This window comes from Thiohalomonas denitrificans, from assembly GCF_016841685.1.
Lineage (GTDB): Bacteria > Pseudomonadota > Gammaproteobacteria > Thiohalomonadales > Thiohalomonadaceae > Thiohalomonas > Thiohalomonas denitrificans_A.
The window spans coordinates 1-56,163 of sequence record NZ_JAENYR010000018.1 but is presented as its reverse complement, the minus strand read 5'-3'; the positions used below and the strand labels follow the sequence as shown (position 1 = coordinate 56,163).

54 protein-coding genes are annotated in these 56,163 nt (G+C 60.4%); 33 read left to right on the top strand and 21 right to left on the bottom strand.

The features are described 5' to 3' along the window. Together Q7L05_RS05970 and Q7L05_RS05965 are read left to right on the top strand one after the other, a co-directional pair. On the top strand, window positions 1-796 hold a 796-nt coding region (locus Q7L05_RS05970; protein WP_303903402.1), incomplete at its 5' end, for an ABC transporter permease. After that, window positions 796-1,905, top strand: a complete 1,110-nt coding sequence (locus Q7L05_RS05965; RefSeq protein WP_303903399.1) for an ABC transporter permease — start codon at window positions 796-798, stop codon at window positions 1,903-1,905. The genes Q7L05_RS05970 and Q7L05_RS05965, both read left to right, overlap by 1 nt. Window positions 1,906-1,911: 6 nt before the next feature. Here Q7L05_RS05965 and Q7L05_RS05960 read toward each other — a convergent pair whose 3' ends face one another. Beyond that, window positions 1,912-2,220, bottom strand: coding sequence for a diguanylate cyclase domain-containing protein (locus Q7L05_RS05960; protein ID WP_303903397.1), 309 nt, complete (start codon window positions 2,218-2,220; stop codon window positions 1,912-1,914). Between the two features lie 246 nt (window positions 2,221-2,466). Further along, the gene (locus Q7L05_RS05955; protein WP_303903394.1) at window positions 2,467-3,870 is read right to left on the bottom strand and encodes a hypothetical protein; all 1,404 of its coding nucleotides are present in this window, start codon (window positions 3,868-3,870) and stop codon (window positions 2,467-2,469) included. Window positions 3,871-4,367: 497 nt separating this feature from the next. On the opposite strand from Q7L05_RS05955, the gene ftsH reads away from it, so the two are divergent. Continuing rightward, on the top strand, window positions 4,368-6,224 hold the full coding sequence (ftsH, locus tag Q7L05_RS05950) for an ATP-dependent zinc metalloprotease FtsH (RefSeq protein WP_303903391.1): 1,857 nt from the start codon (window positions 4,368-4,370) through the stop codon (window positions 6,222-6,224). A 439-nt stretch (window positions 6,225-6,663) separates the two neighbouring features. Here ftsH and Q7L05_RS05945 read toward each other — a convergent pair whose 3' ends face one another. Both Q7L05_RS05945 and Q7L05_RS05940 read right to left on the bottom strand, forming a co-directional pair. Beyond that, window positions 6,664-7,416 carry a slipin family protein gene (locus tag Q7L05_RS05945; RefSeq protein WP_303903388.1) on the bottom strand — a complete coding sequence of 251 codons (753 nt, stop codon included), beginning with the start codon at window positions 7,414-7,416 and terminating at the stop codon, window positions 6,664-6,666. A 3-nt stretch (window positions 7,417-7,419) separates the two neighbouring features. Continuing rightward, window positions 7,420-8,832: an NfeD family protein gene (locus Q7L05_RS05940; protein WP_303903385.1), complete on the bottom strand. Its 1,413-nt coding sequence runs from the start codon at window positions 8,830-8,832 to the stop codon at window positions 7,420-7,422. A gap of 433 nt (window positions 8,833-9,265) precedes the next feature. Here Q7L05_RS05940 and Q7L05_RS05935 point away from each other — a divergent pair, with 433 nt between their 5' ends. Then, the gene (locus Q7L05_RS05935; protein ID WP_303903382.1) at window positions 9,266-10,216 is read left to right on the top strand and encodes an MBL fold metallo-hydrolase; all 951 of its coding nucleotides are present in this window, start codon (window positions 9,266-9,268) and stop codon (window positions 10,214-10,216) included. A gap of 32 nt (window positions 10,217-10,248) precedes the next feature. Here Q7L05_RS05935 and Q7L05_RS05930 read toward each other — a convergent pair whose 3' ends face one another. Continuing rightward, complete coding sequence (locus Q7L05_RS05930) at window positions 10,249-10,884, bottom strand: HEAT repeat domain-containing protein (RefSeq protein ID WP_303903379.1); 636 nt, start codon at window positions 10,882-10,884, stop codon at window positions 10,249-10,251. Window positions 10,885-11,034: 150 nt separating this feature from the next. Here Q7L05_RS05930 and Q7L05_RS05925 point away from each other — a divergent pair, with 150 nt between their 5' ends. Then, window positions 11,035-11,316: a segregation and condensation protein A gene (locus Q7L05_RS05925; protein ID WP_303903376.1), complete on the top strand. Its 282-nt coding sequence runs from the start codon at window positions 11,035-11,037 to the stop codon at window positions 11,314-11,316. 153 nt (window positions 11,317-11,469) lie between these two features. On the opposite strand, the gene rssA is transcribed toward Q7L05_RS05925, so the two are convergent. After that, window positions 11,470-12,384, bottom strand: coding sequence for a patatin-like phospholipase RssA (gene rssA / locus Q7L05_RS05920; protein ID WP_303903373.1), 915 nt, complete (start codon window positions 12,382-12,384; stop codon window positions 11,470-11,472). 61 nt (window positions 12,385-12,445) lie between these two features. Between rssA and Q7L05_RS05915 the strand changes: the two genes are divergently transcribed. The 3 genes from Q7L05_RS05915 to Q7L05_RS05905 all read left to right on the top strand — a co-directional run bounded on the left by Q7L05_RS05915 (window position 12,446) and on the right by Q7L05_RS05905 (window position 15,047). Then, complete coding sequence (locus tag Q7L05_RS05915) at window positions 12,446-13,525, top strand: thioredoxin family protein (protein WP_303903370.1); 1,080 nt, start codon at window positions 12,446-12,448, stop codon at window positions 13,523-13,525. Window positions 13,526-13,543: 18 nt separating this feature from the next. Further along, window positions 13,544-14,356 (top strand): nucleoside triphosphate pyrophosphohydrolase, encoded by an 813-nt coding sequence (mazG, locus tag Q7L05_RS05910; protein WP_303903367.1) that lies wholly within the window; start codon window positions 13,544-13,546, stop codon window positions 14,354-14,356. A 160-nt stretch (window positions 14,357-14,516) separates the two neighbouring features. Further along, window positions 14,517-15,047: a zinc ribbon-containing protein gene (locus Q7L05_RS05905; protein WP_303903364.1), complete on the top strand. Its 531-nt coding sequence runs from the start codon at window positions 14,517-14,519 to the stop codon at window positions 15,045-15,047. Window positions 15,048-15,110: 63 nt separating this feature from the next. On the opposite strand, the gene lnt is transcribed toward Q7L05_RS05905, so the two are convergent. The 6 genes from lnt to Q7L05_RS05875 all read right to left on the bottom strand — a co-directional run bounded on the left by lnt (window position 15,111) and on the right by Q7L05_RS05875 (window position 21,948). Then, the gene (gene lnt, locus Q7L05_RS05900) at window positions 15,111-16,649 is read right to left on the bottom strand and encodes an apolipoprotein N-acyltransferase (RefSeq protein ID WP_303903361.1); all 1,539 of its coding nucleotides are present in this window, start codon (window positions 16,647-16,649) and stop codon (window positions 15,111-15,113) included. Continuing rightward, on the bottom strand, window positions 16,627-17,532 hold the full coding sequence (locus Q7L05_RS05895) for an HlyC/CorC family transporter (RefSeq protein ID WP_303903358.1): 906 nt from the start codon (window positions 17,530-17,532) through the stop codon (window positions 16,627-16,629). The genes lnt and Q7L05_RS05895 overlap by 23 nt, the downstream gene beginning before the upstream one ends. Window positions 17,533-17,662: 130 nt before the next feature. Then, on the bottom strand, window positions 17,663-18,142 hold the full coding sequence (gene ybeY, locus Q7L05_RS05890; protein ID WP_303903355.1) for an rRNA maturation RNase YbeY: 480 nt from the start codon (window positions 18,140-18,142) through the stop codon (window positions 17,663-17,665). Continuing rightward, on the bottom strand, window positions 18,114-19,097 hold the full coding sequence (locus Q7L05_RS05885) for a PhoH family protein (protein WP_303903352.1): 984 nt from the start codon (window positions 19,095-19,097) through the stop codon (window positions 18,114-18,116). The genes ybeY and Q7L05_RS05885 overlap by 29 nt, the downstream gene beginning before the upstream one ends. A 70-nt stretch (window positions 19,098-19,167) precedes the next feature. Then, entirely contained in the window at window positions 19,168-20,514 is a 1,347-nt protein-coding gene (gene miaB / locus Q7L05_RS05880; protein ID WP_303903350.1) for a tRNA (N6-isopentenyl adenosine(37)-C2)-methylthiotransferase MiaB, read from the bottom strand. Between the two features lie 240 nt (window positions 20,515-20,754). Continuing rightward, window positions 20,755-21,948: an ammonium transporter gene (locus tag Q7L05_RS05875; protein WP_303903347.1), complete on the bottom strand. Its 1,194-nt coding sequence runs from the start codon at window positions 21,946-21,948 to the stop codon at window positions 20,755-20,757. 297 nt (window positions 21,949-22,245) lie between these two features. Between Q7L05_RS05875 and Q7L05_RS05870 the strand changes: the two genes are divergently transcribed. The 3 genes from Q7L05_RS05870 to Q7L05_RS05860 all read left to right on the top strand — a co-directional run bounded on the left by Q7L05_RS05870 (window position 22,246) and on the right by Q7L05_RS05860 (window position 26,400). Continuing rightward, entirely contained in the window at window positions 22,246-24,963 is a 2,718-nt protein-coding gene (locus Q7L05_RS05870) for a signal peptidase II (RefSeq protein ID WP_303903345.1), read from the top strand. Window positions 24,964-25,330: 367 nt separating this feature from the next. Next, window positions 25,331-25,960 (top strand): tetratricopeptide repeat protein, encoded by a 630-nt coding sequence (locus Q7L05_RS05865; protein WP_303903342.1) that lies wholly within the window; start codon window positions 25,331-25,333, stop codon window positions 25,958-25,960. Further along, window positions 25,960-26,400: a hypothetical protein gene (locus tag Q7L05_RS05860; protein ID WP_303903339.1), complete on the top strand. Its 441-nt coding sequence runs from the start codon at window positions 25,960-25,962 to the stop codon at window positions 26,398-26,400. The genes Q7L05_RS05865 and Q7L05_RS05860 overlap by 1 nt, the downstream gene beginning before the upstream one ends. Before the next feature lie 36 nt (window positions 26,401-26,436). On the opposite strand, the gene Q7L05_RS05855 is transcribed toward Q7L05_RS05860, so the two are convergent. Continuing rightward, entirely contained in the window at window positions 26,437-27,780 is a 1,344-nt protein-coding gene (locus tag Q7L05_RS05855) for an alpha/beta fold hydrolase (RefSeq protein ID WP_303903337.1), read from the bottom strand. 411 nt (window positions 27,781-28,191) lie between these two features. Here Q7L05_RS05855 and Q7L05_RS05850 point away from each other — a divergent pair, with 411 nt between their 5' ends. Further along, window positions 28,192-29,268: a class I SAM-dependent methyltransferase gene (locus tag Q7L05_RS05850; RefSeq protein WP_303903334.1), complete on the top strand. Its 1,077-nt coding sequence runs from the start codon at window positions 28,192-28,194 to the stop codon at window positions 29,266-29,268. Window positions 29,269-29,467: 199 nt separating this feature from the next. Here Q7L05_RS05850 and Q7L05_RS05845 read toward each other — a convergent pair whose 3' ends face one another. Further along, window positions 29,468-30,028 (bottom strand): hypothetical protein, encoded by a 561-nt coding sequence (locus tag Q7L05_RS05845; protein ID WP_303903331.1) that lies wholly within the window; start codon window positions 30,026-30,028, stop codon window positions 29,468-29,470. A 157-nt stretch (window positions 30,029-30,185) separates the two neighbouring features. On the opposite strand from Q7L05_RS05845, the gene Q7L05_RS05840 reads away from it, so the two are divergent. The 6 genes from Q7L05_RS05840 (at window position 30,186) to Q7L05_RS05815 (ending at window position 35,633) form a co-directional block, all read left to right on the top strand. Beyond that, window positions 30,186-31,064, top strand: a complete 879-nt coding sequence (locus Q7L05_RS05840; RefSeq protein WP_303903328.1) for an alpha/beta fold hydrolase — start codon at window positions 30,186-30,188, stop codon at window positions 31,062-31,064. 149 nt (window positions 31,065-31,213) lie between these two features. Then, window positions 31,214-32,116: an ABC transporter ATP-binding protein gene (locus Q7L05_RS05835; RefSeq protein ID WP_303903325.1), complete on the top strand. Its 903-nt coding sequence runs from the start codon at window positions 31,214-31,216 to the stop codon at window positions 32,114-32,116. Between the two features lies 1 nt (window position 32,117). Then, window positions 32,118-33,314 (top strand): ABC transporter permease, encoded by a 1,197-nt coding sequence (locus tag Q7L05_RS05830; protein ID WP_303903322.1) that lies wholly within the window; start codon window positions 32,118-32,120, stop codon window positions 33,312-33,314. A gap of 6 nt (window positions 33,315-33,320) precedes the next feature. Beyond that, window positions 33,321-33,587 carry a phosphopantetheine-binding protein gene (locus Q7L05_RS05825; RefSeq protein WP_303903319.1) on the top strand — a complete coding sequence of 89 codons (267 nt, stop codon included), beginning with the start codon at window positions 33,321-33,323 and terminating at the stop codon, window positions 33,585-33,587. 1 nt (window position 33,588) lies between these two features. After that, window positions 33,589-34,752 (top strand): beta-ketoacyl synthase N-terminal-like domain-containing protein, encoded by a 1,164-nt coding sequence (locus Q7L05_RS05820; RefSeq protein ID WP_303903316.1) that lies wholly within the window; start codon window positions 33,589-33,591, stop codon window positions 34,750-34,752. Then, complete coding sequence (locus tag Q7L05_RS05815) at window positions 34,749-35,633, top strand: hypothetical protein (protein ID WP_303903313.1); 885 nt, start codon at window positions 34,749-34,751, stop codon at window positions 35,631-35,633. The genes Q7L05_RS05820 and Q7L05_RS05815 overlap by 4 nt, the downstream gene beginning before the upstream one ends. Window positions 35,634-35,673: 40 nt before the next feature. On the opposite strand, the gene Q7L05_RS05810 is transcribed toward Q7L05_RS05815, so the two are convergent. The 4 genes from Q7L05_RS05810 to Q7L05_RS05795 are packed head-to-tail and all read right to left on the bottom strand — an operon-like array spanning window position 35,674 to window position 39,190. Then, a complete protein-coding gene (locus tag Q7L05_RS05810; protein WP_303903309.1) occupies window positions 35,674-36,687 on the bottom strand; it encodes a BtrH N-terminal domain-containing protein in 1,014 nt (337 codons plus the stop codon). Further along, window positions 36,680-37,081 (bottom strand): hypothetical protein, encoded by a 402-nt coding sequence (locus tag Q7L05_RS05805; protein WP_303903306.1) that lies wholly within the window; start codon window positions 37,079-37,081, stop codon window positions 36,680-36,682. Before Q7L05_RS05805 ends, Q7L05_RS05810 begins: the two co-directional genes overlap by 8 nt. Window position 37,082: 1 nt before the next feature. Beyond that, window positions 37,083-38,237, bottom strand: coding sequence for a beta-ketoacyl-ACP synthase III (locus tag Q7L05_RS05800; RefSeq protein ID WP_303903303.1), 1,155 nt, complete (start codon window positions 38,235-38,237; stop codon window positions 37,083-37,085). Next, window positions 38,234-39,190, bottom strand: coding sequence for a dialkylrecorsinol condensing enzyme (locus Q7L05_RS05795; protein ID WP_303903300.1), 957 nt, complete (start codon window positions 39,188-39,190; stop codon window positions 38,234-38,236). Before Q7L05_RS05795 ends, Q7L05_RS05800 begins: the two co-directional genes overlap by 4 nt. Window positions 39,191-39,402: 212 nt before the next feature. Here Q7L05_RS05795 and Q7L05_RS05790 point away from each other — a divergent pair, with 212 nt between their 5' ends. Beyond that, a complete protein-coding gene (locus Q7L05_RS05790; protein ID WP_303903298.1) occupies window positions 39,403-40,068 on the top strand; it encodes a YdcF family protein in 666 nt (221 codons plus the stop codon). Window positions 40,069-40,432: 364 nt separating this feature from the next. Here Q7L05_RS05790 and Q7L05_RS05785 read toward each other — a convergent pair whose 3' ends face one another. After that, window positions 40,433-41,290: a MipA/OmpV family protein gene (locus Q7L05_RS05785; RefSeq protein ID WP_303903296.1), complete on the bottom strand. Its 858-nt coding sequence runs from the start codon at window positions 41,288-41,290 to the stop codon at window positions 40,433-40,435. A gap of 119 nt (window positions 41,291-41,409) precedes the next feature. On the opposite strand from Q7L05_RS05785, the gene Q7L05_RS05780 reads away from it, so the two are divergent. The 12 genes from Q7L05_RS05780 (at window position 41,410) to Q7L05_RS05725 (ending at window position 52,155) form a co-directional block, all read left to right on the top strand. Next, a complete protein-coding gene (locus Q7L05_RS05780) occupies window positions 41,410-41,670 on the top strand; it encodes a phosphopantetheine-binding protein (protein WP_303903294.1) in 261 nt (86 codons plus the stop codon). Window positions 41,671-41,674: 4 nt separating this feature from the next. Then, window positions 41,675-42,316 carry a hypothetical protein gene (locus Q7L05_RS05775; protein ID WP_303903291.1) on the top strand — a complete coding sequence of 214 codons (642 nt, stop codon included), beginning with the start codon at window positions 41,675-41,677 and terminating at the stop codon, window positions 42,314-42,316. Continuing rightward, entirely contained in the window at window positions 42,313-43,626 is a 1,314-nt protein-coding gene (locus tag Q7L05_RS05770; protein WP_303903288.1) for an AMP-binding protein, read from the top strand. Before Q7L05_RS05775 ends, Q7L05_RS05770 begins: the two co-directional genes overlap by 4 nt. A gap of 8 nt (window positions 43,627-43,634) precedes the next feature. Beyond that, window positions 43,635-43,928 carry a hypothetical protein gene (locus tag Q7L05_RS05765; RefSeq protein WP_303903285.1) on the top strand — a complete coding sequence of 98 codons (294 nt, stop codon included), beginning with the start codon at window positions 43,635-43,637 and terminating at the stop codon, window positions 43,926-43,928. After that, window positions 43,928-44,821 carry an LpxL/LpxP family acyltransferase gene (locus Q7L05_RS05760; protein WP_303903282.1) on the top strand — a complete coding sequence of 298 codons (894 nt, stop codon included), beginning with the start codon at window positions 43,928-43,930 and terminating at the stop codon, window positions 44,819-44,821. The genes Q7L05_RS05765 and Q7L05_RS05760 overlap by 1 nt, the downstream gene beginning before the upstream one ends. Continuing rightward, a complete protein-coding gene (locus Q7L05_RS05755; RefSeq protein ID WP_317623096.1) occupies window positions 44,718-45,566 on the top strand; it encodes a LolA-related protein in 849 nt (282 codons plus the stop codon). The genes Q7L05_RS05760 and Q7L05_RS05755 overlap by 104 nt, the downstream gene beginning before the upstream one ends. 272 nt (window positions 45,567-45,838) lie before the next feature. Beyond that, window positions 45,839-48,235, top strand: a complete 2,397-nt coding sequence (locus tag Q7L05_RS05750; protein WP_303903275.1) for an MMPL family transporter — start codon at window positions 45,839-45,841, stop codon at window positions 48,233-48,235. 57 nt (window positions 48,236-48,292) lie between these two features. Beyond that, window positions 48,293-49,471 carry a beta-ketoacyl-[acyl-carrier-protein] synthase family protein gene (locus tag Q7L05_RS05745; protein ID WP_303903272.1) on the top strand — a complete coding sequence of 393 codons (1,179 nt, stop codon included), beginning with the start codon at window positions 48,293-48,295 and terminating at the stop codon, window positions 49,469-49,471. Further along, window positions 49,465-50,259 (top strand): beta-ketoacyl synthase chain length factor, encoded by a 795-nt coding sequence (locus Q7L05_RS05740; RefSeq protein WP_303903269.1) that lies wholly within the window; start codon window positions 49,465-49,467, stop codon window positions 50,257-50,259. Before Q7L05_RS05745 ends, Q7L05_RS05740 begins: the two co-directional genes overlap by 7 nt. Then, window positions 50,256-50,690 carry a 3-hydroxylacyl-ACP dehydratase gene (locus tag Q7L05_RS05735; RefSeq protein WP_303903265.1) on the top strand — a complete coding sequence of 145 codons (435 nt, stop codon included), beginning with the start codon at window positions 50,256-50,258 and terminating at the stop codon, window positions 50,688-50,690. The genes Q7L05_RS05740 and Q7L05_RS05735 overlap by 4 nt, the downstream gene beginning before the upstream one ends. After that, window positions 50,687-51,406: a 3-oxoacyl-ACP reductase FabG gene (gene fabG, locus Q7L05_RS05730; RefSeq protein ID WP_303903262.1), complete on the top strand. Its 720-nt coding sequence runs from the start codon at window positions 50,687-50,689 to the stop codon at window positions 51,404-51,406. The genes Q7L05_RS05735 and fabG overlap by 4 nt, the downstream gene beginning before the upstream one ends. Beyond that, a complete protein-coding gene (locus tag Q7L05_RS05725) occupies window positions 51,403-52,155 on the top strand; it encodes a glycosyltransferase family 2 protein (protein ID WP_303903259.1) in 753 nt (250 codons plus the stop codon). Before fabG ends, Q7L05_RS05725 begins: the two co-directional genes overlap by 4 nt. Window positions 52,156-52,288: 133 nt before the next feature. On the opposite strand, the gene Q7L05_RS05720 is transcribed toward Q7L05_RS05725, so the two are convergent. Continuing rightward, on the bottom strand, window positions 52,289-52,681 hold the full coding sequence (locus Q7L05_RS05720; RefSeq protein ID WP_303903256.1) for a hypothetical protein: 393 nt from the start codon (window positions 52,679-52,681) through the stop codon (window positions 52,289-52,291). A gap of 222 nt (window positions 52,682-52,903) precedes the next feature. Between Q7L05_RS05720 and pap the strand changes: the two genes are divergently transcribed. After that, window positions 52,904-54,379, top strand: a complete 1,476-nt coding sequence (gene pap / locus Q7L05_RS05715; protein ID WP_303903253.1) for a polyphosphate:AMP phosphotransferase — start codon at window positions 52,904-52,906, stop codon at window positions 54,377-54,379. Window positions 54,380-54,460: 81 nt separating this feature from the next. On the opposite strand, the gene Q7L05_RS05710 is transcribed toward pap, so the two are convergent. After that, window positions 54,461-55,000 carry a protein disulfide oxidoreductase gene (locus tag Q7L05_RS05710; protein ID WP_303903250.1) on the bottom strand — a complete coding sequence of 180 codons (540 nt, stop codon included), beginning with the start codon at window positions 54,998-55,000 and terminating at the stop codon, window positions 54,461-54,463. Between the two features lie 48 nt (window positions 55,001-55,048). On the opposite strand from Q7L05_RS05710, the gene Q7L05_RS05705 reads away from it, so the two are divergent. Further along, entirely contained in the window at window positions 55,049-56,062 is a 1,014-nt protein-coding gene (locus Q7L05_RS05705; protein ID WP_303903247.1) for a glycosyltransferase family 2 protein, read from the top strand. Window positions 56,063-56,163: the final 101 nt, after the last annotated feature.

Genomic DNA, 56,163 nt, shown 5'->3' with positions numbered 1-56,163 from the left:
GCTCCCCCCGGCCTTCCGGCGCCGGCTGATGCGGCCGGCACCCGCCGAAGTACAGGTGCTGGTAGACGGCACCTATTCGGCAACGGCGCTGGTGGTGGCCAATTACGCCCAAAGCATCCTCGCCGCCTTCGGCGCGACGCCATCGCCCCGCACCGTCCGCGCCGAGGTGCGGGTCTGGTACAACCCGTCGCTGCGCAGCGTGAACACCATCGTCCCGGGGCTCTATGCGGTCATCCTGATGGCATTCCCGCCGCTGCTGACCACGCTGGCCATTGTGCGCGAGAAGGAGCGGGGAACGGTCCAGCAGATCTACGCCTCGCCCCTGACCTCGGCCGAGTTCATCATCGGCAAGCTGATCCCGTATGGCCTAATCGCCTTCTTCCAGATCGGCCTGGTGATGTTGGCCGGCTATTTCTGGTTCCGGGTGCCGCTGGAGGGGGCGGCGAGCTTCCTGCTTGCCACGGCACTGATCTACGTCTTCTGTACCGTCGGCATCGGCCTGCTGATCTCCACGGTGACCCGCACCCAACTCTCCGCTGTGCTGCTGGCCCTCATCTTCACGCTGATGCCGTCGTTTCTTTTTTCGGGATTCCTGTTTCCCATCTTCACCATGCCCTATGTGTTTGAACTCTACACTGCGCTGTTCCCGGCCCGGTACTTCGTGGTGCTCTCCCGGGGCGTGAGCCTCAAGGGCGCGGGCATCGGCGTGTTGTGGTTCAACACGGCACTGCTGGCGGCCTACACGCTGGCGGTCTTCGCCCTGGCGGCATGGCGCCTGAAAAAGAAGGTGGCCTGATGCGTTTTGCGAGCCTGCTGCTCAAGGAGTTGATCCAGTTCTTTCGTGACCGGGTGATCCTGCTGCTCATCCTTTGGCTCTACACGGCCGAAGTGATCATCTGCGCCTTCGCGCTCTCTTTTGACGTCAAAGATCTGCCTCTCGCGGTGCTCGACCTCGATCGCACGGTGATGAGCCGTACGCTCATTCAGCAGTTCACCACCACGGAGGCGTTTCGTGCCGTCGGGCAGCCGCGGAGCGTGGCGACCGCCGGCGACTGGCTCGAATCAGGGCGCGCCCGCATCGTGCTGATCGTCCCCAAGGGGTTCGGTGCTGACATCCGGCGCAATACGGCGGCCAGCGTCCAGATCCTGCTGGACGGCTCCAACTCCAATGTTGCCTCCACCGTCAGGGGCTACGCCGAGCGTATTATCCATGCCTTTCAGAAGCGAATAACCCAGGGGGCCGCGCCGCCCATGCAGGTGACCCCTGTTCTTCGCATCTGGTACAACCCGCGCCAGAGCTTCACGCCGTTCGTGGTGCTCTCCATGATTGCCCTGGCGGCCCTGATGGTCGGGGTAATCCATCCGGCCGCCTCGATCGTGAGGGAGAAGGAGGTGGGCACCATCGAACAGCTCCGGGTGACGCCGATCCGCACCGGTGAGCTGTTCCTCGCCAAGACCCTGCCGACCCTCCTTATGGGGCTGCTGTCGATCTTTCCCAGCTTGCTCATCGTCCGCGGGTTCGACGTGCCGCTTCGTGGCAGTCTGTTCCTGTTCATCGCCCTGAGCGCGCTGTTTCTCGTCAGCGCCATCGGGATCGGCGTGCTGGTAGCGACCATCTGCAAGACCCTGCAGCAGGCGCTGCTGCTCTCTTTTTTCGGACTGGTCCCGCTGATGTTCCTTTCCGGGACGCTGGTTCCGGTGGAAAGCATGCCCGAGCCCTTGCAGGTGCTGTCGCTGGCCAGCCCCTTGCGTCACTACATGACCATAACCCTGGGAATCTTTCTCAAGGGCGCCGACATGAGCGTGCTTTGGCCCGAAACGTTGGCGCTGGCGGTGATTGGCGCTTCCCTATTTGGTGCTGCCGCCGTCATCTTCCGCGTGCAATCCGGAGTCCCGTTGCGTTGAAGCGCATCAGGTCTGGGACCGGTCTTCCTCCTGAACGACCTGGTTCTTGCCGCGGCATTTGGCTTCGTACATCAGCCGATCGGCCAGACCGACCGCATCGGCCGGTCTGACCGGCGGACGCTGGTAGCTCGCCACGCCCATGCTGAACGACACGACCGGTCCGTGCGAAAGACGGATCTGCATCAGCTGGTGGCGAATCGCCTCCACCGCACGGTGGGCGCCGTCGGCATCGGTTTCGGTCCGATTTAGGGAGAAAAGCCGACCGAGTCTTGACTGACGAATTCGGCAGCTACAGGTCGTTTCCTGCCAATCCAAAAAAGGCGGATATGCGCCCGTAAACACTGGCAGAAGAGAAATGAGCCCCTTGTGAGGCGCTTGAGTCATCTCTTGGCTATTCACGCACAGTCACACTATCGCGGGGCAGAATGCGCTAACTGTTTGTTGTTAGTTCCGGACGTTTCCGATTGTGCAGCCTCCGGTCCCGGCGGCCGACGGAGTTTCTTCAGTTTTTCTGCTGAATCTGGTGCGCGGATTGCGGTGCGCGTTGTTCAGGCTATCCGGTCAAGTCTTCACGAGCGCAAAAAACACTGCCGGATCAACACCGCCCCCCTTGCACATCCTTGCCAGTCCCAGCGCCTGCCGGACTTGCTCGACGCAGACCGGAATCGGCTGACTGGTATCGATCTCGATCGCGAGTTGTTCGCGCGCCCGCAACTGCAGGACCACCTGGTGATAATCCTGCAAATCCGCGGCCAGTTCCTCCGGGGTCCGTTCACCTTTTCTTGCGAAGATCGCGTTCGGACTCGCTTGGCAATTCACCACCAGATCGACCTGTGGCGCCCACCGCCAGAGATTGCGTGCCCAGGGTGAGGCACGAGACATCGACTTCAGATCAGCAGGTCCACGGTCCAGCAATAAGGTGCGATCCCGGCCACGCCGGGGGACCACTCCTGTCAGCCACCGACGCCAGTAGTCGACCAGATACACGAATGCGCCAAGGTTACCGACCAACCTCCCTTTCCATTGCACCTTGAGAGCGCTACCAGGCACTGCGACTTTTGCTGCATCGCTCCGGGCGGAGCCGCCGTGCCGCTGCAGGGCATGGCGGCGGACGGCCTTTACCCAGCCCGACTGACCGCGACTGCGCCCCCAATATTCACTGCGGATCGACTCGCCCGCCTCGGCAAGGGCCGCCTCGACTCTGGAGAGCAGCGTCGATTTGCCGGAGCCATCCGGGCCGATAAAACTGACCACGAGGCCGTCGCCTGTCTGCCGACTGCATGGACGTCGGACCAGTGCCGCCCACCGTAACAGATGGCACCTCAAAGGTTGTCGGACGACGTACTGACGAAGGAATGCCATCGAACGGAGGATAAGCACCGGTGGAATCCGATGGCTACGACCTTCGAGTAAAGACTCGACCGAACCGGTGCAATCGCTGCCGACCAGCGCTTCCGTCGCCTGCCTCCAACGCTTGCGCTCGGGCCGGCTCAGGTTGTTCCATGTGTCTCGGGCGTGCTGCAACCGCTCTCCGAGAAGATCGCCTCGAAGCGCACAATGAGTGGATTGGGTCGCCAGAAGTGCAGCCCCGCGAAGGCGCGGGAGGGGTCCGTCGGTGGTGATGTCGGCTACAGAATCCGGCGCCGGAAAGTAGCGCACGCAGGCCCAGCGCAGGTCGCCACAATGCAGGTCCAGGTAGCGGGGCATCCCTTGCGAGACACGTTCGAAACACAGCAGGGCAGACACCAATCGGGAGTGTGGACTGGAAAGCCCTCGCGCACTGGTAAGACACCACCCCTGACGCTCTGCCCGGCGCCACACCATGCCGATCGAACCGAGTTCACACCAGACATCGATGCCGATGTCTGGTGCATGCCACCGGCGGGATGCAGGTAGAAGCGCCCACAGAAATGCGGCGTCGTTGAACATTTGCAGAGGACGTCCCGCGTTGTCCTGACCACTCATCCTCCTGCCTCCCGGTAAACCATCGCAAACTAAAGCAGTCGTCTTCCGGACGGTGGGCCATGCGTGGTTTCGCCCCTTCAGCATGACTGTCTGACCCCTGCCTGTGGTCCTGAGAGCTGTCACACACGTTTTAGCGGCGCCTATAAACAATAGCCTTTAGCTAGACCAGGGTAAACGCATACTCCCAATTTGATGCCCGGCGAGCGAACCAGGTGCTTGATAGCCGGTACGCTGTGAAGCAGGAGCAATCATCTTTCATCCGTGTACGCTCGACGGCAGCATCCCTCGACAAGTGTGCTCCTGCATTGTCTAACACCGCCATCCCTGGCGGCGTGCTGCCGACGACCTGCTATCAAGGACTTACACCGCTCGCTTCAAAGTATGCGGTTGCCCTGCGGACGGCACAGGGTTGTGCTGGACCGTCTCACTGTGCAGGGCTGACTGCCTTCGTTTAGGGTATAGTAAGAGTCCCGTGATGCTTACGGCTGCCTGGAGAGATGGCCGACAACAATCAACGCCAAGAGATCTTGAAATGGGCCCCCATCCTGCTGTGGGTCGCCCTGGCACTTTTGCTTTTTGCCCTTTTTTCCGTCCCCCCGGCTGAGCCGCGCACGGAAATCACCTACACGCAATTCAGGGGGTTGGTGGAGAAAGGCGCAGTAGAAAGGGTGCTTCTTCAGGGTCGGCGTGTTGAAGGAGAACTGCGCCAGCCAGCGGAGCTTGGCCCGGGGGAAACAACCGGCACCACGTTCAGCACCCGGATACCGGAGTTCGGGGCTGAGGAGCTTCTGACGCAGCTGGAAGCTAGAGACATCGCCATCGAAGTCGAGCCGCCGGAGGAGGAGCGCCTCCTCACCCGGCTGCTGATCGTGCTGGTTCCCTGGCTGTTGTTCATCGGTCTGCTGGTCTGGTTTTTCCGGCGAACCGCCCGCCAGATGGGGCAACTCGGCCCCGGCGGAGGCGAGATGAAACGCTTTCTCGAGCGATCCACCGAGCGAGCGGAGATACCGAAGGTGAGCTTTTCCGACGTAGCAGGCCAGGAGGCGGCCAAGCGCGAGGTCCGGGAGTTGGTGGAGTACCTGAAAGAGCCCGACAAATTCCGGCGCCTGGGGGCGGAAATCCCCCGAGGCATTCTGCTCATGGGTCCGCCGGGGACCGGCAAAACCCTGTTGGCCCGGGCTTTGGCCGGGGAGGCGGGCGTGCCGTTCTACACCATCTCCGCGTCCGAATTCATCGAGGTCTTTGTGGGGGTTGGTGCCTCACGGGTACGCAATCTCTTTGCTGCAGCCAAAAAGAATGCTCCCAGCATCATCTTTATCGACGAGCTGGACAGCATCGGCCGAACCCGCGGCACCGGTCTTGGCGGAGGGCACGATGAGCGGGAACAGACACTTAACCAGATCCTGGCCGAACTGGATGGTTTCACGGGACGGGAGGCGACACTCGTGCTTGCGGCAACCAACCGCCCCGACGTGCTGGACCCGGCACTGCTGCGGCCCGGGCGCTTCGACCGACACGTTAACCTGGACCTGCCGGATCGCGAAGCGCGATTGGCCATACTGAAGCTGCACGCTGCCAAGGTACCGCTCGCCCCCGGCGTGGATCTGGAACAAGTCGCCGGCGGCACACCCGGATTCGCAGGTGCCGACCTGAAAAATCTGGTGAATGAATCCGCCATTCTTGCCGCCCGCGAGGGGAGTGAAAACGTCGACCTCAGGCATTTCGATGAAGCCCGTGATCGGGTCATGATGGGTGCGGAACGGCAACTCATCTTTCAGCCGGAGGAGCGTCGAAGGCTGGCATTTCACGAGGCTGGGCACGCCCTCGTTGCTCACTTCCTGCCGAACACCGATCCGCTCTACAAGGTCAGCATTGTCCCCCGCGGGCATGCCCTGGGCGGTACCCACCAGCTACCCGAACACGAGCGCTACACCTTCCCGGAGGAGTATCTGCGGGACCGGCTGGCGGTGACGCTCGCGGGTCGGTCGGCCGAAAGACTCATGCTCGGCACCATCAGCTCAGGAGCCGATGACGATATTCGGCAGGCCACCAAGCTCGCCCGCTCAATGGTCTCCCGATGGGGGATGTCGGATGAAGTCGGGCCGGTGGACCTTCGTGAGAGCGAAGAGCACCCGTTTCTGGGGCGCGAGATCGCCCAACCCCGCCGCTACAGTGAACAGTCGGCTGAGAACGTGGATCGTGCGGTCCGCAAAATCCTGCTGGAATCAGAGAAGCGGGCGCAAGATACGCTGGAAAACCACCGCGATGCCCTTAAGCGCCTCGCCGCCGAACTCGAGGAGAAGGAGACGGTCTGGGCCGACGAAGTAAGGAGGTGCCTGGAAGGCGGTCGCTAAGGGGATTCACCCCGATGGCTGGACTCCTACAAAAAACGGAGCCACTTGCCTAGGAGCCTGTCGGACTTGACCGATCGTAGCGAGGGAAAGCCGGTTTGAGACAGATTTTTTGGTCTTTCGAGGCGAATAATGGGTCTATTTAACGAGAAAGATCGGAAAATGTGGCCAAATCCGGCTTTTCCGCAGTAGATCAGCGTTAAGTCCGACAGGCTCCTAGGAGCCCACCCCGTGGGCGAACAGCGCGACAGCGCTCATAGCGGTTTGAAAATCTTACGGCTGACGCCGTGTGCGGCAACGGGCTGGGCTCCTGATATGGATTGCATCGCAACTTATTGTGCCAAAAGGATCTTTTTTTGGCGCAATAATTGACCAATCCCCGAGACTTCATGGATTGCAGCGCCAGACATATAGTTTTGTCTTGCGATGCAATCCATGGGGTCTACTTGCGCAGCTTCGACAACAACGGTTCGAGGATATCCATCGGCAGCGGGAAGACGATGGTGGAGTTCTTCTCTCCGGCGATGTCGGTCAAGGTCTGCAGATAGCGCAGCGTAATGGCTTGAGGCGACTGACCGAGCACATCCGATGCCTGGCGCAGCTTCTCCGAGGCCTGCAGCTCGCCTTCGGCGTGGATGATCTTCGCGCGGCGCACCCGCTCCGCCTCCGCCTGCTTGGCGATGGCGCGGATCATGCTCTCGTCGATATCCACATGCTTGATCTCCACATTGGAGACCTTGATCCCCCAGGCGTCGGTCTGTTTGTCGAGAATGTTCTGGATGTCGTCGTTGAGCTTGTCACGCGAGGCAAGCATCTCGTCGAGATCGTGCTGGCCGAGCACGGAACGAAGGGTAGTCTGGGCCAGCTGACTGGTGGCCTCATAGTAATTCTCTACCTGGATGATGGCCCGCTCCGCATCGAGAACGCGGAAATAGATCACGGCATTCACCTTTACGGAGACGTTGTCGCGGGAGATGACATCCTGCGAGGGGACATCCATGACAATGGTGCGCATATCCACCCGGACCATCTGCTGGATAACGGGGATCACCAGCCGCAGGCCGGGCCCCTTCACCTTCCAGAAGCGCCCGAGCTGGAAGACCACGCCCCGCTCGTACTCCCGCAGCACCCGGAAGGCGCTGAAGATAATCACGGCGATGAAGCCGACTGCGATCAGTGTGAAATAGTTGAACATGTCCTAATCCTCTCGTTTTTCCTGCGTTTTCCCTTGCGGCGTCACGTGCAGGCGGAGCCCGTCCAAACTCGTGACCCGAACCTGTTGTCCCTTGCGCACGGGTGCGTCGGTGGTGGCCCACCACCGCTCACCGTGGGCGCGCACGTGGCCCTCATGGTCGAAATCCTCGAGTGCGGTGGCTTCCATCCCCACCATCTCCTCACTGCCGCTGACCACCGGCCGATGCCGCGCCTTCATGACGGCGCTCATCAGAAACATGAACAGCGCGCCGGAAAACAGCGCCACGCCGCCGATGAGCGCCGGGGATATGCCGAATCCGGGGGCATCCGTATCGATAAGGATAATCGAGCCAATCACGAATGCCGCCAGTCCGCCGATCCCGAGCGCCCCGAAACTGGGTGCAAACGCCTCCCCGAGCATCAAGGCGACCCCCAGGATGATCAGGGCCAGTCCGGCGTAGTTGATGGGCAGGACCTGGAGCGCGAAGAGGGCCAACAGCAGGCAGATGGCACCGATGATCCCCGGCACCAGGGCCCCGGGATTGGCAAACTCGAAGATCAACCCGTAGATGCCGATCAGCATCAGGATATAGGCGATGTTGGGATTGGTAATAACCGCCAGCAGTTCGCTACGCCAGTCCGGTTCCATGGGCACCAGAGCCATTCCTTCGGTATCGAGCGTCCGTTCCACGTTGTTGATGGTGACGGTGCGGCCGTCTATCTTCCGGAGCAGTTCCTCGGGAGTGTCAGCGATGAGGTCGATGACATTTTTCTCGAGCGCCGCACTGGCACTGAGGCTCACACCGCGGCGCACCGCCTGTTCCGCCCACTCGGCATTGCGCCCGCGCAGCTCGGCCAGTCCGCGAATATAGGCTACGGCGTCGTTGACCACCTTGTTCATTCGCGGGTCATCGTAGGTAGGGGCTGGTTCATCCGCGGCCGGCTGGTCACCTTCGTCCCTGCCTGGTGGTTCCTCGTCTGATTCCCGTTCGCCGGCTCCGGGGATCGGGGAGCCGCCGCCAACCGAGACCGGCGTTGCCGCACCCAGATTGGTCGCCGGTCCCATGGCGGCGATATGGCTGGCATAACTGATGTAGGTTCCCGCCGAAGCGGCGCGGGCACCGCGTGGATAGACGTAACTGACCACCGGTATGGGGGAGCTCAGAATGGCCTGGATAATCTCCCGCATCGCCGAGTCCAGCCCGCCGGGGGTATCCATCCGCAAGACCACCAGCTGGGCACCCTGCTCCACCGCCTTCTCGAGAGAGCGCCGGACATAATCACTGGTCGCGGGGCCGATAGGCCCCTCGATATCCAACCTTACGCCAAACCGATCCGCCGGCTCCCCATCCTGGGCAGCGGCCGGCGCGGAGACGACGAGCAGGAGAACGAAGGCAAGCCGTAAAAGGAATTCCATACTTTGGATTCAGTTAGGTACTCTTCCAAGTGTAGCAGCCCTCGCCTACGCAGAATCCGCTCGGTGGCACATTGACCAAATTTGACCCGTTTCTCGATGGGGTTCGCGGGGCTCACCGCCATCCTACATGCCGATCACAAATAGACGGTTGGAATCGACGGAAAGCCGGGGGAAAAACGGCTGCACCTGTCGGCCTCCGCCCGAAAACCGTAGGATGGGGTGAGCCTGCGAACCCCATCATTAATCAGGATACGGTTGTTTTTCGATGGGGTTCGCGGAGCTCACCCCATTTTACTTCCTGGTGTCATCGTCGGCTGACAGACCAAACTCACCCAGTAGGCTCCCGAAATCGTCGATGCTAGACTCACGGATTCATCAGAAGCACCAAAAAAAACCGGCATCGACCGGACGAAAAGACCCACAGGAGGATGCCGTGAAAAAAGTAACCGCATTGACAGCGATGCTGTTGATGGCGCCGGCGTTCGCTACAGAGCGCGGCCCCGCCATCCCGGACTACCCCGCCGATCAAGTCGCCAGTGACACCTACGTGATTCACGGCCCGATGGGCTATCCCTCGCCCGACAACCAGGGGTTCATGAACAATCCGGCTTTCGTCGTCACGGATGCAGGTGTCGTTGTCGTCGACCCGGGCTCCAGCTTGCAGACCGGTGAGATGGTCCTGCGCCAGATTCGGGAAATCACGAATGCACCGATAGTCGCCCTGCTCAACACCCATGTCCACGGCGACCACTGGCTGGGAAATCACGCCTTCCGCAACGCCGACCCGCAAGTCCCCATCTACGGACACCCGAATATGATCAAGGGAGTGGAAGAGGGTGCCGGAGAGCAGTGGATCGACATCATGCATCGCTCTACCGAAGGGGCCACCGCCGGTACCGAGATCCGTGGTCCGAACATCGCAGTGGGCGATGGCGATGCCGTCAGCTTCGGTAACACCACCTTTCGGTTCCACCACCCGGGACCGGCCCACACCACTACGGATATCATGATCGGGATCCCGGAGAAAAAGGTGCTGTTCCTCGCCGATAACGTCTGCAACGAACGCATCGTCGGAATGAACGACGGCACCTTCCGCGGCAGTGTGGAGGTGATCGATGCCGCTTTGCAGATCCCGGCGGAAGTCTACGTACCGGGACACGGCCAGACGGGCGGGGTGGAATTCGTTCACGACTACCGCGGTTACTTGGATGGCGTCTATTCCGGTGCCGAAGAGTTCTATGAACAGGGTATGGAGCCGTTTGAAATGAAGCCGATAATCGAAGAGCGTCTGGCACGCTTCAAGAACTGGACCGGCTTCAACGAAGAGCTCGGCAAGCACATCAGCCTGGCGGTCCTGGAAGCCGAACAGGCAATGTTCGAATAGGAATAGTAACCCAAGCGGCAGGGATGCCGCCCCTACCCGCCCAGTTTCTCCAGCGACTCCTCCGCGATCTCTTTCACCTCGGCGCTGTCGTCCTGCAACCTTTCACGAAGGTATGCCACAGCTTCCGCTGCGCCGCTCAGGCCCAGAAGATGACAGGCATCACTTCGTATCCGGTGATCCGCATGGCGGGACAGCTCGCCCAATCGGGGCACAAGGGCAGCCAACGTCGCACTGCCTTCCCGATTTTCCAGCAGGGCATTGGCCCCCAGACGGACCTGAATCGGCGCTTCGGGATCGCCGACAATCGCCAGGGTTTCCATCAGCCGTTGCGGCTCCGCTTCGAGATAGGCTTCGGCTTCGGCGAGTTTGCCGGAACTCAGCAGCTCATGCAGATAGTCGCTGCCCATTTCACCCTTAAGGGCCTTTTCAGCCCACTGTTTGAGTGCCCCCGGCGTCTGCGCCCCCTCCAGGATGAAGGGGCCGATGCGGGTCCAGGGCGCAGAACGCACGCCCAGTTCTGCTGCGTTCTCCGGATGGACGGCCACGTTGATCACCTCCAGACGACCGATTTCCCCTGTCTTCACCAAATCGGAAAGCCCCTGCAGGACCACGGGACAGTGGGGGCACCCGGGAGCGATGAACAGCAGGGCGTCGGGAGCTTGGGACATGAGGAGACTCCTTGGAAAGTCGACCGCCCCGCTGTACGTTGGGACAAAGCCGAGTATTCATGTAGACTTTTCGTATTCCGGCTCAGGATGATACGACGCATCCTGACGGTCAACGATAAAGACGAATTGGACCCCGGGTCCGGAGAGACAATGAGCGAAATCGAGTTTAGCAAAGAAGAGCAGATCCTGCGTGCCGTCAAGAAGGTCCTTACCGAGGTTATCAAGGATACCGCGACCGAACCCGGTATCAAGCATCCCTTGAGCGAAAACACGGTTACTGGTCTCCGGGACTGCCTGATCCTGATCAGCCAGCGGGAGCAGGAGTTGGCCGCAGAAAACAACCGGCCCATGGAGATGCGCCCCCACTTCAAAGATGGACCGAAACCACAGGGCGATGTCGTGGTGCCGATTGATTCGCTGAAAAAGAAATAGCAACTCAGCAGGAGTTTGCCTTTAATCACGGGGAGCACGGGGCAAAGAGCCCGGGTTTCCGCCTTTGTCCCTCCCGTGTACACCGTGCTCCCCGTGGTGCTCCTTCAATGGCAGGGCCCTCCGAAGTCCTGAATCCTCTTCCACGCCTGAGCTTCATTCAATGAATCGGGCCAGCGCCGGTCGCATCTGTTTGACCGTATCGTAGCCGATCGCGATAACCTCGTCGGCACGATCGAATTCCAGCAATCCCACATGGGCCAGGCGTGGTTCAATCAGGAGGTCCGGCGGGTCGCCGGCCATACGGCTGCGGGTTATGCGGTCCTGCATGATGTTGATGGAAGAGGCCAGGACATCGAAAAGACCCGGTGCTTTAGGAGCCCGGCCGGGCGCGGCACCGCCCATCAGCTTGGAGCGCAGTTCATCGTTGAAGCGCTGCATGATCTGGTCCCAGACGGCTTTGCTCTGGTCGCGGCTTTTCTCCGGCTTGAGACGGGGCGGGTGCATGAGATGCTTGCCGACGATGTTTCCGTTGAGATTGACTGCAATAATGAGGTCGGCGCCCAGAGCCCGGGCCACCGAAACCGGCACCGGATTGACCAGCCCGCCATCCACCAGAAACTCACCATTCAGCTTGACGGGATTGAAGAGTCCCGGCAGTGCCATGGAGGCTCGCACCGCCTCCAGAATTGGGCCGGTCTGCAACCAGATTTCACGGCCGGTATTAAGATTCGTGGCAACGGCGGCGAACACCCGCTCGGCCTCCTCCATATCCCGGTCACGAATGTGCTTGCGAAAGTATTCAATCAGGGCCTCCCCGGCGATAAACCCGCCCGCCAGCTTGACATCCATGAATCGGACGATGTCCCACCAGTCGAGGGCCCGTGCCCAGACCTCGAGACGATCCAGACTGTCCGTCACATAACCCGCGCCGACCATGGCCCCGATCGAAGTGCCACAGACGATGTCCGGCTCGATCCCCTCCTCGGCAAGGGCGCGTATGACCCCGATATGCGCCCACCCGCGGGCCGAGCCGCTGCCGAGCGCCAGTGCAATTCGTGGTCTGCCCATCTTTGTCTCCGGTGATTTGCACCATTATACTTCGCGACCACTCCTGCACAGAGGTTCACGGATGGTTTATTATCCCGATATGTTCGGGAAATTCCTAAACCAGGGCGTGCTCACATTACTACTGCTGGTGTCCGGTCCGATAGCGGCACAGGAGCCGGATGCAGAGTGGGATGCCTGGGAGAAGGCTCTCGCGGAAGAGGCCGAGGAGGCATCAGAGTTTAATGATGCGCCGCTCACGGAGGAGGTGAAGACACCGGACTGGTTCCAGCTCACCTTCCTCGATCTGGCGGACGACCTTGCCGACGCGGAGCGCTCGGGGCGCAAGGGACTTATCGTCTATTTCGGACAGAAATACTGCCCCTACTGCCGGGCACTGATGGAAGATCTGAAGCAGCCGGACATCCGGCGCTACACACAATTTCATTTCGATGTGGTCGAGGTGAATATCCACGGCGACCGTATCGTCACCGATCTGGAAGGCAACGAGCTTGGCGAAAAGGCCTTCGCCGAACGGGAGAACGCCAACCTGACACCCACGCTGATTTTTTACGATTTCGCGGGTCGGCAGGCTCACAAGCTCACCGGTTACCATAGCGCCTACCGCTTTCGCGCTGCACTGGAGTACGTGGCGGGCGACCATTACCAAACCGAAAGCTTTCGCAGTTACCTCAAGCGCGCCGATCCGAATCTGGCCCCGCGTGAGGGGGAGCTCAATCAGTCCGAATCTTTCGCGTCGCCTCCGTTCCATCTGGACCGGACCCGTTTCCCGGGCGAACGTCCGCTAATAGTATTTTTCGAGCAGGCCGACTGCCACGCCTGCGACGTCCTGCATTCCGGTCCCATGCAGCGCCGGGCGATCAGCGATCTCCTCGATCAATTCGATACGGTGCAGTTGGGGCTATGGGACGAGACGCCGGTTGTAACCCCCGACGGGGAGAGGCTGACCGCGCGCGAATGGTCGGAAAAGCTCCAGCTGTTCTATGCGCCGACGCTGCTGTTCTTCGACCGCGACGGCGAAGAGATCCTGCGGCTGGATTCGGTGGCCCATTTTTATCGCATCCAGGGCGTGCTGCAATACATCCTCAGCGACGCCCACCAGGAGGGTGTAGCACTGCAGGAGTGGAGCCGCCGCAACCGGTAAAGGTAAGCAATTTCAGCCATGAAACATTACGACCGAATGGAAACCCTGCTGGAGGTAATGGCGCGCCTGCGGGCCCCCGATGGGGGGTGCCCCTGGGATCGGGAGCAGACCTTCGCCACCATTGCCCCTTACACCCTCGAAGAGGCCTACGAAGTTGCCGATGCCATCGAGCGCAACGCCCTCTCCGAGTTGCGCGAGGAGCTCGGTGACCTGCTGTTTCAGGTCGTCTTCCACGCCCGCATCGCCGAAGAAGCAGGCCACTTCGCGTTCCCCGATGTGGTGGAAACGGTGGTGGAGAAGATGGTGCGGCGCCACCCCCACGTGTTTGGCGATGAAGAGGTGGAGGATGCCGAAGCCCAGACCATCGCGTGGGAGGTGCAAAAGGCCCGGGAGCGGGCCGCCAAGGCCGGAAGCCGGGCTCAAAGCGTCCTTGATGGCGTGGCAGTCGCCCTACCCGCGCTCACCCGTGCCGAAAAACTGCAAAAGCGTACTGCCCGGATCGGCTTCGACTGGCCCGATGCCCATGGGGCCCTGGAGAAGGTGAGGGAAGAGACGGAAGAGGTCGTCGACGAACTGGAACACCGCAATAGCAGCGCCCTGCAGGACGAGGTGGGAGACCTGCTGTTCGCCTGTGTAAACCTCGCGCGCCTTGCCGGAACCGATCCGGAAACGGCCCTGCGTGGAGCGAACAGCAAATTCGAGCGTCGCTTCCGCGCCATGGAGGCCACGCTGGCGCAGGAGGGCCAATCACTCGCAGAGGTCACTCTGAAGGAGATGGATGCGGTGTGGGAACGGATAAAACGCGGCGAAAAGAAAATCGCGGGCCAGTGAGTTGGCAGATGCGGTCACATCCGTCAAACTGAACGAACGACCGCATCACCCGCAAAGCACAGGTGACATGGGATGTGAAGGATACACCCACGGCCGGGTAGGCGGAGCAGTTCACTATCTGGCCGGCGCGGCCTTACACAACAGAAGGCGTAGAGACGACATGAGCGAAAAAGAGAATCACGGACTCGGCGAGCGCCTGGCCGAAGGCTATCACCGCATGCTTGAACGGGTTCGTCATCGTCTGGATGAAATCGAACACGATACCGGCCCTACCGTAAAACGGGCCATCGATGAGGCACAGGAACGCGCTACGGAGCTTGGCGAACTGAGCCGGGAAGAGTCCCGCAGGGTGGGCGAATACCTGCGCAAAGACCTGGAGGACGCCGCCACCTTCCTCTCCGAGAGCGGACGCGAACTGGGCAATTGGCTGAAATTCGACTGGAACCTGATCGAACGCAGCCTGGCCGACCTCTTCGCCGATGCCGTCGATCACACCCGGGTGGAGCTGGAGCAGTTCTCCGAGCGGGCCGCCGCCCTCGGCGAGTGGCACACCGGAGAGGTCACTGCCATGGGGACCCTGCAGTGCAAGAGCTGCGGTGAGGAACTGCACTTCCATGGCCCCGGACACATCCCGCCCTGCCCCAAGTGCCATGGCACCACCTTCCGCCGCCTGACCAATGCGGAGCAGTAGTTCGGTAGAGCGCCGCCCCGGCGGCTCTGTCCGTACCACATTTCGTCGCGAAGGCGCGGCCTCCTACCGATTAAAGAGCTTGCGGTGCAGCGCGAGGGCAGTGGCAGTTGCAGCAAACAGCCAAATCAGAATCGGAAGGTTGCGCCACCGACCATACGGGGTTTGGCCCGTCATGGGTTGAACGCGATGGGTGACGACATACCGTTCGAATTGCGTTGAAGTGGCCAGCAACCGGCCACGCGCATCGACCAGCGCCGAAATCCCGTTCGTGGTGGCCCGGAGCATGGGACGCCCCGTCTCCAGGGCACGCATGCGGGAGATCTGAAGGTGCTGGTGGGGGGCCAACGAATCACCGTACCAGGCGTTGTTGCTGCCGTTCACCAACAGGGTGGCATTCTGGAGCGTTCGGGCGAATTGGCTGCCAAAGGCATCCTCATAGCAAACCGAAACCGCAGCCCGATGACCGGCGACCAGCAAGGGTCGCTGTCCCTCCGGACCGGGGATAAAGCTCGACATCGGCACATCGAAAAGGCGGATCAGGCCGCGCAGTAGCGACTCGAAGGGCACGTATTCTCCGAACGGCACCAAGTGCTGCTTGAAATAGAAATCCCGATGCGAGCCGAGGCTCATCATACTCGTAAAATAGTGCTGTCCATCTTCCGCCAGGACCGGCAAGCCCAGGATAATATCGGTGCCGGCCTCGGCGGCATCACGCTCCAGAGGATCGAAAAACTCCTCTTCAACCTGGTGATAGAAGACCGTCACGGCGTTTTCCGGCCACACCACCAGGTCGCTTTGCCCCAGCCGCTCACGGGTTAGTCCGGCGTAGGTATCCAGGCGCTCCCGAATCGCTCCGGGGTCCCATTTGGTCTCCTGGGGCAGATTGCCCTGCACCAGCGACACCGTGAGGGGCTCCCCTTTGGGAGACGTCCACTCGATCCGGTCGGCCCACCAGGCGCCACCCCAGAACATTGCTGCAACGAGGATCGGCACGGCAACGCGCGCCCCATTCACTTGTCGGACCGGGCTAGAAACCAGCCACGCCATCAGCCCGGCGGTGAAGGCCACCACCCAGCTCATGCCATAGACGCCGGCGATGGGTCCCCACCCGGCCAGGGGGCCATCGATCTGACTGTATCCCAGACTCAGCCAGGGGAAGCCGGAAAAGAGCCATCCCCGCAGCCACTCCCCCCAGGTCCACAACGCGGGCCAAAGGAGCAGCAGAGCCCCCGCAGGCCCAATCCGCGGCGCCAGACGCCGACCCAGGTATCCCACCAGCGCTGGATAAAGGGCGAGAGCGGTAACGAAGAGCCCGGTGAGTAGTACGGCGGGTACGGCCCCCGTGCCGCCGAACTCGTTAACGGCAACGAACACCCAACTGACTCCGATACCGAACTGTCCCAACCCGAACAGAAACCCAAGGCCGGCGGCACGAGCCGGTACGGCATCACGCCAGAGCCAGAACAGGACGGCGGGGGAGAGGACCGCGAGCGGCAAGATATCGACAGGGGCGAATGCCAGCGGCAGCAGAGCCCCCGCCAACAACGCCGCAAGGCCGGGAATCCCGATCCTGGAGAGGTCAAGTCGCCGAGAGAGGTTCACCCGAATCTCCAGTGCCGGTTTTGCGACCCTGTGGTAGCGGAGCGACCTCCAGCAGGTAGATGCGGCGACTATCCGCCCGAAGCACGGTGAAGCGGTATTGGCCCATTTCCAACTGTTCACCGCGTTTGGGCATATGCCCGAACCCCTTCAGGACCAGCCCGCCGATGGTATCGAACTCCTCATCGCTGAAATTGGTCCGGAAGAATTCATTGAAATCATCGATGGCGGTCAAGGCACGGACCATGTGGCGCCCGTCCGCCACCTGAAGGATATCGGTATCCTCCTCCTCGACGTCGTGCTCATCCTCGATCTCGCCGACGATTTGCTCCAGAACGTCTTCGATGGTGACCAGACCGGCCACGCCCCCGTATTCGTCCACCACCACGGCGAGGTGATTACGGCTGGAGCGAAACTCCTTGAGAAGCACATTGAGGCGCTTGCTCTCGGGCACGAAAAGCGCCGGGCGCAGGACCTCGCGGATATTGAAACCGCCTCCTCCGTTGGCAACGAAGGGGAGCAGGTCCTTGGCAAGCAGGATCCCCACCACCTCATCGCGGTTATCCCCAATGACCGGGAAGCGCGAATGGGCACACTTGATGATAATCGGCAGGATTTCCTGGAGAGTGGCATCCCGCTCCACCACGTTCATATGGGAACGGGGAATCATGATGTCGCGAACCTGCATTTCGGACACCTCCAGCACGCCCTGGATCATGGCGTAGGCATCGGCGTCGATCAGGTCCCGCTGCTGCGCCTCCTTGAGAGTTCGCAGGAGCTCTTCGCGATCTTTGGGTTCGGGCTGGAGTACCTGTCCAAGCCGCTCCAGCCAGCTTTTTTGCGGCCGCTCGTCACCGGCGGCGCTACTAGGTCGATCGTCGTTCATGTGTATCGTTGGTCACCCTGCGAAAGACAAGATACAAGCCCACCGGCGGTGCTTGTATCTTGTATCTCGCTCAGGAGCCGTACCTGGTTAGTTATTATCCGGAGAGTGGAAACCGATCGTACACCCATGATCAGGCAGGCTCCGCATAAGGGTCGCGATAGCCCAGGCTGGCCAGTATTCGCCTCTCCAGCGCTTCCATTGTTTCGGCCTCGGCCGGGTCGACATGATCATACCCGAGCAGGTGCAGACAGCCGTGGACCACCATATGGGCCCAGTGCGCCTCCTGCCCCTTGCCCTGCTCCATCGCCTCCCGCTCAACGATCGGCGCACAGATTACGAGGTCACCCAGCAGTGGAAACTCGACACCCGGAGGGGCCTCAAACGGAAAGGAGAGCACATTGGTCGGCTTGTGTTTGCCCCGATAGCGCCCATTCAGGGCGGTACTCTCCGCCTCATCGACTACCCGCACGGTCAGCTGTGTAGCGCTCTCCGTGCTTTCGCCGAGAGCGGCCTCCACCCATTGAATGACACTATTGTCGGCCGGTAACCCGGTCGCCGTCACGGCGACCTGCCAATCCAGCTCAACGGCCACCGGTTCCTTCCTGCTCATCAAAACGCTCATAGGCGCCGACGATGCGCTGTACCAGCGGATGTCGGACCACGTCCTTGGCCAGGAAAAACGCAAAACTGATGCCCTTGACGTCCTTGAGGACCTCGATCGCATGGCGCAGGCCCGACGAGGCACCGCGCGGCAGATCGGTTTGAGTGACATCGCCGGTGATGACCGCGGTCGAGCCGAAGCCGATCCGGGTGAGGAACATCTTCATCTGCTCCTCGGTGGTGTTCTGCGCCTCATCGAGAATGATGAAGGAGTCGTTGAGGGTACGCCCGCGCATATAGGCCAGCGGCGCCACCTCAATCACATTACGTTCGATGAGTTTGGCCACCCGTTCGAAACCGAGCATCTCATAAAGCGCATCATAGAGTGGCCGCAGGTAGGGGTCGACCTTCTGGGCCAGGTCACCCGGCAGAAACCCGAGCCGTTCGCCGGCTTCCACGGCCGGGCGGGTGAGGATCAGACGGCGAACCTGATCCCGCTCGAGGGCCTCCACCGCACAGGCCACCGCGAGATAGGTCTTGCCGGTGCCCGCCGGGCCTACCCCGAAATTGATATCGTGAGTAAGGATATTCTTGAGGTATTTCTTCTGGTTGGGTCCGCGCCCCTTGATCACGCCCCGCTTGGTGCGGATGACGACTTCCTCGACATCGTCCTGCTGCTCCAGCATCTCCTCGATACCGGACTCCTGAAGAAACAGGTGGACCCGCTGAGGCGTCAGGGTCTCTTCACCCGTAGTACGGTACAGCCCCTTGATGACCTCACCGGCCGCACCGACCGATTCCCCCTCGCCGATTACCCGGAAGATGTTGCCGCGGTTGTTCACCTCGACACCCAGCCTCCGCTCGATCTGCTTCAGGTGTTCATCGAATTGCCCACAGAGATTGGCGAGCCGCTCATTGGAGGCGGGTTCCAGGGTGATGTCCAGGCTTTCGGGAGTGTCCTTCAAAGAAGTGGAAACCTTGGCTTGCACGAAGCGAATATGTCTCTCAAATAAAGGTAGTAGAAGGTAGCTGCGATCATGTCGAGCCGGCAACGGCCGACCCACTCGCTTTACCACGCAGGGAGTTGGGTAGCGCCTCGGTGATGCGTACATCGACAAACTGCCCGATCAACGAACCATCACCGTGGAAATTCACCACCCGATTGTTTTCAGTACGCCCGGAGAGCTGATTCGGGTCTTTGCGGGATGGCCCCTCCACCAGGATCCGCTGTTCCGAGCCCACCATACCACGGCTGATTGCCCGCGCCTGCGCCGTGATCGCCGCCTGCAGGCGGGCCAGACGCGCCTTCTTCAACTCGAGCGGCACATCATCCGGTAATTCCGCCGCTGGCGTCCCGGGTCGTGGGCTGTAGACAAAGCTGAAGGAGTGATCGAACCCAACCTCCTCAATCAGGCGCATGGTGGCCTCGAAATCATCATCCGTCTCACCGGGGAAACCGACGATGAAATCGGATGAAATGGTGATATCCGGCCGCGCCTCGCGCAGCTTACGGATTTTTGCCTTGTATTCCAGCGCGGCATGCCCGCGCTTCATCTGCGCCAGAATACGGTCGGAACCGGACTGCACCGGCAGATGCAGGAAACTGACCAGCTGAGGCACCTCGGCGTAGGCCTGGATCAGGCCGTCCGTGAACTCCACCGGATGCGAAGTGGTGAAACGGATGCGGTCGATCCCGTCGATAGCCGCCACATAGTGGATCAGCAGGGCGAGGTCGGCCACCTCACCGTCATGCATCGGCCCGCGATAGGCATTGACGTTCTGACCCAGCAGATTGACCTCCCGGACGCCCTGCTGCGCCAGGGATGCGACTTCGGCGATGACATCATCGAAGGGGCGGCTGACCTCCTCGCCACGGGTATAGGGGACCACGCAGAAGGTGCAGTATTTCGAGCAGCCCTCCATAATCGAGACGAATGCCGTCGTGCCCTCGGCGCGCGGCTCCGGCATCCGGTCGAACTTCTCGATCTCCGGGAAGGAGACGTCCACCACTGCCTGGCGCTGCTCCCAGACCCGACCCAGCATCTCCGGGAGGCGATGCAGGGTCTGGGGACCGAACACCAGGTCCACAAACGGCGCGCGGGTGCGGATTGCCTCGCCCTCCTGACTCGCCACGCAGCCGCCGACGCCGATCACTACATCGGGCCGCGCCTGCTTGAGCGGTTTCCACTTACCCAGAGCGGAAAACACCTTCTCCTGCGCCTTCTCGCGCACCGAGCAGGTATTGAGCAGCAGCACGTCCGCTTCTTCAGGGGCATCCACCGGCTCCAGGCCGCATTGGATACCGAGCACATCGGCGATTTTCGCCGAGTCGTACTCGTTCATCTGGCAACCGAAGGTCTTAATATAGAGCTTGCGGGTCATGGATAAGGCGTTCGACCAAAAAGGAACCCGATAGTTTATGGCCGCGGGAGAAAAAAACCAAGTGCGTCATAGGGGAAAGCTGCAAACGGCCGGGAACACGGGGAATGGCGCCTTCGGAGTCCCGCTGATGGGCCAAGGCCAGGCGGGCTGCACAGGGACGGCCGCGCTACGCAGGGAATGGCGCGCCCTTTCCAAGCGGGATTGGCCCATTAGCGGGGCTCCCTTCGGGCCGGCTGCCAGTCAATCGAAGCTGGGCGATGCGGCGATTTTGTGGATGGCCAGGTCGGCACCCTCGAACTCCTGCTCTTCCGACAGACGGATACCGACGCTCTTCTTGAGGATGCCGTAAACCAGCAGACCACCGAACAGTGCCACTGCCACGCCGATAAGTGTACCGACCAACTGGGAGCCCAATGCGACCCCGCCCAGACCCCCGGCCGCAGCAGTGCCGAAGATACCGGCGGCGATACCGCCCCAGGCGCCGCAGAGGCCGTGGAGAGGCCAAACGCCGAGTACGTCGTCGATACGCCAGCGATTCTGCGTGAGGGTAAAGGTGATGACGAACAGTACGCCCGCCACGCCACCGGTCACCAGCGCCCCGAGCGGGTGCATCAGATCGGAGCCGGCACACACGGCCACCAGACCGGCGAGAGGACCGTTGTGTACGAAACCCGGGTCGTTGCGGCCCGCGGCGAGGGCCGCCAACGTACCGCCCACCATCGCCATCAGCGAATTGACTGCCACCAGGCCGCTAATGCCCTCCAGGGACTGAGCCGACATGACATTGAAGCCGAACCAACCAACCGTGAGGATCCAGGCCCCCAATGCCAAAAAGGGTATGGAAGAAGGCGGATGGGCATAGACCTCGCCATTTTTTCCGTACCGCCCCCTCCGATGCCCCAGCAGCACTACCGCCGCCAGTGCAACCCAGCCGCCGACGGCATGCACCACCACGGAACCCGCAAAGTCATGGAACTCAGCGCCGAAGGTCTCGGCCAACCACGCCTGGATTCCAAAATTACCGTTCCAGGCGATGCCCTCGAATAGCGGATAGATCAGCGCAACCAACGCAAAGGTAGCCGTCAACTGCGGCAGGAATTTGGCCCGCTCGGCGATACCGCCGGAGACGATAGCGGGAATCGCTGCGGCGAAGGTGAGCAGGAAGAAGAACTTCACCAATGGATAGCCATTGGCATCCGTCAGCGATTCCGCCCCTTCGAAGAAGGTCACGTTATAGGCGACGCCGTAACCGAAAAAGAAGTAAGCGATCGTGGAAACCCCGAAGTCGGAGAGGATCTTCACCAGCGCGTTGACCTGATTCTTGAAGCGCACAGTCCCCACTTCGAGGAAGGCGAAGCCGGCGTGCATGGCCAAAACCATAATGGCGCCGAGAAGAACGAAAAGGGTGTCGTTGGCAGCGGTTGCGTGCTCCATTGTGGGACCTCTTGCTCGCGAATGATGCAAGGAAGTGCAAGAAGCGCACCATCCCGATGCCTGACAATAAAACAACGGCTTAAAGTCGCACCGCAACCATAAGACGCACTGTATTGGTGCCCGGAATCACCCCGATGCTCCATTTGGGTGCCATCGGGGGCGTAGTTTATTACTAACTTCGAAACAGCCGTGGCGCACGGCTAACGTAGCTCACCGCTCACCGGGTTCATATCGATTTCCTCCCGAACCGTGCCACCGGTAGAATGTAATGCTTTATAACTATTGTTAGGCCGATCGATGCGTTTCGCCTGGGTCCCCCTTCTCGTCATTTTGCTGGAAATCGCCAGCAAAGGCCTGGTCGTCGGACCCTGGGGCGAGACGGTTCGGCAGCTGGCGGGCGACACCGGACTCCATATCACGACCTCACGCCTGCCCGGGTCCTTTGGAGACTATCTACGGACCGGACAGAGTGCCGAAGGTTGGCCGCTGTTCGGCGGTCTGCTGGTGATCTTCCTGCTGCTGTTCCGTCTCGGTCGAGGCTTTCTGAACGCCGCGCCCCTGACCGGTGTCGGCGTGCAACTGGCGACCGGAGGCATCTTCGCCCAAGTCATCGATCAGCTCTTCCTGGGTCGGATACTTCGCCTGTTTCAGGTCGATATAAGCGCCGTCACCGTAGTGTTTGGCATCAGCGATATTGCCATCTTTTTCGGTTTGTCGCTGCTTGTCTACGGGCTTTTCCAGCGCCAAATCACCCCCCGGGTTTCGGTCGTCAGGCTCAAACGCGGCCACGATCAGTGCATCGATCTCGGCGGCTTTCCCCGTGGCATCGACAATGTTCATATCGATGTGCTTCTGAGTCCGCTGTTCACCCGCACAGTGCAGGCATTGACTGCTGATCTGGTATCGCGATATCGCAAGGAATCCCAACGCGACCTGAATCTGCTCACCCGCAACCAATTACGAAGTCTGGCCGAGACCTACATACCCATGATCCAGGCGGCTCTGGTCCGGATCGCCAAGACCAGGCAGCCGATGGAACTGAGCCTGCTTTACACGGCGATCATCAAGTTGATTCAGGGACAGATCCATGCGGCAATCGACCGCTCCCTGTCACAGCTCAGCCGGCCCGGCTCGATCACGTTATCGTCGGACGGAGCTATCGCGAGCGCACGCCGGTACCAACATCTCTATTACCAGGTCTGCCATTGCCTGTTCGGTGCACTGACCCGCATCGAAGCGGAGAAGTTGGCTGAACTTCGTCTATCCCTGTTCGGCAGTTCCCGGTTGCTGTTGGTCGAGGCCTTTAACGCACCACTGCTGCAGGCCGCATCGCCGAACGACGAAGAAGTGATGGTGCGGCACTACCTCCTGTTAGCGCACCTCGACAGTGAGCCACACAGCTTTACCCGAATCGATAGCGTGCTCGGCCCGGTGTTCGAACCCAACAATTCGGCATTGCTTGCGCTTGAACCCAAGGTCGATGCCGGAGGCGAACCGAAGGAGGAGGAACCGATTGCTTCCTGCAGAAATTACCATCATGCACTCAACCGACCGTCCGTCCTAATGCAGCCACTGAACATCTCGGCACTTCTGGACGTGCGCTGGACACTGGATCAGGTACACAAGGCACGACAGGCCGGAAAGAAGCAGCGCGCGCGCAGTCTGCGCGGCCAAATCCGGCACCAGCGCCTGAATCTGGCGCTGTTGCGCAATGCACTCGAGCAGAACCAACTGTTGACCACCATCCTCGCCGCCTACGAAGCGGCCAGACTGGCCGATGGCGGTCAGGCGAATCCCACCACTTTGCACAGGACGCTGGATCACCCGGGCGGGATTTCTGCCATCAGACAACGCTTGAAGACCACTCCGGGGCTTCCCCCGCTCCAACAGTTGGCCCGTTCGTATCTGCGGATCAAGCGCAAGGTGCGAGGTGACGTCACGGACGTTTTGCTGCGCTTCATGCGTGACTTCTCCGCCTACCGTCGGGACCTGAAACTGTTTTATGACATTCAGCAGGCTGCGGCCCAGGTGCATTTGCTCGCCGACGAAAAGGACATCCTTACCTCACGTTCGAACCGAAGCCTGCACGAATTCCTGGCGCCTTCGGAGGTGAAGGATCAGCATGCAGAGATCGTCCGGCATGCCATTTTAAAAGCCGATCTGCGCGGTTCTACCCGAATCACCGAGGAACTGACCCGGAAGAACCTCAATCCCGCCACCCACTTCAGCCGCAACTTCTTTGATCCGGTCAACAGGGTGATCCAACGCTATGGAGCGGAAAAGGTGTTCATCGAGGGTGATGCGGTGATCCTGGTCTTCAATGAGTGGGACACACCGCACGGCGAGCACCTGGCCGTGAGCCGCGCCTGCGCCATGGCCGTAGAAATGCTGCATATCCTCGAACACCAGAACAAGCTGCTGGCGGGGCATGACTTGCCACAACTGGAGCTGGGCATTGGCATTGCGTTCAATGCCACACCTCCGCGATATCTGTTCGATGGCGATACCCGCATCACCATATCACCCGCGATCAATCGTGCCGACCGCCTTTCCGCCTGCGCCTGGGCGCTACGCGAGTGGTACGGCGACACGGTGCTATCCACCACCCATGCAGCTGTCTACGAACCCTCCCTGAACGCGCTGAAGGTCGGCCAGAAGGAGGGCACGGACCTGGTCTACAACCTCAATGGAATCATCCTGGAACCATCGGCTTTCAAGAAACTGACCCGGGAACTGAAACTTCGCCCGATCGAGAACCGGATCCTCGAGTATCCCGGGAGCCAACTTCACACCGCGCGTTTCCCGGACCGGGAAGGGAACAGCCATACGTTGGTCATCCGCGAGGCACCGGTTCAGATCTACGATCCGGAGCACCAGCCCTTCGATGCGCCTTTTGCAGAGAGCCGTCGCTTCTATGAAGTGGTCTGCGACGGGCGCATCCTGCAGCAGCTATCCACCCAATTGTCTCGTGCCACCGTTTCCCGGGATAGCCGGTTGCAGGTGGCCCCTCGATGACAACCGACTCGCGCCCGGACTGCTCTTCCGGGCAGGGTAAACGCATACTCGCATTTTGATGCCGGCAGCGAACCAAGTCCTTGATAGCCGGTACGCTGTGAATACGACCTACAGGGATGTAGGAAGTGAAGATTATGCAGGAGCAATCATCTTTCATCCGTGTACGCTCGAGGGCAGCATCCCTCGACAAGTGTGCTCCTGCATTGTCGAACACCGCCATCCCTGGCGGCGTGCTGCCGACGACCTGCTATCAAGGACTTACACCGCTCGCTTCAAAGTAGGCGGTTGCCCTGCTCTTCCGGGAAACCTCGAAACAAATTGGCCACGTCTGATATACTTGAGGCTTTGAATCGGATATACGAACGGCATGAGTACCAGTCAACGCCTGCAGGCTATTCTCGAAGGTTTCAAGAAGGACCAGCTCCCGGACATCGAAGCCCGGGCTGAAAAGGGCGATCCACAGGCCCAGTTCACACTCGGCGTGCTCTACGCCAACGGCCGCGGTGTCAAGCCGAACCCCGGAAAGGCGGTGGAGTGGCTCTCCAGGGCGGCCAGCCAGGACATCGGCGAGGCAATGACTCTGCTCGGCTGGATGTACGCCAATGGCCACGGCGTGGCCAGCAGCGCCAAGAAGGCCCGCGACTACTTCCAAAAAGGAGCCAGGAGGGGGGATTCGGATGCCCAGTGCTCGCTGGCCGAACTGCTCATCGAAGGCGCCCACCCGGGCACTCCCGCGGCTACCGAGGCGCTCGGTCTCTATGAGCAAGCCGCCAACCAGGGCCATCCCAAGGCCCTGTACGTACTCGGTAAACTGCTTTCCGAGGGGAGCCTTGTCGCTGAAAACGCCGAAGCGGCTTTCCAGTGGCTCACCCTGGCGGTGATGAATGGCAGCGAACCGGCGCAGAGAGAGTTGCAGATGCTTACCGCACGGCTCGACCAGAGCGAGATAGAAGCCTACAAAAAAAACATGATGGAGCGCATGCAAGCGATCCACTGATGGACGAACTCGAGTTCAAAAAGACCTGTGCCGAAGTCAACGAACTTCCCTGCGTGTTCGCCAAGGCGGTCCTGCGGGGCTGCGCCGCCTGCTCTCACTCCGAAAAGGTCTTAATCGCTGAACGTGAAGCAATCGCCTGCCAGTCACCGGGCGGGCATCAGCGCTGTGGCGGTCTGATTGCGCGACTGCGGGAAAACGCCCTCTTCGCCCTGCGCCTGAAACAGCTCGATGGACCGCTGCCCCACGGCAAGGAGATGAAGGTGGAGTGCGGCGGCCTGCTCGGCCTGAGTTCGGTGGCGCAAGGCGAAGATGCCGAACACGTGGACGACATCGGCGCCCTGGTCAGTGAGAGTCTGGAACGCTGGCACGATTTCGAGCAGCTCCCCTACTCCGAGATCAGCCAGTGGGTGGTGAAGTACCAATCCCGCCGCAAGCGTTAGGATGCCTTCGGCAGTGAGCCCGGGCAATTGCCGTGCCTAAAGAGACTCTGCCTTAAGGTTGCGAAAGCCGTGCAGGTGACCCTTATTTGTGCCACTCGAAATGTCACAGACCGAGAAAATAAACTTCGACGAGCGTTTGGCCTCTACTGCGGCACGCTTTCCTATCAGAGATACGCCGGCAAGGTCGAAACGACTTCGGGATGCGGCAATCGCCGTTTCACCCCTAAAAGTTGTGGCAGTCGCCCGTACATAGGAGCCTTCAGCGGTCAGTGCGGTGGATGAGGAGAGCACCTGGCTATCGATGATATCGACCCGCGATTCGAACAGCGAAATGCGGCCCACTGTGGACGCTTTGATGGTGACCCCTTTGCAGTGGCGCAGTTCGATACGACGATAATGCCCTTCGAATGTCATCCCGGACCGATTCTCGCAGCGGCCAACCCGCTCGGAGTCGACCGAGGTGATCGGTTCAGGCTCGCGCCCCTTCTTGGTCAGAGGCTTTTCCAAAAAGTCCGATACCAGGCGATTGAAGCGTCGCGGAGCCTCCCGCATCGAGGCGTGACCGGTATTCTCCATTTGCACCAATCGGGCATTCTGCATGCGGCGCGAGAGCACGATGCCGGTACGCAGCGGCGCGATCCGGTCGCTATCTCCCCAGATCACCAGAGTCGGGATCTCGATCATTCCAATGGGCGCACTGAAATCCTCTTGTGCCAACTCCATGGCGGCTACCCGACTCGCGTCGCCATTCAGCTCCTCTCCCCGGTGCGGCCCGCTGTTCATCCAGTCATCCGGCGACATCGGCAAACGCTCCACCTCCTCCAAGATCTTTCCGGTCAGACGCTCAACCCAACCGGCCGCTTCCGGAAAGCCCATTCTTTCCGTCCAGCCACCGGCCAGATGCTTGCTGAGTGCCAAACCATGGAGGATCCCAGCGGCATTGGCGAGCACCATTCGGTCCAGGCCATCTGGATACAGGGCTGCGTACCGCAGTGCGACGGCCCCACCCAGCGAATGACCCACCAAGCTGAAAGGGGTCTTGATGTAGCGCTCGGTGACGAATCGCAGAAGGTGTGCATAGCGCGTTGGGGTATAGCGTCGGCTGGCCTTGCTGGAGTCGCCGAAACCGGGCAGGTCCAGGGCAACCACATGGTAACGTTCGGCGAGAATCGGGATCAGGTATTCCCAGTCGAAGACGGCGCTGCCGCCGATGCCGTGGACCAGCACCACAGCCTGCTCGGCACCGGTGTTGGCTTCGTAGACGCACACCTCGCCTTCAAAAATCGGCTCATCGATACAGTTTGAATCAATCGAGGTGCCGATTGCGGCCACGGGAATCATGGAGAACAGAATGACGATGGCCGGTAAAACGCCTCTCACGACTCCCCCTGAATAAACACCAACTGCTGTTCAGTATGTCTCATTTCACGACCCGGAAAGATATAACTATAGAAGAGTATACGGAGAGTGCCTTGGCGCCCTCTATGTATCTGCAGGGTAAACGCATACTCACATTTTTGATGCCGGCAAGCGATATAAGTCCTTGATAGCAGGTACGCTGTGAATACATCCGTGTACGCTCGACGGCAGCATCCCTGCTGCCGACGACCTGCTATCAAGGACTTACACCGCTCGCTTTGAAGTATGCGGTTACCCTTTATGTATCCGGGAGGTAATAGACGAAATTCTTCCGTTTCTGTAGCGAAATGTGCGGAACCCGACCCGCCCTCGTATAATCGCCCTGTAAACGGTCGCCCGATCCATTTCCCCTACCATGAATATACGAGCGGAATGAAAGATTTATTTCACGAGGAAAAAGAACAACCGAGTGCATTGGATGCCCAATACAAGGCTCAACGCATCGCCTTTGCTCCCATAATTTTCCAGGCTGCTCGTGTCCTGCGCGACCTTGAGATCCTCCGGGTATTGCATGAGCATCGTGACGGACTCGATATCGCCGGGCTCAAACGCGAAACGGGCGTTTCGGAATATGGACTGGAAGTGCTCCTGGAAACCGGTATGAGCGCCGATATCGTTCACCGGGAAGACAGCCTGTGGTTTCTGACAAAGACGGGTTGGTTCCTTCTCAAGGACGAGATGACGAATATCAATATGGATTACAACCATTACGTCAATTACAGGGCACTTTTTCACCTGGAAGATTGCATCGCGGAAGAGAGGCCGATCGGCTTGAAGGAATTCGGCGATTGGCCGGTCATTTACCCTGGTCTGTCCAGCCTTCCCGAGAAAGTCCGTGATAGCTGGTTCCGCTTCGATCACTACTACTCCGATTCAGCGCTAAAGGAGGGCCAGAGCAGGGTGCTGTCCGAAAAGCCTGGAAATTTCCTGGAAATCGGTGGGAATACCGGCAATTTTTCCATATCGCTGGCAGAGAGCAGTGATGACATTGCCATTTCCCTGTTTGATCTCCCCGAGCAAATCACCCTGGTGGAGCGAAATATTCTCGAGAAGGGACTTCAGGACAGGATCGCTACTGTCGCCGGTAACATCCTTGATGAAGAACCGTTGAGTGGCGAGTGGGATCTGATTTGGATGAGTCAGTTCCTGGACTGTTTCAGCAAGAAAGACGTGGTCAGGATCCTTGAAAAGGCTAAGGCGGCGCTCAGCAGACGGGGCAGGATCATGATTATGGAGCCGCTCTGGGACCGACAGCGCTTCGAGGCCTCGGCCTACTGCATTATCAATACGTCACCCTACTTCACGGTCATGGCCAACGGCTGCAGCAAAATGTACAGCTTTGCGGATATGGAATGGTGTATCAACGAAGCCGGGCTGGTCATCAGTGAAGTCGTAGACGAGCTTGGTATTTGCCAGAGTCTCATCAAATGCGAAAGTCACGGTGAGTGAACTCTCCGCCAGGCATGAAGAAATTCCGAGAGAATCGGACCGGGCTTCTAGGAGCCTGTCCGAGAATAGCGGCCGTCCCGCTTATCGCCTCGCTCGGGGGCTCTGAGGGGCGGCATTGGACGGACGACAGGACACTAGTGGAGAGCGGCGCAAAGAGGGGGCTCCGCAGAAACCCCCTCTTTGACATAAATGACCGCTGTTAAGCGTCGCCGAGCCGTGCATCCATGTACGGGCTTTCCAGCCACCGTGAGATATCCTGGCCCAGCGCCTTGACGCAACGGCCAAGAATCGAACAGGTGCCTTTGTAGCCACCGAACAATCCGCCGCCGGAGTGACGGGTCGCGGTGAAAGTACCGGTCAGCTTGCCGTCAGTATAGAGCTTGCCTTCCACCGAGACGCTTTTCGCTCCGGACCAGGCGCCACCGCCGCTACCCACGATATGGATGATCTCCATGTCAAGGACTCGTCCCTTTTTGGAGGATGCGCTGTTTACGCTCGCCACCGCAACACCGGCCTTTTCGGCATAAGACTCGATAAAGTCGGGTAGCTGAGTCTGCAGGGTACACTCCCGTTGCACTGCCGCCGGCACGGACACGCCCTTGCGATACGGGGTGGTACTATTAATCACAACGGCTTTGGCCAATGCTTCTTTGCTTAGCGGCTGCTTGTTAGGCTGAGTCGGATTGCTGGCCCCGCATCCGGCGAGGAACGCCACCGTCAAAACGCCAAGTGCCGCTCCTTTGAAAAGCTTCGATACCATCCTTTGTTCTCCTTAGTATTTGTTAGAACTGCCGATTATACACCGACACTTGACGCGGTATAAACAGATTCTCTATAGGCTTTTCCGGCAGGGCCGCCACCTATCTGCACCGGCTCCTCCGGGGGCTGTTAAATTGTTCCTGAAAGGGTAAATTCGGGTGACTGAGGCTTTTGAATCCGTGATGCTGCACGACGGGCGCCGACTCGCGGTTACACAATTCGGAACGGAGGCGGGCACGCCCGTGTTCTACTGTCACGGCTTTCCGGGATCCCGACTGGAAGCCGCGTTGAACGCAGGCGCGGCGTATCGCGCCGGCATACGCCTGATAGCCGCCGATAGACCCGGCTACGGCCAATCGGACCCGCAACATCATCGCACATTGGGCGATTGGGGTGATGACCTCAACGAACTGGCCGACCACTACGGAATCGGCCGTTACCGGCTATTCGGGGTCTCGGGTGGTGCGCCATTTGCCCTGGCCGCGGCGTGGCGAAACGGACCGCGCGTGGCGGCGGTGGCCCTGGCCAGCGGGCTCGGTCCATTGCGACGGCCCCGCTCCCGCAGCTGGTTTGCCCCTTTCATCAGGTCCAATCTGCCCTCCTTGCGATATGCCTTGCGCACGCTGCCAGCGCGGCTTTTGGGGCGCGGGCCCGAGGCGATTCTGGAACAAATGCCTCTGGCTGCCGCCGATCAGGCCGTGATGGCACGGCCAGAAATAAAGGAGTGTCTGTTCGCTTCCTATAACGAAGGGATGGTTCAAGGGATACGTGGAGGAGCACTGCAGGATTTTTATCTCTACGGCCACCCCTGGCCATTTTCTCCGGCAGACATCGGGGTGCCCGTAAGCATCTGGCACGGAAACCAGGACAGCATTGTCCCGCCGGCCAGCGCAGCCTATTACGCAGGAATGATCCCGGGCGCAAAACTCCATCAGCTGGAGGACGAAGGTCACTTTTCCCTGCCCGTCGACAGAACCGACTCCATCTTTTCGGAATTGTGCGATTTGGGATCAACCGGTGCTCCGTCTGAGCAATAGCTCTACCGCCCCGACCTTTGACTACCTGCGCCGCTTTCCGGCACATACCGAGGTGAACTGGCGTCCATGCTGCCCGCCAGCGTTTGCGGGAATGCGGAAATCGATTCATGCCCGTATAATCGCGTTTTTTCTATCCCGGTGTTGACCTCGTGATCGAACTGAACGACATCGAAAAGGCATACGGTGGTCAGCCAGTCCTTCGCGGTATATCGCTCACGATCCCCGAGGGTGCCGTATTTGGGCTTCTGGGCCCGAATGGAGCCGGGAAGACGACCCTGCTATCCATTCTTTTCGGTCTCATACCGATGGACAGCGGCACCCTGTCCGTGAAAAAACTCGATCTGCGACGGGAGCTCCGGCGCATTCGGGCTTTCATGGGACTGGTTCCACAGAGCCTCGCCTTTTACCCTACACTCAGCGCGCGGGAAAACCTCGATTTTTTCGCCAGTGCCCTGGGCCTCTCCAGGAGCGAGCGTCGTCGCCGGATCGCCTTCTGCGTGGAAACTGCGGGCCTCGAAACCTGGCTCGATCGTCGCAGTGGGCTGTATTCCGGCGGCCTTAAACGGCGCCTCAATCTGGCCATCGGACTGCTTGGAAATCCCCGCATTCTCTGTCTGGACGAACCAACAATCGGCATCGATCCCCAGTCTCGCAGTTTCATCCTGGAAACCATCCAGTGGCTCAACCGGGAAGGAGTCACGGTGATCTATACCTCCCACTACATGGAAGAGGTACAGCAGATCTGTACGGATGTGGCGATCATCGATGAAGGACGGATTCTGGTGAACGACTCTCTGGATTCGCTTCTTCACAACAGCAGCAACCGCCTGGAGATCGGCCTGTCGCGGCCGTTGCCGGAGCTGCTCGCCTCCACCTTGGCGCTAACGGCCGGAGATCGCCGCATCCGGCTGGCGGAAGCAACTGCTGAAGAGATATCAACGCTCCTGAAACAACTAACAGAGGCCAGGATAGGCGTGGAGTATATCGATTACGGCAACCGCAATCTGGAATCGCTTTTCCTGGAACTCACTCATCGGACGCTCCGGGACTGATATGCCCCCTCTGGCTGCGCTATTGAAGAAAGAGCTACTGCTCCTCGGCAAGGACCGGCACGGGCTACTGGTGCTGTTCGTGATGCCGGCGGTTTTCATCCTGATTATGTCGATGGCGATGCAGGACACCCTCGGCGATCAACGAACAGCCGTACAGGCGCTGATCGCCAGCCACGATCAAGGTGAACTGGCAAATGCACTTCATGAAAGGCTGTCGGAACTCGACGGCTTTGCCTTTACTGCCGTAGAGCGGGACGTAGCGGAGATCCGAAAACAGCTCTCCCGGGATGAGTACAAATTCGCCATCCTCATTCCGGAAGGCTGGACAGAATCGGCTGAGACACGACTCCGCAATGGTGCCCCGGGTCAGGAAGAGGTATCCCTCGAGATTCTCCTGGCGCCATCGGTGCAGCCGCAACTGAAAGAGCTTGTTGCCGCTTCAGTCGGCGGGATCGTCAGCCGAATGACCGCCGAGCGGATGGTCTCGGCTATCGGGGCTTCGATGGATACCGACATCGCATTTATCAAGCCGTCCATACGACAGCAATATATCTACGGCGAACACAGCGCATCCCTGATACCGACCGCGGTTCAGCAGAGCGTGCCCGCGTGGCTGGTATTTTCGATGTTCTTCGTCGTGATTCCCATATCCACCGCCTATATCATTGAACGTCAACAGGGCTCCCTGATGCGGTTGCGGGTAATCAATATCTCCCCTCACCTCATGCTGACCACCAAGGTAGTACCGTATTACCTGGTCAACCAGGTGCAGATGGTACTGATGATTTTGGTGGGGATTTATGTGGTTCCACTACTCGGCGGGGACCGGCTGGAGATGGCCGATTCAGTTTTCGGCCTGCTGATCATCTCCAGCGGAACCAGTATCGCTGCCATCGGTTTCGCGCTATTGATTTCCGTCTTCGCCCGCACGACGGTACAGGCAACGACACTCGGCGGCATTTCCAATATCATCTTTGCTGCGCTTGGCGGTATCATGGTGCCGAAATTCATCATGCCACCGGCAATGCAGGCGGTGGCCGTGATATCCCCCATGTCCTGGGGCATGGAAGGTTTTCTCGACATCTTTTTACGCCACGGGTCTTGGAAGGATGTGCTGCCGGAAGCGGGCGGACTCGTGCTGTTTGGCGGCGTCAGCCTAGCCCTGGCTTCGGCGATTTTCACCCGAACGATCAGATAGTGAAGGATGAAAGGTTCAGCGGACTCCACATTCAAACGGGAACTTAAGCAGTTCATCATCACCGAATGCGACAAGGACGCCTCTCCCGAGGAAATACCGGATGATGCTCCCCTTTTCGGCCCCGAAAGCCCCCTGGAGCTTGATTCCCTCGATGGTCTTCAGCTCTCGGTGGCCATGGAGCGGCAGTTCGGTGTCAAGATAACGGACAATAAGGAGGTACGCCGCATCTTCACCTCGATTGACGCCTTTGCCGATTACGTGCGCCCCGAATAGCGTGCAGCGACCATTTCCCAAACAGGATGCGGTTTACCTTCTCGGTACCGGGACCGTATGCGCACTCGGCCGCGACCAGGGGATTGTCACCGCCCGACTCCGGGAGGCGGAGTCTCCGCAAGCGAGCATCGCCCTCTCGGACATCAGCAAGGGGAAGGTATCCTACTTCCGGTCGACCACCCCCGGGCACACGGCGTCGCTGCTGCCGCCTGCGGTTGTGGCCGCGATCGACGATGCCGTCGCCGAGGCGGGCCTCGAGGATGAAGCCCTCGCCGAGACAGCCGTATTCGTCGGCACATCCTCTCTGGATATCGGCTATTGGGAACAGCGGTACACTGAGGCGCTGGCCCGCGGCCAGGCGGACTTCGTGCCGGTCGAATCCCGCTACGGAGGCCTTGCGGCCCGTATTGCCGAACATATCGGCAGCCGTGAACGCGAGTTCGTCTACAATACTGCCTGCACCTCCAGCGCCAATGCGCTGCTGCACGCGGCGCGTATGGTCCGCGCCGGATTTGTCCGTCTAGCCTTGGTTGTCGGTGTCGAGCTGCTCAATCGCATCTCGCTGGAGGGCTTCGAGGCACTGATGCTGCTGAGCCGGGATGGGGTACGCCCATTCGATGAGAAGCGCAGCGGCCTGGTGCTCGGCGAGGGTGTCGGCGCTATCATCCTGGGAGGCGACGCGGATTGCACAGGAACGAACCCATTGCGGTTTGTCGCCGGATTCAGCCACACCGATACGAGTAATCTCACCGCTTCGAAATCCGAGAGCATAGAACGCTCAATCCGCGGAGCCCTTGCCGAGGCCGGCCTGTTACCCGAGAACATCACGGCCATAAAGGCACACGGGACGGCAACAGCGTTGAATGACGAAACCGAGGCCGTGGGAACGCGTCGGGTATTCCCGGAACAACTCCCCCCGCTAACTTCGATAAAGGGTAGCATCGGTCACACACTCGGTGCGTGCGGTGCTCTGGAAACCGCGGCCCTTTCGGGCTGCCTGCACGAAGGTTTTCTGCCGCCCACTGCAGGTTTTAGCCGGCCCGATCCGAAACTCGGCGTCGTACCCATGAGAACGCCGCTGACCATGGGGCGTGGCGTTGTACTATGTAACTATTTCGGTTTTGGCGGCAATAACACCAGTCTGATCATAGAGAAGAGCCGATGATCGACTCACTGAAGATCCTCAGTACCGGGGGCGTTCACTTTACGGCGGAAAACACGACATCGGATCTTCGCCCCATGGTCAGGGAGGCATGCGGCAAGGTATTCCGACGCACCAATCGCTTCATCGATCTTGCGCTTATTGGTGCCAACCGGTGTGCAAACGGCTCAAGCAAACGGCCGCTGCCAGCATGTCCGGTCTATACGGCCACGGGTCAATGCAGCCTCTCCGACACAGTCGAACTGATGCACCAAATCCAGACGAAGCACCAGACTCCGATGCCGTTCACCTTCATCAACGTCTCGAGTAACACCGCCGGATTTTACATTGGCCAGAGTCTCGCCCTCGAGGGGGAGAACATGACCGTTTCACGGGAGACGTTCCCTTTCGAGGCAGCGCTGGAGCTGGCATGGTTCGGGCTGATGGAGGGACGGATACGAGAGGCGCTGGTGGGTGGCGTCGACGAGCTCACACGGCCCCTCGATCATCACCGCCGGCGCCTGCGTCTGAGTAAGGACGCACCGATCGGCGAAGGTAGTCACTGGCTGCACCTCGGCACGGATGGAGAGTTCGTTGCCGAGATCACACGCCTCGCCCGTTTTACCGACGAGTCCCGGTTCTGCGAAACCGCGACAGCCTGGAGGATGGACAAAATGACCTGGCTGGCGGGTGGCAACGGGGTCGATGAGGCGATGCTGGAGCGGCTGGAAACCCGCTTGGAAACGGGACGCCGTTTCGATTACATCAGCTCGGCCGGCTACTACGAAAGCAATGCCGCGCAGGGGATTAGCCGATTCATTCAGGAAAAACCCGCCGCCGAGTTACTCCACGTCAATCGCGACTCACGCGGCTTTCTAACCGCACTACGCCTGGTGACCCACTAAGCGCGCCTGGCGGTACCGCAGGAGCTGGGCGGGTCGCTTTTCACAGCATCATGCGATAGGCGCTCTCTTCGCGCTCGGCACAGGTGAAGAGTTTGTGTGCCAGGCCGGCGTAATCGCTATTCCCCCTGTCTCTGCAGAGTCTGGCACCGGCCAGCGCAAAGTCCCGCCATGCGTCCCCGGCTTCGGTCATTGCGGCAGCCGCCTCGGAAAGGTGGCTTTGCCCGATCCTGTCGGATGCCTCCTGAAGGAAGGAGGCGTACATAAAACGAAACCCGCCCCCTCCGGTACCGATCTCTTCCTGCATGCGGATGATCTGCGCCACCAGCAGCCGTGCATAGCGCGGGTCCGTACCGGAAGAAGGCAGTCCTCCCAAACGACGGGCCAGGGTGCGGATACCTCGCACACCGACGAAGGAAAGCGGTGCCTTCAGCATACGAAAGGCGGTCTTTTTCACTGCCTTGCCTACTGCGTGATCATAATCGATCGTGGTCGGCATCCGTTCCGGGTAGTAAAGCAATCCTCTGGGAGCGAAGACGCCTTTCACGAATCGCGCCTTCTGCAGGTCGGCAGCGGGGCAGGTAACGGTGTGCTCGAAGACCGGGTCGCTGATCCGATAACCGCCGGCTTCGTTGCGCCCGAAAACAATCAGGTTGTGGGCATTGAAGTGAAAGCGCATGTCGGGGGGGAAGTAGGGCAGCCAATAGACAGAGCTCTGCAGTCCGACCACGCGCCCGCTGTCGAGGTGATCGTCAAGGGCTTTCATGCCGGCCTGTTCATTCCGGTAGTGATGCAGACGCATCTTCACCCCAAGGCTCTTTCGCAGCCCCTTGATGATGGCACCAGGGGGCATGCGGTAGGCGAAGAGCGGAAACCCACCCACCCTGATGATCGGGACGTAGGCAAATGCCAGTGCCGATGCGAGACCGAAGGCCATCGGCTCCGAGATGTCCAGTCCATAATGGCGCAGTAGCGACGACATCACCCCGCTTTCGCAGTGAGCGGAGTGGCTATGGTGGAACTCCGGGCGCTGCGCGGCCGCGGTGGTATCAGGCATCAGGCACCTTTTTCAACTCGTCGATCCTTATACCGAGCACCTCGGCATAGCGCGCCAACATCCTGTTCCCCAATCCGGCGAAGTTGTTCGGTTTCAAATGCCGGCTGACGCGCCAGCGCATCATTCCCACTTCCCGGGCCAGAGTAGGGATGTCCAGTCGACGGCGAAACATGTGGTACTCCAGAGGCGCGGCCAGACCTTCCCATACCCGGCGGCGGGCCTCCTCGGCCTGTTCGGCATAGAGCTCTACCGCCATCGTGGTGACAGTCTCCTCCACTTGCCAGCCACTGGAGGCCACCACGGTATAGCGCCCCTCCTCGTCGAGGGCATAAACCGCCTTTCGCTCACCCCGCAAGGCGCTATTGGCATCCTGGGGGACTTCGTGTCTTTTCATCTCACACCACCGTCAGGTGCAGGTAAGCCACTGAAAAGCGACCACTCTCAGGCACCATGCAGAGCAGTCGTTCGCCGGAACTGAGCTTTCCGCTGTCGACCAGACCATCGAGAATGGCGTACCAGGAGGCTGAACCGATATTACCGGTAGTTTGCAGATTGGTGAACCAGCGCTCCCCGGGGATCGCAAAGCCAATTCGCTCCAGGCTTTCGGCGATAGGTTGGCGAAAATATTCCGAGGACATGTGCGGAAGAAACCAATCGACGTCAATGGCTTCCAGATCCCGACGCCGCCTCACTTCGGACAGCCCCTCCTCCACTGCGATGCGGGTGATGTTTTCGTGCAGCAGCTTCACATCCTGCTTGACCGTAAAGACGGAAGAGCGCACCGCCGCCTCCAGGTCGGAAAATTCGCGCCAGCCGCGAAGGGTGCCGTCCGGCTCCTTCTCCGCGCCTGCGTACATGCAGGTCTCCATACGGTAGGCAAAGGAGAGCGATTCGATCCAGTCGAGCCGTAGCGAGAGGCCCGGTCCTGCGAGATGGTCCTGCATCAGTACGGCGCCGGCACCATCAGAGAGCATCCATCGCAGAAATTCACGATCGAAGGCGATTTCAGGACGCGCTTCCAGTGCTTTGATGCGGGCCTGTAATTCCGGCTCAAAGTTCTTCGACTGCATGAAGGTGGACGCCACCTCCGAGCCCGTAGCGACCACATTGCGGTGCTCGCCGGTGCGCACCGAAAGCCAGCCATATTTGAGCGCCGTTATACCCGACATGCAGATGCCCGAAGCGGCCATCACTTCACACAGCCCCACTTCACGCAACTCCCCATGGACCATGACACCGTGGCTGGGCATGAGCTGATCAGGTGAACTGGTACCGCAGCTAAGGCAGTCGATATCGGCGAGGGAAAACTCACTGTCGACAAAACCTTTTACCGCCTCGGCAGTGACCCTGGCATTCGAATAACGGGAACGGCGCGTTTCAGGGTCAAGCACATAATGCCGGGCCTGAATTCCGTTGTTGCGCAGAACGATGTTCTTGGAACGGGAACGCCGGCCGGCGACTTCACCGAGCATTGCTTCGATATCGTCATTGTCAACGGACTCCCCGGGCAAAAAGAGCGAGGTTCGGTTGATATAGACCTCGGCACTCACTCCCTAAACTCCTCCAGTCGAAAATCACCCGAACCCGAAGGCAGTTCCAATAGGCTCTTTTGCCGCTGAAGGGATGACCGCATGAGCGGGTAAAGCGCTTTACGAAGCAGCAGGGTGACAGGAACCACGGTCAAAATCATTGCCACCAGAAAAACCGAATAGATCGCGAGCAGGGGCTTGCGTCGCATCGCGCCCTGGGGGCCCACCGCCCGGATCAACCGGCCCCATACCTTGAAGCTCCGATAGCCGATGCGTTCACTGGCGATAAGTCTCTCGTCCACTTCGACTGCGCGCAACCCTTTCAGCAGGGGATGCTCGCCCCGCTCGAGATTCCCGCGCAGGGCGGCAACGAGCGCACGACCGAATCGGGCCGAATCCCGGATATCGGCCTCGGCCACGCCGGCGGGTGGCAGCAGGCCACCCGTTTGACCTTTGTGGCCGGTCAGTAACCAGCGAGGGGTGGTAATAAAGGTGGCAAGGCTATTTCCCCCGTCGACCAACGCGATGTTATCGAGCAAGCGGGCGCCGGCCGCCCCGAGCAGTTCTTTAACCCTCTCCTGGGCGGTGAGCCACATATTGCGGCAGGCGATTAGTGTAACCACCGGTTTGCCCGCCAGTACCCGGCGTCCCGACGCGGACTGCAAAAAACCGGCGATGGGCAGCGAGGGCGAGAGGAACCAGACTTGGTAAGCGAGAATGATGAGGTCATAATCGGCGTCAGGGTCGAAGCCGCAAGGCTTCAGTGCCGGGGATTCGAGATAGACCGATTCGGGAAAGACGTCGAGGAAGCGAAAAAAGGGCCATGGAAATGGGTAGTCGTTCTCGGGGCGGACGCACTCCAGATCGACCCGTATCGACGGCTCCGCCGCAAGCGGACCGATAACGGACTCCACCACACGGGCCAGCTGGCCAGTCTGGGAGTAATAAACAACGAGGACTCTCTTTTTTTCCATGGAAATAGAGCGAGAAAGCGGTGACCTACCCTTTTCGGCCTGCTTTATCGATGCTCCCTTCTGATTTTTAACGCCGATGAATGCGGGGTTCTCCGACCGGGCGTGAAAAATACATGATACGTCACAGTGTGTCACGCTGTCCCTTGTGGACAGAAGGGGAAATGCTGGTGAGGTGCGCCAGCCTGTCAGGCTCCATCCGCGGATTGGGAACTATGCATAATTATCTAAAGACGATTGGCAGTGATGGTATTCGAATGCTCGCCCTTTCCTCTCTTATCATCGTCGTCACGGGCGGCATTTCCTGGCTTTGGCAGTCGCACCGGGTCCTGAGTACGGCGCGACGAACTCCGCCCCACTCGGCCGGCCCCTTGCTGGTTGTGCTCGGACAAAAACTGCAAAGCGACACCCCGACACCCGATTTCGAGCGACGTCTCGATCGAGCCGTACGCCTATTCGCCGATACCCCGGGCGCTCACATCCTCATTCTGGGTGGGTATACCGGACGGGCACAGCTCTCCGAAGCGGGAGCGGGCCGGGAATATCTTGTCCGACAGGGAATCCCGCCAGAGGCGATCCACGTGGAGGATCACTCCCGGCACACACTGGAGAATTTACGTCAGGCACGCGAAATGCTCCCGGCGCTCGGAAACCCCGTCGCCGTGCTTATAACCTGCCGCTACCATCTCGCTCGCACCTCGGAGTTGGCTCGCGGACTCGGTCTCAACCATCGGCTGTGTGCGGCCGAAGAGCATTTCACCTACGGCCCGATCCAGCTGCTGGCCATTCTGCGCGAAGGCTACTTCCTGCACTGGTACCGGGTCGGAAGGCGCTGGTCGGAGTGGAGAGGCAATCGCTTCAATTTGGCTCGCATCAACTGACTGCCCCGGGGCAGCAGAGTGTCCATCTACTTGTGCTGCCCCGAACTCGGATTCAAACACCCTTCAACAGGAATGGGGCCGGTGGGGGTACCCTCAGGGTAAATGCATACTCACATTCTTGATGCCGGCGAGCGAACCAGGTCCTTGATAGCCGGTACGCTGTGAATACGACCTACAGGGATGTAGGGAAGTGAAGATTATGCAGGAGCAATCGTCTTTCATCGTGTACGCTCGGCGGCAGCATCCCTCGACAAGTGTGCTCCTGCATTGTCTAACACCACCATCCTTGGCGGCGTGCTGCCGACGACCTGCTATCAAGGACTTACACCGCTCACTTCAAAGTATGCGGTTGCCCTGGGGTACCCTAACGCTCGTTGACGGCGATGGTCACCATCCGATCCGACTCAGCAAAGATCCAGGCCATGCTCACCCCTGCCATCACCGCCCGCTCCGTCTCCACCAGCGGGCTGTCGGCAAACTCCGCACCGGAGAGGTCGTCATAGCGCAGGAATGATCCCACATACAAGCGGCCGAACCGGCGCGAAACACTCAGCGTGATGCGAAAACCGCTATAACCACCATCCGGTCGGTAGGCGGGCCGCTCCGGGGTGGCGTAATCGGGATCGACGGCGTAGTAGTAGCGGTGATAGGACGAAGCCCCGAACAGCGGACCCGCGGAAACACCGAAATTGAACCGACCCCAGTAGTTGGCACGGAGGTGGGGATGAAACACCCAGCCTTCCAGATGGGCCTTTCGCAGGTCGGTGGCAATTACCGCCCGTACAGGCAGATGCAGCGCAACAGTACGGGCCGAACTGCGGCTGAATTCATAGACCAGCGAGGGCCCCACTTCGAGGGCGGGGTCGAGGTCAGGCATATCTGCACGCAACCCCCCATTATCACTGTCCACCGGGACCGATCCATCGATACTGAAATCGGACTTCCAGTGCTCGGACTCGAACAGCAGACCACGAAAACCTTCGCGGTCAAGCTTGAGCCGGTCGCCGCGATACACCAGATAGGGAAAGCCGACCCGATAGTCCGAAATCGATTCGGCGCCGCGATAATCGGGAAAACGGATGTGCCCGATGCCAGCCCCCAACTCCCACATCGGGGCCTGTTTGGCACAGGCGGCTCGCCCTCCGACCAGAAATATCAGCGCAATGACGGTTACCTGAACAGCCAACGACCGATCAGGCGGATGAGTTTTCTTTATTGACACCGTGTCGCCCCCCCCGGAAAATAGGCCGCCCGATTGTAGTTATCCTGCGCGCTGCAGTCTTGCGGCATATTGAACTTCATGTCCAGAAGTCGAAAAGCTTTACCTCGTGTAGAGGGGGAATGATGTCCGAAAGGTTTGAAAAGCAAGTAGCCGAATTGATCGTCGACGCACTGAATCTCGACGTGGAACCTGAGGATATCCGGCCGGAGGAGCCCATGTTCGGGGAGGGCCTCGGTCTCGACTCCATCGACGCACTGGAGCTGGCGATGGCCATTTCCAAAAAATACGGCTTCCAACTGCGCTCCGATGACGGCGATAATGCCAATATCTTTGCCTCGCTCCGATCGCTGAGTGCCCACATCGCGGAAAACGCGAAGTAGTGGGATGGCGGCCGCCAACATCCGGCGCATACTGACTCGGCTCTCGATCGGACTGACCATAGCTGCCCCGGTTGGGCTACATCTTCTGATCATCTTCGGTTATGCCCGCACAGGATTGGGACTAGTGGCGCTTGTCGCCCTGCTGCATGCCTCACGTGGATTGATGTCCCACAGGTTTATCACGGCCGCCGTAGCCACTGCAGTGGTGGGCCTTTGCAGTTACGGCATGGTAAATGGTGACTATGAGGCCCTTTACCTGCCCCCCATTCTGGTCAGTCTCAGTCTATTGATCCTTTTCGGTCGCAGTCTGCAAGCCGGCGCTGAACCAATCGTAACCCGGTTCGCCCGGATACTGATGAACGAGACTGACCCGGACACCCAACGCTACACACGCCAAGTAACCCGGGTCTGGACCCTGTTCTTCGCCCTGATGCTGATTGAGTCGATTCTACTCGCCGTTTATGCGCCGCTTGCAGTTTGGTCACTCTTCGCCAACGTGCTCAACTACCTGTTCATCGCAGGAGTGTTCGCCATTGAACTTACCGTTCGATTGATCCGCTTCCGGCACCACTCGGCAGTCCGGTTCTTCCGGGCCCTGTACAGAGTCGACCCGCAAAGCTTGTCCGGAAGAGGGGGGGAACCATGATTCCGCTGCTGCAATCGCACAGACAGCCGGTGGCCTGGAACCGACACGGTCCCATCGACGGACGGACTTTTCTGGGCGATGTCTATCACCTGTCGGAGCGGTTACCGACCACCGGCAACGCCATTCTCAACGTCTGTGAAGACCGCTACCGCTTTCTGGTAACCCTGACGGCGGGCCTTGTCTGCAAGCGGCCCAACCTATTACCACCGAGTACCGTGCCCGAAGCGCTGAAACAGGTTGTATCAGACCGGGAGCGACCGGTATGCGTGACCGACGGCGTCCCCTGCCCGGAAGGGGTGGCCTGCGTGGAGTTCCACGAACCACCCGGCTGCAGTGCACCTTCAGAACGGATTCCCGCCTTTTCCGGGGATCAGATTATGGCCGAAGTATTTACCTCCGGCAGTACCGGCCGGCCGAGGTCGAATCCCAAGCGCTGGGGCGAAATGGTGTCCGGTGCGACACGGATCGGCCGACGTTTGGGTCTCGATCAGGACGAGAGAGGCAGTTTGGTAGCGACCGTTCCGCCACAACACATGTTTGGACTGGAAACCTCCATCATGCTGGGCCTCCGATGGGGGTGGGGGTTCCATACCGGGAGACCATTCTTCCCGCGCAACCTCGCCGAAGCGCTCTCTGAGGTACCTGAACCGCGAATCCTGATAACCACCCCTCTCCATCTTCGTGCCTGTATTGCGGAAAAAACGGCCCTGCCTGGGCTTCGGTTTATACTCTCGGCCACCGCTCCCCTGTCGACCGAAATGGCTCGAACCGCCGAAAGGCAATTCGGCTGTCCCGTCCAGGAAATCTACGGGAGTACAGAGACGGGTGCCATGGCAAGCCGCCGCTCAGCGGAAGGAACGGGCTGGGAACCGTTCGAGGGCTTTCGGATCCACCGGGAGGGAAGCCACTGGTTGGCCGAAGCCGATCATCTGTCCCGGCCGGTCCGGCTGGATGACCGGCTGAAGGAGAACGGCGACGGCACCCTGGAGCTACTTGGCCGGACTGCCGATCTCGTAAAGATCGCCGGCAAACGGGGCTCGTTAGGTGACCTCAACCACAAACTGCACTCCATTGACGGCGTGGAGGACGGTACCTTTCTGGTGCCGCATGCAAGCGATGGTGATGTACATCGGCTGGCCGCTGTCGTGGTGGCTCCGACGCGGACCAAAAGGGAGTTGCTACAGGAACTTGGAAAACGCATCGATCCGGTCTTTTTGCCGCGCCCGCTGCAATGTGTCAAGGCGCTACCGCGAAATGCCAGCGGCAAGCTCTCTCGCGAACGATTACTAAAACTGTTGTCGAAAACCTGAGGATCGATATGGCACCCTACAAGGCCCAGATTGCGGCTAACCACCCGGCACTCCAGGGCCATTTTCCCGGCAATCCGGTGGTACCGGGTGTGGTGATCCTCGACCATGTGTTGCGTGCTGCCCGGATCAATAACGCTGGGGCCGTCTTCAGCAGTGTCAAATTCATCAGCCCGCTCAAGCCCGGTGAGACCTTCGCGGTCGATACGGCCGCGGGGCGTGACGGACGCATGCACTTTACAGTCAGTGTCGGTGAGCGGGGCATCGCCACCGGTTCCCTCCCGGCCAGCGAAAACGCCCTCTGATGAGCCGGCAGTGGATGAGACAACCCGAGCGGGGCAGCCGCTTTTTGATCCGCCTGATTGTGTGGATTGCCCTGAAGCTGGGCCGACCGGTGGCCCGGGCTTTCCTCTACCCCATATCGCTCTACTTCGTACTCTTTTCAGGAAAGTCGCGGGCCGCCTCCCGCGATTACCTGCTGCAGGCGCTGGGGCGTAAGCCGACTGTCCGCGACCTTTTCCGCCATTATCATACCTTTGCCGCGGTGATCCTCGACCGGGTCTATCTGCTCTCCCGCGATAAAAACCGTTTTGACGTCAGCATTCATGGCGAGTCCCTGGTCATGGAGCACTTCCATCGCGGAAAAGGTCTCATTCTGCTCGGTTCGCACCTCGGCAGCTTCGAGATCATGCGGGCGGGAGGTATCTTTGAAAAAGAGCTGCCGCTCAAGGTGCTGATGTACGACCGGAACGCGGAAAAGATCAATGCTGCGCTCAATGCGGTCAATCCCGAGATCACCCGGACTGTGATTCCGATAGGTTGCGCCGATACCCTGCTTCGAGCCAAGGAGGCGGTAGACAGCGGCGAGATGCTGGGTGTACTCGGAGACCGGGTCACCACCGATGAGCGCACTATCTGCTGCCGCTTCTTTGGCCGTGAGGCAGCATTTCCCGGGGGGCCACTGTTGCTTGCCGCCCTGCTGAAGGTTCCCGTCATCCTGGCATTCGGCATCCTTCGAGGCGGCTCCCGCTATGAGATCCACTTTGAACTACTGACCGAAGAGATCACCATCGAAGGTGAAGATCGAATGGACGATGTGCGTCGGTGGATGCAAAAATACGCCGACAGGCTCGAACACCATTGCCGACAGGCGCCCTATAACTGGTTCAATTTCTATGACTTCTGGTCCAAACCCTAGGAACCTGTCGGATGATGGCTGCTCCTACTGCGCCGGTGGGAGAGCGGCCCAAATTTCCCCGATTTCTCGTTGCGTAGACCCACTATGCGACTCGAAAATCGCGAAAGTTTGGGATCGCTCTCTCATTTTGCCCGCTGCGGGCACCATAATCCGACAGGCTCCCAGAGGCGCTCTGTTTGCGCTACTCTGCTCCTTCTTCGGAGTAGCGGGTGCATCCGATGGATGGTCGCTCAATCAAACGCTCGCCGCCATAGCCGCCGAAAAATCCGATGAACTCCTGTTCACCGAATTTCGCCACATCCCGATACTCGAAGGGCCTCCAATCGAGGTTAGTGGGAGGCTTCGCTTCGAAGCGCCCAGCAGCATGATCAAGGCTGTTGAGGCCGACAAACCCGAACGGCTCGTGGTCGATGGCGACACACTTCGAATCGAGAAGCAGGGGGAGCCGACGAAGGAAATACGGCTCTCCGCTGCACCGCCGGTGAAGGGTTTCGTCGAAAGTTTCCGGGCCACCCTGGCCGGTGATCGCGAGACGCTGGAGAGGTTCTATCACGTGGTATTCGACGGCACCCGCTCCAATTGGCGGATGGAACTGAAACCACGGGGCGACAAGCTCGGCTTCGCCCTCGACCTCATCCTCATCGAAGGCAACCGAGGCGTCATCCGAACCTTCACCACTTATGAGGCGAGCGGTAATTACACGGTGATGAAGATCGACGCCCGGCAACCTGTCGGACTCAGGTAATCGTAACGAGCATGGACCGCAGGCGTCAGAGGGACGCGTGCCGCCATGGATGGCGGTAGCAGAGAGCGTCTGTAACCTATCCTCTCAAGGAGCCAAAGCCGAGTGGTTCGACGTAACGAAAAATCGGGGAAATCCGGACCGCTCTCCCATCGGCGCACGCCTGCATGGCAGGGATTGCTCCCGGCCATCCTCCAGCATTTCCCACATCCCTGTGGGTCGGTGCAGGTAGTAGAGCAGCGCACGCCGTCGTCGATGGCGGCCGTAGACAAAGCGTGGAGCCTATTGTCGAGGAGCATGCTGCCGAGCAGATTATTCCTGAGTTCGACAGGCTGCCAAGCGTGACCGCACGCCATCTGTCTCCGGCGGGACTCTGGGCCGCCCTACTGATTTTGGCGGGTGTCGTCCTGTTACGCGGACCAGCGCTCCAGACCGACCTTCTTCAATTTCTCCCGGAGGGAAACGACCAGCAGCAGCGATTCTTATTGGATGAGTTGCAGCAAGGACCGGCCTCCCGCCTAATCATCGCTGCCCTTTCGGGAGGCGAGGCCGAAAAACTGGCGACCACCAGCAACCGAATGCTCGATCTCCTTGCCGCCAAGGGCGAATTCGGACGAGTCCTGAACGGACCGTTTACCGCCACCGCCTCCGCCGAACCGCTGTTTGGCTACCGTTACCTGCTTACCGATACCGCGGCCCGGCTCGACTCCGCCGGTCTCCACCACGCGCTTGAGGAGCGGCTGGAGGAGATCACCTCGCAGAGCTCAGCTTTTCTCGTCGACAATCGCAACGTATCGGCCGATCCGGTTGCCGCCGGTCGTGAACTAGCCCGTAATCTGCGGGGCGGCCAGCAGGGACCGCATTTGCACCATGGCGTCTGGTTCACACCGGAGGGCGACAAGGCGCTGCTCCTGATCACCATGGCTGACGACACTCTCGATCTGGACGGACAACACGCCGCGGTGCAACGGATCCGCACGGCATTCGAGGATAGCGCGGAGAGCGGACAGCGGCTGGAACTGACCGGCCCTGCGGTTTTCGCTGTGGAATCGAAACGTCTGATCAGCAGCGAGACCCGCCGCCTGTCACTGCTCGCCGGCGGAGGCGTACTCCTGCTGCTGCTGGCCGTGTATCGCTCGGCACCGGTAGTCATCCTCGGCGTCCTGCCCCTGGCCACCGGCCTGTTGGCCGGGGCCGCCGCGGTGACCCTGTCCTTCGGCAGCCTGCATGGAATCACCCTTGCCTTCGGTTTCAGCCTGGTGGGTGTGGCGGTGGACTATCCTATTCATCTTTTCAGTTATGCACGAGAAACCGGTACCACGGCATCAGCGGCCCGCCGTCTCTGGCCGACCCTGCGCCTCGGCGTCTTCACCACGGCTCTGGGTTACAGCGCGCTTTTGTTTTCCGGATTTTCCGCCCTCTCCCAGTTGGGCGTGTTCGCCATCACCGGGTTACTCGCCGCCGTCGCCACCACGCGCTGGGTGCTGCCGACACTCGGGCCGACCCTCCCTTCCGTGACGAGTCACCGTGCGGAGCGGCTGTTTGCACACATGAACGGTCGCGCCGGCTGGCTACCGCCGCTGCTCTTAGTCGTCGGTGTGCTGACCCTCGCGGGCAGTGATACGGTCTGGGAGCGGGATCTCAGTGCGCTCAGTCCGTTATCCGAGGAAGGTAAACAACTGGACCGCCGACTGCGAAACGCCATCGGTGCTCCCGATGTCCGCCACCTGCTGCTCATCGAACGGGGATCCACACAGGATGTACTGGAATCCGCAGAGCGACTGGAGGAGGCGCTTGAAGAGCTGGTCTCCGACGGAGCCCTGCAAGGATTCGAACTACCCTCGCACTACCTGCCGAGCATCGCACGGCAGGAAGCGAGGCAGCAGCAGTTGCCGGAAGCTTCCAAACTGAAGCGCTGGATTGAGAAGGCGACCGAAGACCTGCCCTTCCGCCGAGGTCTCTTCTCGCCTTTCGCCAACGATGTCGACGCCAGCCGCTCGTTACCGCCGCTGCTTCCCGCGATGCTGGACGGCTCGCCTCTCGGCGAGCGGCTCCAGGCCCTGCTCAGAACCTATGAGGGGCAGACCGTCGGTCTCATCACCCTGTCCGGAGTCAAAACCCCGGAGGCCGTCGCTGCGTTTGCCGTAACGACGCCGGGGCTTACCCACCTCGACCTTTCGGTCGAAGCGGCCCGGCTGATCGGCGGGTATCGTGACGAGGCGCTGGGGCTTTTTGCTATCGGCGCACTGATTATCGTCGGCGTGCTGTTTGCTGCCCTGCGCCGTCCCGGCGCAGTGGTCCGGGTCATGACTCCCACCGCGGCGGCGATAGTCATGTCGGCCGCCCTGCTGGTCGCGGGCGGAACACCGCTCTCTCTGTTTCACCTCTCTTCGCTACTGCTCCTGCTCGGCATCGGACTGGATTACGGGCTTTTCTACGAGCGCTTGCGCACGGATGCGGCGGAACGCCGGGCGACAGCAACCGCCCTGCTGGTCTGCAACATGACCACCGTGCTGGTTTTCGGTGCGCTAGCCGGTTCCGCTGTCCCGGTGCTGAAGGCCATCGGCGCCACGGTGGCCATCGGTGCGCCGCTCAGCCTTATCTTTACCGCCCTGATGGCGCATAATAGCCCCTCTCGGGACAAGGTGGTCACAGCCACATCCCGCCGATAAATTATCGCCTGCACTGAATCGCCGGTGTAGCGAATATTTCTGGCTTCACTCTGTACGATGAAACCACTGCTTTTTACCGCCTACACCACCCTCAGCGCCGCCGGAGAAGGGAGCGCCGATCTGTGCGATGCGCTGCTCCAACGCCGCGGCGGCCTGCGCAGCAACGATTTCGAGCACTCGGACCTGAATACATGGATCGGACGGGTCGACGGCCTGGAGGAGTCGCCGGTCAGCGCCGCGCTGTCGGCCTTCGACTGCCGCAACAACCGACTCGCCGAACGGGCGCTCGCTCTTGATGGCTTTGCCGCAGCGGTATCGGAGGCACGCGCCCGTTACGGGAGCGACCGCATCGGCGTGTTCATCGGCACCAGTACATCGGGTATTCTCGAGACCGAGCTGGCCTACCAGCGCCGGGATGCGGAGGGACGACTGCCGGCCAGCTACAGCTACCGCCACAGTCATGATCTTTTCTCGATAACCGATTTCGTGCGACGTTATCTGGACCTGGACGGACCGGCCTTCGCCGTCTCCACGGCCTGCTCTTCAAGCGCCAAGGTATTCGCCGATGCCCGCCGTTTCATTAGTGCGGGTTTTTGCGACGCGGCGGTAGTCGGCGGTGTCGACAGCCTCTGCCTGACCACCCTGTACGGGTTCAACTCCCTGGAGCTGGTTTCGACCAGTGCCTGCCGTCCCTTTGCGCCGGACCGCAGCGGCATCTCCATCGGCGAAGCAGCAGGATTCGTACTGCTCGAGCGGCCCAAACGCGACGGAGTGGCGCTGCTCGGATATGGCGAAAGCAGCGATGCCCACCACATGTCCACGCCCCACCCGGAAGGTGCCGGCGCCGCACTTGCGATGAAGGCGGCACTGGCCCGGGCCGGCATGGATGGGAACGCGGTGGACTACGTGAATCTCCACGGTACGGCCACACAGATCAATGACAGCGCAGAGGATACCGCCGTCAGCTCGATACTCGGCGACGTCCCCTGCAGTTCCACCAAGGGGTGGACCGGCCACACGCTGGGGGCGGCCGGAATCACCGAAGCGATAATCTCCGCCATGGCTATCGAGCGGGGCTTCCTGCCCGGAACGCTCAACACCGGCGAAAAAGACCCGGCCCTCAAGAGCCGCCTGCTCCTGGAGAACGAAAAACGGAGGGTCGAGCGGGTGATGACCAACTCGTTCGGATTCGGCGGCAACAACTGCAGCCTGCTGCTGGGCCAATTTTCATGTTGACCGTGCATATCGCATCGGCGGCAATCGCGGCACCAGGCCTCGACGGCTGGGAAGACGCTGCTGCGGTCCTCTGTGGTAAATCGCCCTACCAACCAGAGGCAATGAGGCGCTATGCACCGGAGGTGCTGCCGGCAACCGAACGGCGCCGCAGCAGCAAAAGCACCCGGTTGGCGGTACACGTCTCGGAAGAGGCGGTGTCGGCCCGGGGGCCGGCCACGGAGAAGATGGCGGTCATCTTCGCCTCGGCCAACGGTGATGGCGATATCGCCGATCAGATCTGCGAGGCGCTCGCCTCGCCGATGCGGATGGTTTCACCCACCCGTTTTCACAACTCCGTACACAACGCGCCCGCCGGCTATTGGTCCATCGCTACCGGCGCCCGCACACCCTCGACCAGCCTGGCGGGATACGACGCCACCTTTGCCGCCGCCCTGATGGCTGCGTCGGCCCAGGTGATTGGCGAGGAGATCCCGGTCCTGCTGGCGCTCTACGACCTGCCTTTTCCGGATCCGCTTAACGAAAAGCGTCCCATGAAGTATCCCTTCGCCGCCGCACTGGTACTGACGCCGCAGCCGACCGACTCCGGGCTTGGCAGTATCGACGTCCGGTTTGCCGCATCCGATGCGCCGGTTTCGACCATGACGGATAGCGCCCTGGAAACACTGCGCAGCGACAATCCGGCGGCCCAAATACTGCCACTTCTGGCGGGCCTGGCCCGGCGGGAGGCGACCAGGATTGTCGTCGGGCACGGCGAAACTCACCGCCTCGGCGTCGAGTATCGGCCATGACCAGAGATGAACTCTGCGCCTCGATACCCCACGCGGGCACCATGTGCCTGCTTGACGAGGTGGTGCATTGGGATGATGCCCGTATCGTTTGCCGCAGCGCCACCCACCGCCTGACAGACAACCCGTTACGGAATGAGGAGGGCCTGCCGGCCGTCTGCGGTGTCGAGTACGCCGCCCAGGCGATGGCGGTGCACGGAGCGCTGCGCAGTGCAGGGAATGAGCCGCCGAAGGTGGGCTATATCGCGGCGCTCCGTCAGATCCGGCTACATGCCGAGAGGCTCGATGAGACTGCGGAGCCGCTGACGATTGAAGCGCAACGGGAGGGTGGCGACGAATTCGCCTTCCTGTACGCCTTCACCGTCAGTTCCGACGCAAAACTGCTGCTGGAAGGAAAGGCACTGGTGGTTCACCAACCAAGGGAAGCGCAATGAAACGAGCCCTGGTCACGGGCGGTAGCGGCAGTATCGGCTCCGCCATCTGCCGGCGCTTGGCCGAACAGCGGCTACACGTGCTGGTCCATGCCAATTCGCGCCCCGAAGCGGCCGACGCGGTCGTGGAAGAGATCCGCGAGGCGGGAGGTTCGGCCGAGGCGATCGGTTTCGACGTCTGCGATACCGAATCGGCGCGGATCCGTCTGCAGGCGGCCCTTGAGTCCGGGCCGATCCAGGTGGTCATCAACAATGCCGGCATTCACGATGATGCGCTGCTGGCCGGCATGAGTCCGGAACAGTGGCGTCGGGTGGTGGACGTTTCACTGAATGGTTTCTACAGCGTCACCCAGCCACTTCTTCTGCCCATGGCACGCACCCGCTGGGGCCGGATAATCAGCCTCTCTTCGGTGGCCGGCGTACTTGGCAACCGGGGTCAGGCGAACTACGCAGCCGCCAAGGCGGGAGTTCAGGGCGCCACCAAATCACTGGCGCTCGAACTTGCCTCCCGAGGAATCACCGCCAATGTGGTTGCGCCCGGGGTTATCACCTCTCCCATGACTGAAGACCTTTTCCCTCCGGAGAGGATCAAACAGATCGTACCCATGCAGCGTGCAGGAACACCGGAAGAGGTGGCAGATTTGGTGGCGTTCCTGGCCTCGAATCGGGCGGGCTACATCTCCGGCCAGATTATCTCCATCAACGGAGCCATGGGGTGAGCGTGAAAGCCGAGCCCTCATCCGACACCGCTGTTGTCATTCCGGCGTACAACGAAGAGGCCACCATCCGGGACGTTGCCGAGCGGGCGCTTGCGCAACTCCCCTGGGTCATCGTGGTCGATGACGGCTCGACCGATGGCACAGTGGAAAAGCTGCAGGGACTGCCCGTGGTGCTGCTTCGCAACGAGCACAATAGCGGCAAGGCAGCAACCTTATCGCACGGCCTGAACTGCGCCGTATCCGATGGCGCCCGGGCGGTCATCACCCTCGATGGAGACGGGCAACACCGTCCGGAGGACATCCCATCGTTGCTTGCCACTGCAAGGCGTCATCCGGACGCCCTGGCCATTGCCGCCCGGTTGCTCGATATCGAGAATGCCCCGAAGGCCCGACTTTTTGCCAATCGCTTTGCCGATTTCTGGATCTCCTGGGCCGGCGGCCGCTGGGTACAGGATTCGCAATCCGGCTTTCGTCTCTATCCCGCCAAGCTGATTGAGGCCGTAACAATCAACCACGACCGCACGCACGGTTTCGTCTTCGAGAGCGAAATCATCATCGAGGCACTGCGCCAGGGCTTCGGTTGTGAGGCGACGCCCATCGCTTCCATCTACCGGCATGGGGCTCGAAAGAGCCACTTCCGGCCGGTCGCCGACATTACCCGAATCGTGCTGATGGTGGCAGGTAAACTGTTCCGCTGGGGCTTTTATCCGAGGGGGCTGTGGCAGGCATTAAAGACAAGACCGCGATAAAGAAACCGATGAGAACTAGACCTGCCCTCGGAACCGGGCGAGTCACGACTCCCCAGCCCCAAAAAGCCGTGCCGGTCAGCATCAACTGACCGGCATTGGCACAACCACTCTGCTTGCTTCCGACTGACGACACCTAAAGCATGCTGATCTCGGCCTGGATGCGCTGCTGCAGGCGCTGAATCCAGCCGTTGTAATTCTGGTGGATCTTCTCACCGTCGTATCTCAGCTCTTGGCTATCCTTGTACTGAATGGAGTAGGATTTCGGCGAATACCGGATGTCGACCTGGGCCATATGCTTGCGCAGACGCAGTGTCCCCTCGAGATGGTTGTTGCCGCTATCCTTCATTACCCAGCCGAGCCCCCCTCCGGCACGGAAGATTGCCTTTTTCACCTGTTCAGCGCTAAGTTGCTTGTCAGTGGACGCAACCACCGGTGCATCATCGATGTCGTACACCGGCGCGGTACGGCATCCGGCGGCCATGCCAACCACCAAAGCGATGGTGAGCACTTTTATCATTGTTTTCATCGGGATGACTCCTTTTAGCTTCCTAACCACGGTAATGTTGCCATAGGGGGCATCCTCTCCGCCACAGCAAAATTGGCGATTACCCTAACCATTAAACGCTGCCCGCACTCTTTCAAACAGGTTATCAGGGAGGTATTCCACTCTCTTTCCCAAAACGGCTCTTCCTGTCGGGCCACATAACCCCTAGGGTATCAGTATCTTCAAAGAAACAGGCCGGTTCGCATGGCCCAGTTGGGCAACAAGATCACCAAAGACGAATTCAGGAAGCGTGAGCCGGAGCTGCGGGTTCGACTGCTGCAGGCCCAGCAGGCAGTGCGGGAGGCCGGGATTCCGGTATTGATCCTGGTTTCCGGCGTAGACGGTGCCGGTAAAGGCGACACCGTCAATATGCTGAACGAGTGGATGGACCCGCGTGTTCTCCGTACCTTCGCATTTGGAGCAAAAAGCGATGAGGAGCGGGAGCGGCCCGATTACTGGCGATTCTGGCGCGCTATTCCCCGGAAGGGGGGCATCGGCCTCTACGTCGGCTCCTGGTACAGCGATCCCATCGCGCGCCGGATCGGGAACGACATCACCAGGGCCGCTCTCGACGCTCGGCTCACCCGCATCAGGACCTTCGAAAAGACCTTGGTCGACGACGGGGCCCTGATTATCAAGTTCTGGCTGCACCTGTCGAAAAAGGATCAGAAGAAGCGCCTGAAAGCGCTGGAATCGAACCCGGACACCGCCTGGCGGGTCACCAGACAGGACAAGGAACACCTTAAGCTCTACGACCGCTTCCGCTCGATCGCCGAACACGTGCTTCACGAGACCGGCACCGACGAGGTCCCCTGGACGCCGGTCGAGGGGGTCGATGAGCGCTATCGGCATCTGCAGGTCGGCGAGCACATCCTCGAACGAATCGAAAAGCATCTGGCGCGAGACCGGCACTGGAGGCTCGCGCCGGTGGATAAGCCACACCACCAACCGATGGCCTCCCGCACCCACGATCTCCTGGGTCAACTGGATCTCGCCAAGAGCCTTTCCAAAAAGAGCTACAAGGCGGAGCTGCAGAAATACCAGAGCCGCCTGGGCCGTCTGGCCAGGGCTGCCAGAGAGAAGAAGATCTCCTCTATTCTCGTCTTCGAGGGCTGGGATGCCGGCGGCAAGGGAGGGGTCATCCGCCGCATCGTTCCCGCCCTCGATGCGCGCAACTACCGGGCCATATCGGTCGGCCCACCCACCGACGAAGAGCGTGCCCACCATTATCTGTGGCGCTTCTGGCGACACATTCCGCGTGCGGGCGCCATCACCATCTATGACCGAAGCTGGTATGGCCGGGTGCTGGTGGAGCGCATCGAGGGGTTTGCGCGGCGCGACGAATGGCTGCGCGCCTACGCGGAGATCAATGACTTCGAAGAGCAGCTTGCCGAATTCGGTACGGTTATCACAAAGTACTGGTTACACATCAGCAAGGAGGAGCAGTGGCGCCGCTTTCAGAAGCGCGAGAGGGTGCCGTGGAAGCGGTACAAGATCACCGAAGAGGATTACCGCAACCGCGAAAAGTGGGAAGCCTACGAGCACGCCGTAGCCGATATGGTGGAACGGACCAGCACGGAATACGCCCCGTGGATCCTGGTCGAGGGCAATGACAAACGCTACGCCCGCATCAAGGCCCTCAAGGTGTACTGTGAACGGCTGGAGCGGGCATTGGGGTAGCCCCGCAGGAGCGGCGGAAGCCGCGATATCCGATGCACGCCACGCGTCCGCGGCGCGCCGGCGCGCCTGCGAAAGGGCCTGTCAAAACCCAACCAGGTCCGCCAGCATCAGCCGCAGGCGCAATCCTGCGCCGGTGGTATAGCCACGGGCAACAAAGGCCACATCGCCCCGGCTATCCAGAATGAAGAAGGCGGGAACGCCTGTGACCCCATAATCCCGTGAGAGCCTGCCGTTGGGATCGGCGATGGCCGGAAAGCTGACGCCCGCCTCCTTCAGGTGGTCCCGGACCGCATCGGCCTCACCCGATTGCATGGCCACCGTGATGACGGGGTACTCTTCGGCAAGGGTATCGATGGTACCTTTTTCGGCGTTACACACGGGACACCAGGTGGCCCAGAAATAGATCAGAGCGGGCTGCCCCTGAAACTGGCGCAGATCGAAAGACTCACCCGCTACAGTCTGAGCGCTGAATGCCGGTGCGGTGCCGCGCGCGGCGTCACGGGTCATGAACCACTCGGCGGCGAGGATAATCACGAGCAAAAGCAGCAATTCCCCCAGGAGACGCGGGCCGCGCCTCTTGAGCCACCCGCCCAACCTGTGTGCACGCGTCATTTCGTTCATCGAACTACCCCTTCTTCCGCAAGGCGGCTCACGTTACCATCCCCGCCCATGAAATGCCCTGCCCTATCGGTGGTCCTGCCGTTTTACAACGCCGAATCGACTATTGCCGAAACTCTGGACTCCATCGGGGCTCAGACGTTCGATGATTACGAACTGGTGGCCGTGGATGATGGCTCACGGGATGCCTCCGCCAGTGTCGTGCGCGAGTATGCCCGCCGGGATTCGCGCCTCCGCCTGCTTCCACGACCCCATGCAGGGGTGGTGAAAGCCATGAACGCCGGGATCGCGGCAGCCCGGGCGCCGGTCATCGCCCGAATGGATGCCGATGACCGGATGCACCCCGAGCGTCTGCGAAAGCAAAAGACGTGGCTGGAGATGAATCCGGAGATCGATCTGGTAGGTACACAGGTACAGCTATTTCCCCGAGAGGCGGTTCAGGAGGGTTTGCAAAGCTATATCCGCTGGCAAAACGCCTGCCTGACGCCCGAAGCGATCGCCGATGAGGTCTATGTCGAGCTGCCGATCGCCAACCCCACAGTGATGTTTCGCAAGGAAACGATCCAGAGCCTGGGCGGCTATCGTGACGGCAATTTCCCCGAGGATTATGAGCTCATTCTGCGCCTGGTACACGCCGGCCGCAGGCTGGCGAAAGTACCGGAAGAGCTCCTCGACTGGCGGGAGAGCGCCGGTCGGCTGACACGGACCGACGAACACTACAGCCGCGATGCATTCGACCGGCTGCGTGCCGCCTATCTGCTCTGTGACCCACGCCTCTACAGCGGCCGGCCGCTCGCCTTTTGGGGCGCCGGCCGCAAGAGCCGACGGCGTGCCGATCGACTGATCAGAGAGGGCCTCGGACCTGCCGCCTGGATCGATATCGACTCAACAAAGATCGGCAAGCGCTTCGCCGATGCCCCGGTCGTTGCCCCGCAGTGGCTAGAGTGCACTCCTCGTCCTTTCGTGCTCTCCTTCGTCAACAACCATGGCGCGCCGGCACGCATCGCCGATTACCTGCATGATCTGGGATATCGGCGGGGCCGCGACTACCTGATGGTGGGGTGATGCTTAGTGGCGAGTGGCGAGTGGCGAGTGGTGAGTGGCGAGTGGCGAGTGGTGAGTGGCGTGTGGCTAGTGGTGAGTGGTGAGGTGTGAGTGGGGAAGGG

Coding starts and splice junctions, on each gene's coding strand:
- Q7L05_RS05815 (WP_303903313.1), top strand. CDS start 34,749: ATGATCGACTCACTGAAGATCCTCAGTACCGGGGGCGTTCACTTTACG.
- Q7L05_RS05965 (WP_303903399.1), top strand. CDS start 796: ATGCGTTTTGCGAGCCTGCTGCTCAAGGAGTTGATCCAGTTCTTTCGT.
- Q7L05_RS05720 (WP_303903256.1), bottom strand. CDS start 52,681: ATGAAAACAATGATAAAAGTGCTCACCATCGCTTTGGTGGTTGGCATG.
- Q7L05_RS05740 (WP_303903269.1), top strand. CDS start 49,465: ATGTTGACCGTGCATATCGCATCGGCGGCAATCGCGGCACCAGGCCTC.
- Q7L05_RS05735 (WP_303903265.1), top strand. CDS start 50,256: ATGACCAGAGATGAACTCTGCGCCTCGATACCCCACGCGGGCACCATG.
- Q7L05_RS05775 (WP_303903291.1), top strand. CDS start 41,675: ATGGCGGCCGCCAACATCCGGCGCATACTGACTCGGCTCTCGATCGGA.
- Q7L05_RS05790 (WP_303903298.1), top strand. CDS start 39,403: ATGCATAATTATCTAAAGACGATTGGCAGTGATGGTATTCGAATGCTC.
- Q7L05_RS05765 (WP_303903285.1), top strand. CDS start 43,635: ATGGCACCCTACAAGGCCCAGATTGCGGCTAACCACCCGGCACTCCAG.
- Q7L05_RS05845 (WP_303903331.1), bottom strand. CDS start 30,028: ATGGTATCGAAGCTTTTCAAAGGAGCGGCACTTGGCGTTTTGACGGTG.
- Q7L05_RS05860 (WP_303903339.1), top strand. CDS start 25,960: ATGGACGAACTCGAGTTCAAAAAGACCTGTGCCGAAGTCAACGAACTT.
- Q7L05_RS05915 (WP_303903370.1), top strand. CDS start 12,446: ATGGTTTATTATCCCGATATGTTCGGGAAATTCCTAAACCAGGGCGTG.
- Q7L05_RS05875 (WP_303903347.1), bottom strand. CDS start 21,948: ATGGAGCACGCAACCGCTGCCAACGACACCCTTTTCGTTCTTCTCGGC.
- ybeY (WP_303903355.1), bottom strand. CDS start 18,142: ATGAGCAGGAAGGAACCGGTGGCCGTTGAGCTGGATTGGCAGGTCGCC.
- Q7L05_RS05745 (WP_303903272.1), top strand. CDS start 48,293: ATGAAACCACTGCTTTTTACCGCCTACACCACCCTCAGCGCCGCCGGA.
- Q7L05_RS05925 (WP_303903376.1), top strand. CDS start 11,035: ATGAGCGAAATCGAGTTTAGCAAAGAAGAGCAGATCCTGCGTGCCGTC.
- Q7L05_RS05955 (WP_303903394.1), bottom strand. CDS start 3,870: ATGAGTGGTCAGGACAACGCGGGACGTCCTCTGCAAATGTTCAACGAC.
- Q7L05_RS05805 (WP_303903306.1), bottom strand. CDS start 37,081: ATGAAAAGACACGAAGTCCCCCAGGATGCCAATAGCGCCTTGCGGGGT.
- Q7L05_RS05770 (WP_303903288.1), top strand. CDS start 42,313: ATGATTCCGCTGCTGCAATCGCACAGACAGCCGGTGGCCTGGAACCGA.
- Q7L05_RS05940 (WP_303903385.1), bottom strand. CDS start 8,832: ATGGAATTCCTTTTACGGCTTGCCTTCGTTCTCCTGCTCGTCGTCTCC.
- Q7L05_RS05895 (WP_303903358.1), bottom strand. CDS start 17,532: ATGAACGACGATCGACCTAGTAGCGCCGCCGGTGACGAGCGGCCGCAA.
- mazG (WP_303903367.1), top strand. CDS start 13,544: ATGAAACATTACGACCGAATGGAAACCCTGCTGGAGGTAATGGCGCGC.
- Q7L05_RS05850 (WP_303903334.1), top strand. CDS start 28,192: ATGAAAGATTTATTTCACGAGGAAAAAGAACAACCGAGTGCATTGGAT.
- ftsH (WP_303903391.1), top strand. CDS start 4,368: ATGGCCGACAACAATCAACGCCAAGAGATCTTGAAATGGGCCCCCATC.
- Q7L05_RS05780 (WP_303903294.1), top strand. CDS start 41,410: ATGATGTCCGAAAGGTTTGAAAAGCAAGTAGCCGAATTGATCGTCGAC.
- Q7L05_RS05870 (WP_303903345.1), top strand. CDS start 22,246: ATGCGTTTCGCCTGGGTCCCCCTTCTCGTCATTTTGCTGGAAATCGCC.
- pap (WP_303903253.1), top strand. CDS start 52,904: ATGGCCCAGTTGGGCAACAAGATCACCAAAGACGAATTCAGGAAGCGT.
- Q7L05_RS05795 (WP_303903300.1), bottom strand. CDS start 39,190: ATGGAAAAAAAGAGAGTCCTCGTTGTTTATTACTCCCAGACTGGCCAG.
- fabG (WP_303903262.1), top strand. CDS start 50,687: ATGAAACGAGCCCTGGTCACGGGCGGTAGCGGCAGTATCGGCTCCGCC.
- Q7L05_RS05705 (WP_303903247.1), top strand. CDS start 55,049: ATGAAATGCCCTGCCCTATCGGTGGTCCTGCCGTTTTACAACGCCGAA.
- Q7L05_RS05905 (WP_303903364.1), top strand. CDS start 14,517: ATGAGCGAAAAAGAGAATCACGGACTCGGCGAGCGCCTGGCCGAAGGC.
- rssA (WP_303903373.1), bottom strand. CDS start 12,384: ATGGGCAGACCACGAATTGCACTGGCGCTCGGCAGCGGCTCGGCCCGC.
- Q7L05_RS05865 (WP_303903342.1), top strand. CDS start 25,331: ATGAGTACCAGTCAACGCCTGCAGGCTATTCTCGAAGGTTTCAAGAAG.
- Q7L05_RS05830 (WP_303903322.1), top strand. CDS start 32,118: ATGCCCCCTCTGGCTGCGCTATTGAAGAAAGAGCTACTGCTCCTCGGC.
- Q7L05_RS05930 (WP_303903379.1), bottom strand. CDS start 10,884: ATGTCCCAAGCTCCCGACGCCCTGCTGTTCATCGCTCCCGGGTGCCCC.
- Q7L05_RS05755 (WP_317623096.1), top strand. CDS start 44,718: ATGTGCGTCGGTGGATGCAAAAATACGCCGACAGGCTCGAACACCATT.
- miaB (WP_303903350.1), bottom strand. CDS start 20,514: ATGACCCGCAAGCTCTATATTAAGACCTTCGGTTGCCAGATGAACGAG.
- Q7L05_RS05825 (WP_303903319.1), top strand. CDS start 33,321: ATGAAAGGTTCAGCGGACTCCACATTCAAACGGGAACTTAAGCAGTTC.
- Q7L05_RS05710 (WP_303903250.1), bottom strand. CDS start 55,000: ATGAACGAAATGACGCGTGCACACAGGTTGGGCGGGTGGCTCAAGAGG.
- Q7L05_RS05810 (WP_303903309.1), bottom strand. CDS start 36,687: ATGCCTGATACCACCGCGGCCGCGCAGCGCCCGGAGTTCCACCATAGC.
- Q7L05_RS05945 (WP_303903388.1), bottom strand. CDS start 7,416: ATGTTCAACTATTTCACACTGATCGCAGTCGGCTTCATCGCCGTGATT.
- Q7L05_RS05760 (WP_303903282.1), top strand. CDS start 43,928: ATGAGCCGGCAGTGGATGAGACAACCCGAGCGGGGCAGCCGCTTTTTG.